Source organism: Psychrobacter sp. DAB_AL32B (genome assembly GCF_002224105.1).
Classification (GTDB): Bacteria; Pseudomonadota; Gammaproteobacteria; order Pseudomonadales; family Moraxellaceae; genus Psychrobacter.
The window spans coordinates 1-57,671 of sequence record NZ_NEXU01000018.1; the positions used below are offsets into that span (position 1 = coordinate 1).

The following is a 57,671-nucleotide window of genomic DNA, read 5'->3' on the forward strand; positions in this document are numbered from 1 at the left end:
TCTTAATTTATATCAAGACAATCAATAAATGATTTTGATAATTCATTGATTGTCTTGATAATATCTTTTATTTCTTCAGCCTTATCTCTATATATATGACATATATATGACATATGGATGCTAACCATTGCATTAAGCATACCTCTTCTATATCACTACTCTTACTACGTTGTTAAAAAAGTGTAGCAATCCATACTTTACTATTAAAGTAAACTCCAGTATCGATGTATACTATTAAGATAATCTAATGTAGATAATTTTTTATCAGATAGGTTTGTTCTAGCACATAGCTTTATTTTAATAACATGAACAGATTGCAAAATTTCTTGTGCAACCATCATATTTTTTTACCTATCTTTACTTAAAAGTAGCGAGTAGCTCTACAGCACGTTTACTTTCTCCAAAAATTTCGTCCCACTCATTCTAATCAATAACGTAAGAAGACCATGAGCGACCTTATAATATCTAGCTCATGGCCGTAAGACTTCGTAAAAAGGACATATCATGCCACATAAAAAAATTCGCAATAATGATCGCAGCAATGCTAATAATTTAGCGACAAATTCACAACGCTCATCATCGCGTTGGTTAAAAAACGTCAGCGCTTTTGGCGTGACAACGGTATTGAGTGCAGGAATATTAGTCGCTTGTGGACAAATGAGCAGTGCGGAGAATAATGCGAGTAGTAGTGCCAAAGTAGGTAGTCAAAACAGCGGCGTGACTAGCTCACGTGATATGTTGCCATCTGATATGCTTAAGCAGATGCAAGCATTGCCACAGCTGACCAAAGGTTTGGGTAAGAATGGGGCAGCAGTGATTGACCCTAATAAACCAACCTTGGTTAAGTTTTGGGCAAGCTGGTGTCCGCTATGCTTAGGGACGCTGGCAGAAACTGAAGAATGGCGAACTGACCCTAAATTTGCCGATTTAAATGTCGTCACTGTTGTAAGCCCCGGTCATTTGAATGAAAAAGCTGATGGCGAATTCAGTACTTGGTATGCTGGCGTGCAAGCCGATTATCCAAAATTGCCAGTATTATCCGATGCCTCAGGCGAATTGATTAACAAACTTGGCGTACAGGTTTATCCAAGCTGGGCGATACTCGATAAAAATGGTAATTTGGTGCATTTAGTCAAAGGTAATATGTCAGCAGAGCAAGCCTATGCACTCGCTGAAAATGCCGGTAATGATTTTGCTGAGTTAAAAGCCGGCAGTGCTAAACCAGCAAATGCCCAAGCATTGGATAACAACAGTAAGATTGAGACCATCAAACAAAAAGATGGCGTTTATTATAATGACAAAGGTAAAGCGATTAATACCCGCTCAATCTACTTGGCTGGTGGCTGTTTTTGGGGCGTTGAAGCCTATATGGAGCGTGTGGATGGTGTCGTAGATGCCGTGTCAGGCTATGCGAATGGCGATAGTGCCAACCCAAGCTATGAGCAAGTGATCCGTGGTTCAGGACATGTCGAAGCAGTCAAAGTCACTTATGATGCCGATAAAACCGATCTTGATACTATTTTAAAATACTACTTTCGCGTGGTTGATCCAACCAGCTTAAATAAGCAGGGTAATGATCGCGGTGTACAGTATCGTTCAGGCGTTTATTATACCGATAAAGCAGATAAAGAAGTTATTGATGCCGCACTTAAGCGTGTGCAAAGTCAATATAAGCAAAAGGTAGTGGTTGAAAATGAAGTCTTAGACAACTTCTACTTGGCTGAGATGTATCATCAAGATTATCTGGCGAAAAATCCAAATGGCTATTGTCATGTTGATTTAAGCCTTGCTGATGATAAGCCTGAAGGCACAGCACGTACTAAGCTTGCGCCTGTAAACAGCGTTGCTGAGACGTTAGATCCTAAGCGTTATGCTGGGTTTGATAAAGGGGCGCTGAAAAATACACTGACCAAAGCCCAATACAATATCACCCAAGATGCCGGAACTGAGCGAGCGTTTAGTCATGAATATGATGAATTATTTGCACCTGGTGTGTATGTCGATGTGGTGAGCGGTGAGCCATTATTCTTATCGACTGATAAGTACCAATCTGGTTGCGGTTGGCCAAGTTTTACTAAGCCGATTGATATGCAAGTGATTACTCAGCATGACGATATGGCATTTAACATGGTGCGCACTGAGATTCGTTCACGGGTAGCGGATTCGCATCTGGGTCATGTATTTCCTGATGGTCCAAAAGACCGTGGCGGCCTGCGTTATTGTATCAATGGTGGCGCATTGCAGTTTATCCCAGTCGATGTGATGCCGCAATCAGGCTATGCACCATTGGTCAAATTGGTTAAACCAGCGAAGCCTTAATAATTAATGTTGGTAATTAACCTTGCAAAAAGACGTTAAGCAATGCTTAGCGTCTTTTTTATGTCTCATGCTTTAATATTACATACGATAAAAAAATGATGAACAGGTTTGTTATCGTAGTGTTTTTGCTGTTATAGTTTGCGAATTATGAAAAACAACTTAAATTTCGTTATACTCAAGCGCTTATGATTAATCTTTCAGTAACTTTTATTAGTTACTATAACTACGTGCACCTGTTTTGTCGCTTGCTTCGTTTAGCGATTTTTCATCTTTGCTTTTAAGGCTGTAACATGACCGTTACCCATACTTCTACAACTTTTGAACCTATTATCACCTCGTTGCTTGATAACGATTTGTACAAATTTACGATGCTACAAGCCATGCTGCATCAGTTTCCACAGACCCATGGTGTCTACCGTTTTCGCTGTCGTAACAATGAAGATACCGTTTATCCATTGGCTGATATTAAAGAACAACTAGAAAAACAATTAGACAGTTTATGCGAATTGCGATTTTTAGAAGATGAATTAGAGTATTTGCGTGGTTTACGCTTTATGCGCTCAGACTTCGTTGACTACTTGGAGTTATTTAAACTTAAACGGCGTTTTATTACTGTCAGCACCGATGATAAAGGGCGCTTGTTTATCGATATCGAAGGCCCGATGATTCAGGCGATGTTCTTTGAAGTATTCGTACTCGCCATTGTAAATGAGCTCTATTTTAATGCTTTATCAGATACCAGTGTGATTGAAAAAGGGCAGCGTCGGTTAGATAAAAAAGTCGCATTATTGCACAGTTATGCTGCGGCACAAGCGAAAAATAGTCATGATATACCGCCATTTATTGTCGCTGATTTCGGTACTCGTAGGCGTTTCAATAAACATTGGCAAGCTCATGTGGTTGAGACTTTGCATCAGGCTGAACCAAAAATAGTTAGCGGTACTTCTAACGTTTATTTAGCAAAAAAGCTCGGGATAACGCCAATAGGTACTATGGCGCATGAATTTATGCAGGCATTTCAGGCATTGGATGTGCGTTTGCGTGACTCACAAAAAGCCGCTCTTGAAGCTTGGGTGCATGAATATCGCGGTGATTTGGGTATTGCGCTGACCGATGTCGTTGGGATGGATGCATTCTTACGTGATTTTGATTTGTATTTTGCCAAGCTTTTTGATGGTCTGCGTCATGATAGTGGCGACCCATATATCTGGGGCGATAAAGCAATTGCCCATTATAACAAGCTAAAAATAGATCCTAGAACTAAGATTTTAACCTTTAGTGATGGTTTAGATCTTAATAAGGCGTGGGATTTACATCAATACTTTAAAGATCGGATCAAAACCAGCTTTGGTATTGGCACCAATCTCACCAATGATATGGGTATAACACCATTAAATATCGTCCTAAAATTGGTTGAATGTAATGGGCAGCCGGTCGCGAAGCTGTCTGATAGCCCAGGCAAGACCATGATCAATAATGATACGTATCTTGCCTATTTGCGCCAAGTATTTGAGATGGATGAGCCAGAGTAAAAAAAGTTGGCTTAGCTATCGCTTTTCTCAGCTTTATCTTCTTCGGCAAAGGCCGCATCTAATGCTTGTTGTACGGCATTGATGCGAGTCTCGCAAACGCGATAAGCGGCAATCGACTCTTCAACCGTTGTCATTAAATTATCAATATCAGGCTCATCTTGTTGCTGCAATTCAGCCGCATTGTTTTTTAGAATATCGTAAGCCGCCTTAAAGGTTTTTGGGGCGGCTTTTTTGCGTTTGCGAGTAGGGGTGGTCATAAGGTTTCCTAATGTTCAAAGTGAAAGTAAAAGTAAGTAAGTAATAATCGTGGAGTATTATTATGGTGTTAGGTTGAAGATTCTGTGGATTCTGTGGGCTTCTTATCAATCTTAATGTCAATAATCTGTGCTTTTGCCTTACCGTCTTTTAAGACAATATGAATAGTCTGTTCAGGATAAAGCTGTACGCTACTGGTCAGTATGCGTTGGTCTTTCTCATCAGTGAGCATGCTATAGCCCTGTTTAAGCACGCGAGATGGTCGATGCAAGAGTACAATATCACGTAGATGTTCACTATCGCGCCGTGCCTGTATTAACTGCTGCTGAGTACTTTGCATAATCGTTTTTTGATAGTTTTTACTATAAGTAGAGGCGATTGATAATTGCTGATAAGCAGAGGCTTGTATTTGTGCGCGTAGCTCGCCTGTTTGTCTGGCTGCTTGCTTCACTTGGCGATTTGCACTTTGCTGAATACTACGCCACGCATAGTCACTGTCTTTTTGTAATGCCGTTAATTGACCAATCGTTTGTGATTGTATTTGGCTTAATTGACGTGCCGTTTGTTGCTCAGCGATATTCAGTTGGCGCTGAGCAGCTTGCTTGATTTTTGCTTGATACTGTAACGTCTGAGTGACTAGCTGTGCTAAATGGCTACTGATCGCCGCGATGACTTTTGACGGGGTATCAAAGCTGCTGTGCGCGACTTCATCTAAGATGACTTTGTCACGCTCGTGACCAATCCCAACCCAAACCGGTATAGGCTGCTCAGCGACTAAGGCGGCAAGCTCGTAATCATTGAGGTAAGCCAAATCACCTACTGCGCCGCCACCACGAATAATAACCAACAAGTCGGGTAGATGTTGATAAGTATCTTGAAATTGCTGCTGGGCGCTGACAATTGCTTGGCGAATCTCGCTTGGCGCATGATTGCCTTGAAAGGTCGCGTGATGATAATGAAAATGACAAGCCCCAGTGCTAGCGAGTCTATCGGCATCCGCTTGGAAATCGCCTAATCCTGCTGCTTTTTCAGGGGCAATGACTAAGACATGTTCGATATCAAACGGAGTCGGCAGCTGTTGATTGAGATGTAATAGTCCCTCACCAGTCAAGCGGTCAACCATCTCTGCATATTGGCGCGCCAAATCGCCTAATGTGTAGCTAGGATCAATATCTTCAATCGTGAGCGAGAAGCCATATTGCGCATGGAAGCCGGCTGATACTTTTAATAGAACCGTTAAATCACGGTCAAGGGGCATACCAGTTGCACGTTCAAACTTTGCTAAAACGCGCGCCGCTTTAAAGCGCCAAAGATTGCCACGGCAGCTGGCGATGACTTTACCGTCATCATCTTTTTCTGCCAATTCAAAGTAATAATGCCCGCCTTTGCTAGATAAATTGCGAATCTCAGCTTTGACCCATACACGGTGATTAAAGGTTTGTTTGATAACCATGTCAACCGCTGATAAGTAATCACTAAGCCGCAGCACCGTATCTTCTAAATTGACTTCTAGACTGTTTTCTTGCTCAGCCAGCTCAGCTTCTAAGGTCGCTAAATCTTTGGCAGGCGCTAATACCTTAGATTTTTCAGTGCTCGCTTGTTTAGTATTTGAAAGATTAGGTTTGCGCATAATAGTAGACCAAAGGTAATGAAAGCTTAGAGACCGGCTAGGCGAGGTAAAAGGGTGAAATATGAGATAGGGTAGTTTACCCCAAAAGCCTCTGCACAAAAAGCAAAGCCAACAAGCTGCGATTAATATATGGTCTTTATCGCAGCTTGTTGGCTCTAGGTTACCTTTATATATTACTTATTGATGAGATAAAGGCAGTTTAACGTTATCGCTTATTGGCAACGGAAACTAATCATATATTCATAATCGTCATCACGTGATAAGTTTGGCGAGCCAGTACCAAGAATTGTACCGAGAACTGCACCAGCTTGACCAATCATACGACCTGTATTTTCATTTAAAATACCGTTATATTTTACCGTATCATCAACGATAATAACCTGCTTACCTCGGCAAGTAGCCTTAGCGCTGTCAAGTGCGTTTTGCTGAGCCTTTACTTTGGTTTTAGCGATACCAGTCGTCTCATAAAGAGAGTTTGCACGCTGGATAACTGGTGATGAAGGCGTGGTTTGACAGGCGCTCAAAGCGAGTGCGGCGACTAAAGTTGCCGCTAAAGTGGCGGTTTTATTAAAAGTATTCATAAGTTATTCCTCATTCCAGTAAATTAAAAATGCAAGCGTGAACCTAAAAGTGAAACATAATTATTGTGAAGTACTTTGGGTAAATATGGCATCAAGTAAACAATGCGTTAAGGCGTTAATAAAATAACAAGCTAACACTTTGAAAGGATGAATCTAACCTATTCATGTATTGAGTGTCTAGGCGGTTATTGTGTTTGGTATTGCGCTTATATTACATACTAAAATTGGCATGAATAAAGCGGCGCTGAGTTTGCCAAAAAGCCATTGATTGTGTCTGTCTCGTATATTTTGGTTATTGTGTCGTACCATTAAAATCAAAAAAGGCGATATACATGAGCAATACACAGCAAATCACTTGAAATATAAACCATATCTAGGATAATTGAGCTATTCATTTTTAATTAGTAAGTATTCTATGCAATTGATTCCCGCTCCTGCTGGCGTGCTCGAAGTCGACGCGTTATGGCAACAAGACAATCCTAATAACCCCAATACGGATACGGTGGCGCTGCTTTGTCATCCCAATCCGTTGTTCGACGGTACGATGAACAATAAAGTCGTCACTACCATGTATCGCTTCGCTCGTGACAACGGTATGCATGTGGTACGCTTTAACTTCCGCGGTGTGGGGCAGTCAACTGGCGAACATGATTATGCTGAAGGTGAAGTAGTGGATGCAATGACCGTGTTACAATGGATTGCAGAGCAAACCCATGCACGCAAATTATGGCTTGGTGGTTTTTCATTTGGTGGTTATGTGACCGCGCGTGTGGCTGAACAAGTCATGGTATCACCGCATATATGGGGATTAAGCGATTTTGAGATATCAAAAATTGCTCTTATCGCGCCATCTGTTGAAAAAAATGACAGTAGTGATATCAGTTTGCCAGCTGACAATACCTTTGAGATTTATGGCAATGCTGATGAAGTCATTGACCCTGACAACATGCAAGCATTTGCTGAAAAATTAGGGATAGCTGTCAGTGTCGTCGATGGAGCCGGTCACTTTTTTCATGGGCGCTTGTCTGAGCTGAAAAAGCTATTAGAGCAGCATACTTATAACGGCGATACATAGTATGGTCTAACAAACGCTTGATAAGCTTTAGTCACTCAAACTAGTTTTGCGCCACTCAGTATTGAAATGTTTTAATAATTTAATTGGTTATTTGTACGACCTTGAGCTGTGTTAACCTAAAGAATGGTTGTGATGAGCCATTCTGATATATCAGTTGCTATTATCTCAGTGTAAAAATCATAAGTTAGTAGCGATTGTCGGTATCAACACTTTATTCTAGTATTTATGCTGTCTAATGATGAGTCGTATTATGAGTTTATCTCCCCTACAACGTTATGAGCAAGCTATTAGCACTGATGAGTTTACTCGAGATGAGCAGCAATATCAGGCGATGAGCTATTTAGATGAGCTGTACCATCAGCTCAATGATAGCGCGGTACAAAAAAAAGGCTTTTTTAGTTTTCTAAAGTCAAAGCCTGCTGCACCCAAAGGTTTGTACATGTGGGGCGGGGTAGGACGTGGTAAAACATGGATGATGGACATGTTTTATGACTCTTTAACCATTGAGCGCAAAATGCGCCAACATTTTCACCATTTTATGCAGCGTGTACATCAAGAATTAAATAAAATACAAGGTGAGAGCGATCCGTTAGAGAAGGTTGCTGATATCATTTATGCAGAAGCCGTGATTATTTGTTTTGATGAATTTTTTGTCTCCAACGTCTCTGATGCCATGATTTTAGGTGATTTGTTCACTATGTTATTCAATCGAGGTATCACTTTGGTGGCGACTTCGAACATTGAGCCGTCAGGACTGTATAAAGATGGTTTGCATCGTGATCGCTTTATGCCTGCTATCGCCGAAGTTGAACGCCACACCATGGTGATGAATATTGATTCTGGTATTGATTATCGCTTGCGTGTGTTGCAGCAAGCCGAGCTGTATGAATCGCCCATGACCAAAGCCAATCACCATTGGTTAGCCAACCGTTTTGCCAGCTTATCTAATAATCAGAAAATCAGTAACGAGCCCATCATCATTAACGGTCGCGAAATTAGAATCAATGCTCGAACCGAAGATATTCTATTCTGTGATTTCCGTCATTTATGTATGGAGCCACGTTCGGCGTCTGATTTTATCGCCATCGCTAAGGAATTCAATACCGTATTGGTCAACGCCGTACCAGCTCTAAATGATGACCTACGCGACCCAACACGCCGTTTCATTTATCTGGTTGATGAGTTTTATGATCGTCGCGTTAAGTTACTGGTTAGAGCGCAGCAGCCAATTCTTGAGTTGTATCAAGGCGAGAAGCTGGCGTTTGAGATTGAGCGTACCCGTTCGCGCTTGCTTGAGATGCAATCAGAAGATTATCTGAAAATGGAGCATCGTACAGAAGATGAGGATGCAGCATAGTTTTTATTTGAAGTTAGCTACGATTTAAGCTCGTGATTTAAGCTAGTATACAAAGCCAGCTATTATAGGCTGGCTTTTTTCCATCCCTATTCTATAAAATTATAATAACAACCCTACGAATAATTGCCAAAAATAATAACCATACCTAGTAATCAATAAGGATGAGCCATGAGTACCTCAAAAGATAAAAAGGATCAAGAAAATAACCAGAAAGACAATACCGAAAGTCCAATAGTGACAAACTCACAAGTGACGGATGAACAACTGATTAATTGGATTAAATCGAGACGTAGCATCGGTAATCTTACTATCCCTGCGCCGACAGAAAACCAGATTAAAGTGGCTATCGACTGTGCCGTCACCGCCCCGGATCATAAAAAGTTGCAACCTTGGCGTTTTATTATCACGCAGGGTAATGCACGTCATGAGCTGGGTCGTGCTTTTTTGGCAGCCGCCGAAGCACAAGCGGCGCAAGAGGGAGAAACGCTGTCTGAGAAAGCAAGACAGAAAACTTATAACATGCCGTTACGCGCGCCAGTTATTATTACTGTCGTCACACATATGCAAGCGCATAAAAAAGTACCGCCTTTTGAGCAAATGCTCAGTGCGGGTGCAGCGGTTCAAAACCTAATTTTAGCGCTAAAAGCACAAGGCTTTAGTACCGTTTGGCGTACAGGTCTGCTGTGTAACGAGCCAGCTGTTAAAGAGTATTTCGACGTCGGTCCAGATGACTATGTCACGGCTTTTGTTTATACTGGCAGTAGTCCTTGTGATATGCCAACACGAAAACCGATTGATATTGAGCCACTCGTACGCTTTGAGTAATACATTTATCGGAGTAGCATTGCCTTAGCAAAAGCTGGGTAATAACAACAATGACTTGATTGAGACGCTTTTTCAATTAAGTTGACTGTTTAATAAATACAGCTAATTTTTATAAATAATTGTTCATACATAATGTTAGTCTCACTGTATACTCAGCATAAATTCTATTCATAATAAAGTCAGTCAATTTGGATAAAAAAATATGACAAGCGCTAATGATAAAAATACAGATACAAACACAGATATAGATAGTAACCAAGATGATAAAAAAATGATTGAGAAACAGAATAGTCTGTTGTCCGGCATCATTGAGCGCGCCACCAAATCAGGCATTGGACGTAAGAAGTTAAATCCTAGTGCGGTGGAATCTGCCGTAGCAAAAAATATGGCAGAGATTCATAACAATCCGACCAAGCTGCGTTTGGCTTTTTTAGGTGGTGGCAGCTTTGGCACCGCGATGGCAAATTTAGCAGCACGCAATGGTTGTGATACCACGCTTTGGGTACGTAATAAGCGTACGGTCAAAGCGATGGCGAAGTCGCAGATGAATAAAAAATACTTGCCGGGCTATAAGCTTGATGATCGCCTTAAATACAGCCACGATCTACAAGCGGCAGTAAAAGATACTGATATTATTTTTATTGCTGTACCGGGCTTAGCTTTTCGTGAAACGCTCAAAAGTATCGCTCCCTTTATTAGTGGGCAATCTATTGTTTCTTTGACCAAAGGTATGGAAAAAGATACCTTTGCTTTGATGAGCGATATTATCAAAGATGAGTTACCTGAAGTGAATTTTGGTGTGATGTCAGGTCCAAATCTGGCCATAGAAATCATGAAAAACATGCCATCTGCCACAGTCATCGCCAGCGAATCTGAGCCATTACGCCATGCTGTACAAGCAGCACTGCACAGCGCCTTCTTTAGAGTGTTTGCCAGTGACGATATCCGCGGTGTTGAGCTTGGCGGGGCGCTAAAAAATATTTATGCTATCGCGATGGGTATGGCGGCAGCTTATGAGGTGGGTGAAAACACCAAAGCCATGATATTAACCCGTGGCTTGGCAGAGATGAGTCGCTTTGGCGTCCATGCAGGCGCCAATCCGCTTACTTTTTTAGGGCTATCGGGTGTTGGGGATTTATACGCTACTTGTAGCTCAGAATTGAGTCGCAACTATCGTATCGGTAACATGCTCGGTCGTGGTATGAACATTGATGCCGCCGTCAAAAAACTGGGACAAACTGCTGAAGGGGTTAATACTATTCAGCAAGTGCATGAAAAAGCTACCAAGGAAGGCATATATATGCCCATTACCCATGCACTGCATGCGGTCATTTACGAAGATAAAGCGGCGCTAGGAGTTGCTTTGCATTTGATGGAAGCGGGCTTCCGTAGCGACGTTGAGTTTGTTATGGAGCATGACCACAGCAATGCTGCGCTGACAGCACAGATGCAAACAGCAAGCAGTAAAGAAAAAACCAAAAAAAATGATACTGATAGCAATGCAAAAAAGTAACAAGGAAGGTTATGAAGATTATATTAGTTCGTCATGGTCAAGCAGAAGACGAAACGCGTCCAGATAGTGCCCGTCAGCTGACCGAGTTTGGACAACAGCAAGCTGCGCAGACGGCGGAATATATTACAGCTCGTTATATTCCTGATTATTTTTTGGTGAGTCCTTATGATAGAGCGCAGCAGACGTTAGCAGCATTACAGTTGCGTGCGCCTAATGTGCCATCAAAAATACAAGAGAATATTACGCCTTCTGACGATGCGCGTCATGCTTTAGTAGATATTGCTAATATTGAAGCAGAATGTCTTGTCATAGTCTGTCACATGTCTATCGTTGCTAACATTGCTGGGCTGCTGACCGATGATTATCCTGAGTCGTTTTCTTTAGGAGAAGCGCGCGTATTCGAGATGGACTTTGTAATGGCTGGTATGGCACGTGAGATTGATCGTTTTGTACCGGATCAGCCTTATTAATATATGCTGTTTTGGTAACTAATAACTAACAACTAGATGGTAGTAGCTGTGGTGTTATTAGCTGCGTTTATATTTATTAATATTCATGAAAACTATCTATATTTCTAACTAGATTAGTTTTTTGTAGATTAAAGCTTCAATAAATAACAGTTTCGATAAATAACGGCTTTGATAAATTATAACTTTGATAAGCTACCGCTTAGATAATTAAGGACACATTTGGTGTTACACGTTTGGTTAAGAGCGCAGCACAGTCCATTAGCGGTCTGGCATGAAGACAGTCAACACTGGCAATTGGTCGACGGTTGGCAACAGTTATATGATATTTATAGTAGCTATAAGGCAAGTAGCCAAAAAGCTGTTTGTCTTTATTTTCCCTCAAGCCATGTTTTACAAGTGGATACTGAACTGAATACGGCTCAGCTCAAACAATTGGGCAGTATTGGTAAGCAGTATTTGTTTGAAGAGACCTCTTTGACCCCAGTTGAGCAGTTGGTAATTCGGCAGATGAGTCATACCGACAGCCATTATCTATATGCATTGGCACAAAGTGATATCGAGTTATGGCAGCAAAGCGCAAAGCTTGCTGGCATGAACATCGTAGCGTTGCTTCCTGATTTTCTATTATTGCCAACGCCAGAAGAAGGGGCGGGGCAGCAAATAACCTTGTACCAAGATGAGCAGACGATGCTATTGCGGCAATCGCTGTATCAAGGCATGGCGGTCAGTTACCTGCCTCTAATCTTTGAGCGTTTCCCGCAGTTGAGCGAGGTTTTGGTATTACCAGCCATTGGTGAGATGTCTTATGATTCCAGTCACGCTTCTAATGAGAGTGTGGCCGATGGTCTAGAGTCTGGTAATGGTATTGATTTAACAAAGCCTATAGCACCGGCCAGCTTTACCGCTATCACAGCGGCACTGATCGCCGAACATCAGCTGTTATTAACTATCCTGCCTACTATTCCTAAGCCTCTTTATAACCCTGAGCGTCATGCGCTTAACTTTTTTATTAAATCAACGGATTCGCAGTTATCGCCGTATCTTCGTGTGGCGATGATGGTAGCGCTATCGGCATTAGTGTTGCAGATGGCGACTGATGCGATACAGTGGTATCAATATAATGAGGCGACAGCGGAAACCAAGACTGAGATTGCCGCACAGTATCAGTCTTGGTTTCCAAATGAGCCACTCAGTGCGCGTACAAAGCTACAAGTTCAATTACAACCAAAATTGCGTAGCGATAGCCAAGCTCCAGCGTCACACATAGCAGTATTGGCGCGAATATCACCTTTGATTAAGCAGTCCTCACTAAGGGCGCAGTCATTAGTAATGCAGCCATCGGCACTCAGTTTTATGCTGATTGCACCTGATCGTGGTAGTCTTGATCAATTTACCAATACGCTCTCTGCACAAGGCTTAACTGCCAAGTTAGAGCAGGTTAATAGTAATGAGCAAGGTCAGTTTAGTGGTCAAGTGACAGTCAATGTCATAGAAAATAACAGCGCAGCGAATAATGAGGCGACGTCCTAGTACAGAACTCATCATATATGCGATTAAAATAAGTTGGTCTGTTCTTTAACGAGTTATTTATAAGCTATTTAACGATAGGCAATAAAGGTTAATAATGAAAATATTACAGCGCCGCGCAAAACGTAATGCCTCTATGCCTCAGACCAGTGGGTTATCAGCGCGAATGACGGGCTATCAAAGCTTGCTATCAGCACGCTGGCAGGCATTGTCTCCCCGCGACCAGTTGGCTTTGATTGCATTGTCTGCTTTTTTGCTATTGTTTGGTGGCGGTTATGGCGGCTATAGTGTTCATCAGGCAGCAAATAATAGCAAAAGCGAGTATCACGAGCAGGTTGCAGATTATTTTTGGTTGCGTGCGCAAGCAGCTAATATCGATGGTAATGCACTAAATGCTGCCAATACCGCTGACGGCACCGCTGCGCTGCCACCTGCCAGCAGTGTCAGCACACTGCTAAATAACTCGGGTATTGTAGATGCTCAGGTGATTGCAAATGGTGATGCGGTGCAACTAAGTTTTAATCATGCCAGCCAAGCGGTGGTGAGCACCGCACTTGGTAAACTTGAACAGCAAGGTTGGCAATTTACCCAGCTGTCCATGCAGCAAGATTTGATCACTAAAGCGATTCAAGTACAGGCGACAGTCTCCTCTTAGCGTTTAGCATGGGCATATTAGGATTAAATCCATTTAAAATTAACCCGTAATATGTATGCTTTTAAAGCATACTCATTGAAAAAACGTTTATCTGACACAATCAAATAGTTATTACCCACTGCCAGTGATGGATGTTTATTATGAATGACTCTCCTAATCGCCAAACTGAAGCGCGTTTGAGTCAACCGGCGAAAAAATCTGAACCTGTTGTGTCAGATAGTCATGCGCCGTTTGGTGCCTCATCCGATCATGGGATTACAGGGCAAGGACAATACGATATGACGAGCGATAATATAAATAACAATCTAAATCACAATACGAACGGCAATATGAATAATAATAAGCGCCGATCTTTAATCACTTATAATCACATCACCTATTTGTTATATGTACTCAGTTATTTTACGGCAGGTCTATTATGGATTGTGCCTATTTTTATGAATTATGCCAAGCGTCAGGATGCTGATGGTTCATGGTTAGCTACTCATTTTGATTGGCAGATTAAGACTTTTTGGTACAGTATTTTTTGGTTTATTATTGGTATTGTCATTATAACGTTTGCCTTAGGTGGCTTTGGCGTTAGCATGTTAGCAGATAGCGGCAATATAGCCATCGGCTCGGTATTGTTAGCCGGTTTCGGTTTGGCAATTATGGGCTTTACCTTTATTTGGCATCTTTACCGGATTGTAAGGGGTTGGATTGCTCTGACGGATGGACGACCTGTACCCTAGAACATGAAATATAGAAGTATAGATAATTATTGCTAACCCCAATTAAGCGAGCGTTGATGATTACTTATTAGTGTTTTTATATGGAAATTTGCGCTATGAATCTTTGGTCTTATTTCTGTTAAGCTGATATAATCGCTGCGCTTGACCTCATTCGCTTTTTTCATTCATTATTGCTTTTCAAGCAGGGTCTGTCATTACTATGTCTTATGCCTTACTTCGCCCTTTTTTATTTAAGATGGATCCTGAACACGCTCATGAGATGACGTTATCTTTATTAGATAAAGCTCATAAAGCACGTGTTCTAGGCTTGGTATATGGTCAGTCAATGCAGCCAACAGACTGTATGGGTTTGCAGTTTGCCAATCCAGTTGGCCTCGCCGCAGGATTAGACAAAAACGGCGATTATATTGATGCACTCGCTGAGTTGGGCTTTGGTTTTATAGAAGTGGGTACGGTCACGCCGAAACCGCAAATAGGTAATGATAAGCCGCGACTGTTTAGAATCAAACAAGCAGATGCCATTATCAATCGTATGGGCTTTAATAATGAAGGTGTCGATTACCTGATTGAAAATGTGAAGCGCTGTAAATATAAAGGTAATATCGGTATTAATATTGGCAAAAATGCCAACACGCCGGTCGAACAAGCGGCTGACGATTATGTTTATTGCTTAGAACGTGTTTATCCACATGCCTCATATATCACAGTCAATATCTCCTCGCCGAATACTAAGAATTTACGCGACCTGCAAAGTGGCGAAGCGTTAACCCAGCTGTTGGATGCCATTAAAAACCGTCATAATCAGCTGGCAACAGAATATGGTTTTTATGTACCCTTGGTGCTTAAAGTTGCTCCTGATTTAGAGCCACTACAAGTAGACTATATCTCGCAGCAGCTGCTAGATTTTGAGATTGATGGTTTGATTGCGACCAATACTACGTTGAGCCGAGTCGGCGTTGAAGACTTGCCAGATGGTGAGCAAGCGGGTGGTCTATCGGGTCGCCCAGTCAGCCACATTAGCACCCAAATTTTACAACAATTCGCCGACCAGCTGGATGGTAAAGTAGCTTTGATTGGTGTGGGCGGTATCGATAGCGGTGCCAAAGCGGTTAAAAAAATTGAAGCCGGCGCCGATATGGTGCAGCTTTATACGGGGCTTATTTACCGAGGTCCTGGATTGGTACAGTCTTGCATTCAATCCATCGGTGGTTATTACGACGCCATGGAAAGTTAAGTGCAAGGTTAAATAACCAAACCACTTATTCATTGTCACTTATTCATTAAGTCATGCATGGTTTAATGTAATACATGATTTATTGAAAAAAGCTTCGTTGAGCATGCTGCAAATTTCAATTAGACACCCAATATAACAGACATAAGCTAATGAGGCGATAAACATGAGTGGTTTAGACATTGTGATTGTCGTTGTCGTTTTAATTGGCTTGTGGCGTGGCTTCCAAGTCGGATTGATTAAGACAGCGGTAGGTTTGGTCGGCTGGTTTATCGCGCTCATTGCTGCGACCAGATTGGCAGGTTCAGTGGCACCGCAGCTATCAGGTCTGGTACAAAACCCTGTATTACAGATGGCAATGGCATTCTTAGTGATTGTGATTGCCATATTGGCCATTATGCACTTAGTGGCGTTTGTATTCTCAGGGGTGCTTAAAACCTTGCGGTTGGGTGTGGTAGATAAAATAGCAGGCGGTGTGCTCGGTGCTGCCAAAAATGTGCTCATGGTGTTGGTCATTCTTAGTATCAGCGCGCCATTATTGGTACAGATGCCGCAATGGCAAACCTCGGTGCTCGCGCCTGAATTACTGCCTTATGCACCGATGGGTAAAGCGCTGGTCTCAGATATGTTTGGCTTGGCTTGGGATCAAGTCAATCAGTCGTAAGCTGTGAATAAAAAGCTATTTAATCGCCTGTAATATTCGTAAGATACAATCCATCAATTATCAAACATCAATAGTTTGTCTTACTGATAATCAGCTTTATCTATTATTAATAAGATTTCAATCTTAGCAAATATCATCAACTTAGCGGTGAGTGATAGGTGAAACTTTAAAACACCTTGTCAGAAATCATGCCGTTATTGTGTTTTCAATGTGTGGTTCAAATTCAAAATAGGATACAACTATGTGTGGAGTCGTTGGGGTCGCAGCTCATGAGCCGGTCAATCAAATTCTTTATGATGCCTTAACCATGTTGCAGCATCGCGGGCAAGATGCGGCAGGTATTGTGACTTTACAGGATGGACGCTTATACTTACGTAAAGAAAACGGCATGGTACGTGATGTCTTTATGAATCGTCACATGCAACGTTTGGTAGGTAAATTCGGTATCGGTCACGTCCGCTATCCTACCGCTGGTAGCTCAAGTAGTGCTGAAGCACAACCATTCTATGTCAACTCGCCTTATGGTATTACGCTTGCGCACAATGGTAACTTGACTAATGCCGAAAGCTTGGCAAAATCGCTTTATCAAGATGACCGTCGTCACTTAAATACCGATTCAGACTCTGAGGTATTATTAAACGTCTTAGCGCACGAAATGCAGAATTTAGGTAAAACCCATCCGACCGCTGATGATATTTTTGAAGCAACAAAAGCAGTCTATAGCCGCTGTGAAGGCGCTTATGGCGTAGTAGCGCTGATTACTGGTCATGGCTTACTGGCGTTTCGTGATCCTAATGGTATTCGTCCGCTAATTTTTGGTGAGCGTCTAGCCGCAAACGGCGGCACAGAGTATATGGTGGCTTCTGAGTCAGTAGCACTGACCGGTTCTGGTTTTAGCATCATTCGTGATGTCAAACCAGGTGAAGCTATCTTTATTGACTTAAACCATCAATTGCATACTTATCAATGTGTCGAGCCAAAAGAATATACACCCTGTATCTTTGAGTACGTTTATTTTGCACGTCCAGATTCGATTATGGATAATATTTCAGTCTATAAGTCACGTTTGCGTATGGGCGAAAAATTAGCAGATAAAATTCTTAGAGAGTGGGGCGAAGATCACGATATTGACGTAGTGATTCCTATTCCAGATACCTCACGTACCTCCGCGATGGAGCTGGCGCTTAAGATGAATATTAAGTACCGTGAAGGGTTTATGAAAAACCGTTATATCGGTCGTACCTTTATCATGCCAGGTCAGCAGCAGCGTAAAAAATCGGTTCGCCAAAAGCTTAGCCCAGTACCATTAGAGTTTAAAGGCAAAAATGTCTTGTTGGTTGATGATTCTATCGTCCGTGGTACTACCTGTCATGAAATCATTCAAATGGCACGTGATGCAGGCGCAAGCAAGGTATTCTTTGCCAGTGCTGCGCCACCGGTTAAATATCCTAATGTTTATGGTATTGACATGCCAGTACGCAGTGAGCTGATTGCCTCAGGTCATACAGTGGAAGAAGTGCGTGATATTATCGGCGCTGATCGTTTGATTTTTCAAGATTTAGACGACCTAATTGATGCGGTAAAAGATACCAAGCACAGTAAGGTTGAAGGCTTTGATTGTGCAGTATTTAATGGCTGCTATATCACTGGTCAAATCGATGAGGCTTACCTTGACTATCTACAAGAACAGCGTAGTGAAACGGCTAAAATAGGTAAGAAAGGCATGCAAATCGTTGCAGATACACCAGTTGATATGATGGGTGTCGAAGAGCTTTAGATTGCCAAATAGCTAAAAAATAAAATTGATTTTAAAACACAAAAAGGCTGGATTCTCAATGAATTCAGCCTTTTTTAATATTCAAAAATAATCGTGATCAACCTAAAACATTACTCAATAGCCAAAGAAAGCCATTAATCGCTGCGATACCAACCACCATGCTGACCAGTAACTGACGGCTAATATGGTAGACGAATAGTACCAATAACAAAGCACCAATTTGTGCCATCAACAAATGTACCTCTGCACGGTTTAAACCAGTATTCTCTGACACACCTTGATAAGACAGACTGGTTAAAATCAGTAATACCATTACTGATAGCGGCAAACTCTCATTCAACCGGTGTAGCCAAGGTGTATCGAGCAGTTTTTTGGGTATTAAAGCTGGCAGGGCACGAGTCACAAAGGTCACTGCGGCCATGGCAAAGGTTGCAATAATCAGGTAGCTACTGGTCATTGGTATCTCCATTTACGCTTTGTGGTGTCCAAAATCCACGCGCCAAAATCATCAGCATACAAATAGTAATTGCCACCAGTAACAACCAATGGCTGGTAAACAGCGAAGCAATCGCTAGCGCAATCACCGCAATACCAATGGGAAAGTAACGTTTGATACTTTGAAATTGCTCATACGCCAAAATGGCAAATAAACACACCAGAGCAAAATCTAAATGTGGCACTAAATCACTGAGGGCGCTGCCAATCAAAACGCCAATAGTACTTGCCAGTACCCACCAACTTTGGTTGAATAGACTGATTGGCAGTATCAAAGCTTGCCGTGATTCGTTCGGTAAACTGGTCATCACCGAAAAAGTTTCATCGGTGAGGGCAAATAAGCAATAGGTCTTTGCAAGCTTTTGTGTGGGCAGATATTGTAGTAATGGCATGCCATAAAATACATGACGCAAATTGATAGCGGCGATATTGGTGGCGATACTACCAATCGGTAATCCGGCACTTAACATCGGTAGGCAGGCATATTGCGCCGCACCTGCATATAACACAATACTGAGCATAATCGTTGCCCATACGGGTATACCGGCAACTTGGGCAAGCACACCAAAGGCAATGCCCGCTGGTAAATAACCCATGGCTACTGGTAAGCTTTTTTTAAAGCCTTCTGCCCAGTTATAGCGCTGTGCTTGATTTTGATAAATCTCATTTGATTGGCTATTCACGTAACGTCCTAGTATTTACTGTTTCTGTATATCGTTAAATATGGAAAGTGGCGGTATAGCCTGATGCTGATCGGCTAATGCTCAAGTTGGAGTTTTTCATAGCTACCCGTTTGGTGAGCACGGTATAAAAAGCCACCAAGGATAATCATGCGTAGTAGTAATAAACACCAAACGCTAAGCCAGATGCCAGTCATATCCCATTGTTGATAAAGTAGCCAGCTTAATGGGAAAAAGACGGCTGCTAATATAAGAGCTGCATTACGAATGACGTTACCTGCCGTTAAACCAAAAAATATCCCATCTAGCCAATAAGCACCAACTCCAACGAGTGGTAGCAATACTGCGTAAAGATGATAGTCATAAGCAAGGGTAAAAACCGGTTCAATATTGGTCATAAACTGCAAATAAGTAGGCATTGCAAGCCACCATATTGCGCTTAGCATGATAGCAAGACCATAGCTGACGATACCGGTGCGCTTAACGATAATACGAAAGCGTGGCCAATCGCGCCGTCCTGCTGCTTGTCCACTTAACGTCTCAGCAGAGACTGCCACCCCATCAAGGGCAAAGGCTGAGATACTTAATACCTGCAATAAAATAGCATTGGCTGCGAGTATGACATCACCACTTTGTGCAGATAGGCGAGTAATCCAAGCAAAGCTTAAGGTTAAGATAAGCGTACGGATGAAAATATCTTTATTTAATGAAAATAGCCTAAGCATTTTAACTTTGGTAAAGTGCTCTCGATCCGCAGTAAATAATGCCTGCCAAGATATTTGCAGATGCTGACGGCTGAGCCATAATGCCAATACCACACCCAACCAAAACGCTATCATGGTCCCTAACGCCACGCCGACCAAGCCCATATTCATAACAAAGACAAAAAACAGCGTCAGAATGATATTGAGTATGGCGATAAAACCTTGTTGGTAAAGCATATAACGGGTCTTGCCTTGACCTGCAAACCAGCCGATAAAAGCAAAATTCATTAGCTCGGCTATCACACCCCAAAAGCGTACATCTAAATAGGTCTTGGCTGCTATACCACTATCAGGATTGGCTGAGAGTGCTTGTAGACCAAAATCAATTAACCAAGGTTTTGCCAGTAGTAAAACGGCGCCAATGATAAATGCCAATACCAAAGCACGTTGCAAAATAGATAGCAGCGGTGATTGTGTAGTATGTGGTTTTTTTAATGTGCCATGAGTTGAAGTGTCGCTATTAGCCAGCTGGCCTAATGCCTGAGCCGAAAGTCCAGATGAAGCATACTGCAAAAAATTGAAACTGACGAGCAATAAAGACAGTAACTGTATCGCGAGTCCTATACCAGCAAGTTTGGCGGTATCATTCATATTGCCGACAATCGCGGTATCAATGACGCTTTGTAGCGGCATCGCAAGATTTGCCAGTAATACCGGCAATGCAATAGCGATGATGCGCGCATAGCGAGTATCAATAGGTGGTATAGCACTTGGCGGCAGGGTAGATGGCATAGAATGATCGCTTAGATAGGCAGATTAAGCATGTTTATAGATAGTATTAAAGATAAGACTTTATAGCAGCATTAGACTTTTTGAGTATCGATTTAGCTATCGATTTTATTTTGACCATATATAGACAAAAGCACCTAGAGTCTAGGTGCTTTTGTCAGGGTAACGTTTATCTACTCATTCATTAAAGAATTTAATAAGTGAGCAGTGATGCCGTTATCAATCTTGTTCAAACATCTTTGGATCATTAAAGGTCACGATTTCTTCTTCAAACTCAGGTTTTACCTTAACGATAAAGTCATCACGTGATAGACCCATGGCTAGAGGAATCGAGCTTGCGATGTAAGTGGATGAATAAGTACCAGCAAGTAAACCGATGAAGAGCGCGGCCGAGAACCAGAATAAGCCATCGCCGCCCAAGAATAGCATTGCTAATACTACCAATAGCACGGTTGAGATAGTCATAATCGTACGGCGCAGTGTCTCTGTCAATGATAAATCAATCGTTTGACGCGGCGTGATACCACGGACGCGGCGAAAGTTTTCGCGGATACGGTCATAAACGACGATCGTATCGTTCAATGAATAACCAATCAATGCCAAGATAGCGGCCAATACCGTTAAGTCAAACGGAAAACCAAATAACGCAAAGACACCGATGGTCACGATAGCATCATGGAATAGCGACAATACTGCACCAATAGCCAGTTTAAACTGGAAGCGTAGGGCGACATATCCAAGCATACATGCCAATGCCAATACAATCGACAGGACTGAGCTTAAATAGATCTCGTTACCAACTTGGCTACCAATGATATTAACATTACTGATTTCAACATCATTATTAGGAAGTTTTAATGCTTCACTGAGACTGGCGCTAAGCCCATCAACGTTATCAGATTGGGGTGGTAGGCGTACCAGTAGCTCTTGAGACGTTCCTAGATACTGTACGACAGCATCATCAAAGCCATTATCAGCCAAGGCGTTGACCACATCGGTTTGCTCAACAGACTGCTCATAACGCACATCTGCTGAAACCCCACCGGTAAAGTCAAGACCTAGGTTTAGACCATTGACCGCAATCGCAATAATACTACCAATCACCAAAATAATAGACAAAATCGCCATTGGCTTTTCTATCTTCATAAAAGGAATGATACGTTGGTCGCCAATGGCTTTGATACCGCCTTCTGCATATGCCGCGGCATCGTCGGCAGCGTCACCCACTGCTAAGTTAGGATCAATAGCGGTAGTCGCGAGCGCTTGGCTGCCTTTATCAGCACCTTTGGCACTAGAGCGAGTTTTACTAGCTGTTTTTTTGGCTGTAGCGTTATTGGTTTGGGTATTACTACCTTTGCCATCACGGCGCGGTTTTTTACGACCACGCGCACTTGCTTCACTGCTTGAGCCGTTCGGTTCAGGATTATTCTGTTGTTCTAGAGGGTTATTCTTATCGATTGCCATAGTGTTCTCCTAACCGATGCTCAGACGTTTGATAGATTTACGTTTACCGTAAGCAATTTGTATCAGCGCACGTGTTACCAAAATGGCAGTAAACAGCGAGCTGACAATACCGATCGCTAAAGTAATCGCAAATCCTTTAATCGGACCAGTACCAATCGCAAATAAAATAAACGCGACCAGTAATGTTGTGATGTTGGCATCGAAAATACTACTATAAGCACGATCAAAACCTGCCACGATGGCGGATTTTGGTCTGACCCCGTTTGCCAGCTCCTCACGGATACGCTCAAAAATCAGGACGTTGGCATCGACCGCCATACCAATGGTCAAAACGATACCAGCAATACCAGGTAGCGTCAGTGATGAGCCTAGAATTGACATGATAGAAATAATAATAATGACGTTAACCGCCAGCGCAACGTTGGCAATCACACCAAATAAACGATAGAAAATTATCATAAACGCAAAGACTAATAAATAACCAACCTGCGTAGAGAATAAGCCTTTATCGATATTTTCTTGGCCCAGTGATGGACCAATGGTGCGTTCTTCAACGAAATACATCGGCGCTGCTAATGCACCTGAACGTAGCAAGAGCGCCAGCTCAGCCGCTTCAGCACTACTATCAAGCCCTGTAATACGGAAAGATGAGCCCAGTACCGCTTGGATATTGGCGCGGTTAATAACTTTCGTTTCAGCATAAGGTGTGCGGACTTCTACAGTCTCGCCAGTGGCTGGATCTTCTTCATAAGTGATTCGTTGCTTGTTCTCAATAAACAGAACAGCCATTTGTTTACCGACAGCGGTGCGGGTAGCGTTTTGCATTAGCTTACCACCAGCACTATCTAGGGTAATACTCACTTCAGGCGAACCACTTTCATCGATACCTGTCTGAGCATTAGTGACTTTTTCACCCGTGACAATCGCTTGGCGCTCTAGCAATACCGGCGGACCATCAAGGGTGTTAAATGGAAACGCTTCAGTACCGGCAGGTGGAATACCGCCTGTATAGTTTTCGGCACCTTCAGCGACCATACGGAACTCAAGGTTGGCAGTACGACCAAGGACACGTTTTGCCTCAGCGGTATCTTGCACACCTGGTAGCTCAACGACGATACGGCTAGCACCTTGTGATTGTACTAATGCTTCTGTTACCCCAAGCTCAGCAATACGATTGCGTAGGGTAGTCAGGTTCTGGTTGACCGCATAGCTATTGATTTCATCTAATGTTGCATCGTTATACGCTAAAATCAGCGCCGGGCCTTGTTCATCAATAGAGGATTGTAAAGTAAATGTATTACCCATCGAGCTTTGCAAAACATTTTGTGCACGGTTGCGAGCGTCCGTATCCGCAAAATGTAACACCACGCTACGCTTATCGTTTTTGATGCCTTTAACCGCAATGCTTTCAGCTCTTAGATCACGTCGAATATCACGACTGGCACTGGTCAAACGTTGTTCGAGCGCTTTGTCCATATCAACTTCTAGCACAAAACGAACACCACCGCGCAAATCAAGACCAAGTTTCATTGGTTTTGCGCCGATATCACGTAACCACTGCGGCGTCGTTTGGGCTAAGTTAAGTGCGACTACATAATCTTCGCCTAAATTCCGTCTCAACACTTCCTGAGCCTTAAGCTGATCGACTGGGGTGTCAAGACGTACCAGCGCACTGTTGCCTTGAAACGTACCGTCATGGTAGTTCAAGCCCGCTTCTTTTAGTAAGCTTTCAGACTGAGTCAAGATGCCTTCAGACAACTGTGTGCCTGCTGCTGCACTCGTAATCTGTACGGCAGGTTCATCAGGATATAGGTTAGGAGCAGCATACAGACCGGCAATGATTAGCACGACGGTGATGAGTAAGTATTTCCAAGCGGGATATTGCATAATCACTTCTTTAAGTTGATAAACTACTGGCGACGCAGGCCACAAGTTAGCAGATGGGAAGTTAGCGATAACAATGGTGAGGTACTATATTGAGCAGCCATAGCAGTCATGATAGTGCACCACTGTGATCATCCGCGATGATAGTAAAGCGTAAAACGATAAAGCGAAAAATGACCGTAAATAATGTACGGTCATTTTGTAGTCATTACAACTGTTAATTGATAACGAATTATTAATAGTCAGTCATTAATAACCATCTAAGTCATTGATGATGATTAAACGCTTTCGATTGTGCCAGCTGGCAATACTGAAATAACAGAGGCACGTTGTACCTTAACGTCGGTATTGTTGTTTAAGCTAACAACGGCGTAATCGCCTTCCAAGCCTTTGATACGACCCATCAAGCCACCAGCAAATATGATTTCACTACCAACCGTCAACGCATTGACCATCGCACGATGCTCTTTAGTACGTTTAGATTGTGGGCGAATAACTAAAAAGTAAAAAATCGCAAAAAAAGCAACTGGTAATAAGATTTGACCGAACTGTTCCATATCTCTCTCAATAAATTATAGATAGTAATAAAATTAAATGCATAGTAACAAAAAATCCCAGACTTGGTAACTGTTAATCATAAGCTGGGCACGTTTTTATTAACGGACTGGCATACTAGCAGTCAATATTTGCTGCGACAATCGCTTTACGCTATTAAAAGGGTAGTATATAAAGGCAATGAATACCTAGAAAAACCCAAATTAGTATAAAGCAAGTCCTGCTTTAATAATGAGGATTATCGAACCTGTGACGTCATTTGAAGTCATTTGAAGTCCTTTGAAGTCCTTGAGACAAACAGTGATTTATTGTGAAATGCCAGCATCGATGCTACTATCAAAGGATAAGTCATCAGTGTTAAAAGTGCTGCTTGATATTAGCAAGTTTAAAATAAAATACGTACGATTATCACAACATTCTGCTGGTATGAATTTCTCTCGCCTGCTGTGCGCTTCGACAGACAGAGGCTTCGCAAAATTCATACCAGCCACATTGTATTCTTTTTAAAGTGAATCGACCATAGCCTGTATTAGACGGGCTTTTAGCAAATGACTGTCAAAACCAAATCAGGATTAGATGTTATCAGATATTATTTTCTATCTGCTCATGATATGGTCGTGATATATTGGTACTTCCTTTTTCTTATTTGTCTAGGTTATCTAACTTGTCCACCTCTTTTATGTCTGTACCTCGTTTATACCGTCCGCGCGCTTGTCGTAAAGACGCATCTGCTAAACCTCCCCCGATGATGGGTGACAACACTTGGTTTAATCTCAAGTCATTTTCTACGTTATCACTATTGATAACCTTGATATTGCCGCACTCTGTTTGGGCTGCTGATGGCTTAGCGAACCCAAGCGCTAGCAGCGTATTACTACTCATACTATTTGTAGTAATTGCCATTGGTATCTCATTTATCTGTTCACTGGCAGAGGCAGCACTATTGACGATGACACCGTCATATATTGCTGACCTTCAAGAAACCAATCCAAAAAAAGCAAGTATGCTAAGACGCCTAAAGATTGATAATATCGATCAGTCTTTAGCTGCTATCTTGACACTAAATACAGTGGCACATACCTTAGGCTCGATTGGCGCTGGTGCGCAGGCAACGATTGTATTCGGTAGTGCTTGGTTTGGATTATTCTCTGCAGTCATGACATTGGCTATTTTGTTTTTATCCGAAATCATGCCAAAAACACTCGGCACTGTATACTGGCGTCAATTAGGTGGCATGGTCGCCTATTTTGTACGAGGGATTGTATTGCTGCTGTACCCTTTAATTTTAGTCTCAGAAAAATTGACCAAGCTACTTGTGCGTGGCAAAGAACCGCAAGCGTTCAGTCGCCGTGAGTTTGCCGCGCTTGCCAGCATTGGTGAAGAGTCAGGACAAATCGATCCATTAGAGTCACGCATTATTCGAAACCTGCTGGCATTCGGTGCCATTAAAGTTGAAGATATTATGACCCCGCGTTCGGTGATGTTATCTTTTGAAGAAAATAAGACGGTCGCCGAATTATTGGTTGATCGACCAAAACTCACCTTTTCGCGACTGCCGATTTATGATAGCGATTTAGACAATATTACTGGCTTTGTATTAAAAACAGACATGTTATTGGCAAAGGTCAATAATGCGGTAGACAAACCATTAACACAGTTCAAACGAGACATCACCTTTGTATTTTCAAAGATGAAGTTGTTTGATGTGTTGGAGTTGATGCTAAAAAACCGTATCCATATTGCGATTACGGTCGGTGAATATGGTGAAGTCAAAGGCTTAGTCACCTTAGAAGATGTGTTTGAGACATTGTTGGGTCTTGAGATTGTCGATGAGATAGATCGTGTCGAGGATATGCAAGCATTGGCACGGCAAATGATGGACAGACGCGTCGAGCGCTTGGGTCTGAAGCTGAGTGATGATGAGCACTATGAAGATAATAGTGCTGAGAATAAGCAATAAAAAGCTTCAAAGGACATACCCGCTCAAGCTATGAGAACTCAAGAAATGGCGGCAGTCATTGGACAAACTTGCTTTAACAGATAGTTTTGCTTTACTTTTCGCAATAATTACACAGGGTGTCACATGGCTGTGAGAATTGAATGATAGGCTAAAACTATCTTAACAATAAGCTGTGAAAAATATCAAATAAAAGTAATGGTTAAAATTACTAAGCAATAAATGGTCATAAATAGATGGACATAAATTATCTGTGCTGATGAATATAAGTAGCACTGTATAATTAAATCGTAAATAAAAACTAATGATCCATACCTGACCATAACCAAGATACTACTACTAAGGAATATCATGAAAAAACTATTGGGGAAGGGGCTGTTGCCTCTATTGATAAAAAGCGCTAGCGTGGCTGCAGTCGTTGCCGCTGCCAGCACGATGAGTATTAGTGCGCAAGCCGCAGACATGACGGAATCTTTAGTACAAAATTACGCCGCCGCTATGAAAGCATCAGCCAATAGCCAGAACATCAATCAGATAGCGCGCTTAGTGTCTGACGATGCATTGATTTCAATGTCAAGAAAAGGCAAATCTACTAGCTTAGATAAAGATGCTTATCTAAAATTACTCCAGAATAGTTGGAGCAATACCTCGAATTATCGCTATGATATCAGTGTTGATAATATTGTAATTACGGGCTCACAAGCAAAAGCCAATGTGACGACCAATGAGAGCTGGGTAAAAGATGGTCAAAGAGTCTCGTTTGTCACCACCTCGAGAGTGACATTGACTTTATCTACTGGTAACGCGGTACTTTTACGCGCCGTCTCACAAGTGGCTATTAACTAATGAGATTAATAGCTACTAACTAATGGCTATCAAATCACGGTTGATTGGCCACCATGAACCGCGTTGCTTAAGTATCATTGCTTAAACATCATTACTGAATAAAGTAGGTTAACAACAAAGATCTTTCGTCACCAAAAGATACGGCAGATTGGATTTTGTGCATTATCTTTTATATTGGGCTGGTCTTTGTTTGATATTGCGTACTATACTGTCAATCAACTTTATTTTATCACTTCTTGTTGTTAGGAAACTTCCACTATCATGTCTACTGTGTCATCAAACTATCGCTCATTCATTGCTTTACCACTGACGCTTGCGGTGTCGACTTTACTTATCAGTGCTTGTAGTAATACAACAGCGGTGAAAAATACAGGTGCGACCGGCAGCTCAGCTGTGATTACGAAGCGTCCTACCAATCAAGCTGCTAAGCCAACGACTAACGCTGACTATTCAACGGCGTTCTTAGATGCCGAAAGCTTAGATGAGCTGGCTGATTTATTAGAAGCCACCGACATGACGATGGTTGAAGGCAATAAACTTGCGATTCAACAATATGGTGACTTGTGGAATCGCCTCCGTGCGGGCTATCGCATGAACGGTGGGCAACCGGTTTATAATCAGCGTATTGAAGCACAAAAAGGCTGGTTTACCAGTAGACAAGACTATCTAAACCGTTTAACGGCGCGTGCCAGTCGCTATATTTATCACACCGTACGAGAAGCTGAACGCCGTAATATCCCAACTGAGCTGGCTTTGCTACCTGTTATTGAAAGTTCCTACGATCCAAGTGGTACAAGTAGTGCAGCAGCGGCAGGCTTATGGCAGTTTATTCCCAGTACTGGACGTATTTATGGTCTAAATCAAAGTAGTACTTACGATGGTCGCCGTGATGTGATCGAATCAACGCGTGCCGCTTATGACTTTTTGACGGCATTGCACAATCAGTTTGGTAGTTGGGAATTGGCATTGGCCGCTTATAATGCGGGGCCCGGTCGTGTGCAAAAGGCCATTGACGCCAATAGAGCTCAAGGCTTACCAACCGACTACTGGTCACTAAGATTGCCCACTGAAACCATGAACTATGTGCCGCGCTTTTTGGCAGTTGCCGAAATCGTCGCCAAACCTGAGCAATATGGTGTCTACCTACCGGCTATCGCTAACCGCCAACATTTCCGTAGTGTGCCAGTTAATTATGGCGTGAGCTTAGCTGAAGTATCACAAGTGACCGGTGTTAGCTACGACGAATTAGAAAGACTAAATACGGCGCTGACCTCAGCACGTATCGATTCATCAGGTCCGCAGCGTATTATTATTCCTAATGATATCAGTCTCTCTACTGACGCTAAGCTCAGCGCCTTAAGAGGGAATGGCAGTAGTAATGTCATTGCTTCTAGTAACGCTAGCAGCAACACAACGCCAAGCTATTCAGGAACTACGACGCCAAGCTATAACAATAAGCCCTATACTGGCAGCACCTCATTACCCTCTACCGGTAGTGCCCTTGCTGATTATGCTGCCAGCGCCAGTGTACCGCAGCAGACCACAAGTTATATCTCACCAACTGCATCACCGACGAGTAGCTCTGTTTATAGCGGCAATGCATCAGTTCGGACTGAGCCACCGCTAACATCAGCAGAAACGAATAAAATTAATGCTGAGCTAAAAAGCAGTAACAGCTTACCGACCACATCGGCGCAAATTACCCAGAACAATACCATCACTCAAGAGCCGCCGTTAAGTAAGGCAGAGCGTGATTTTATTGCCAGTCAAATTCGGATTAATACGCCTGAAACCAATGTCATTAACGCGGATGGTAATATCAATCTATCGGCAGTACAGACGCAACAGTCTGTCTTAGAAGCCACGGGAAAAGAGAAGAAACTGAGCTTTCCAAAAACCTCAGTCAGTAAACCAAAACCTCAAGGCACACGTACCACTTATACGGTCAAACGTGGTGATACTTTAGCTAATATTGCCAGTCGCTCTGGTGTAAGCTGGCGCGATATTGCTGAATGGAACCAGATGGATGCCAGTGCCAAGCTGCTGTCTGGCAGTACCTTATATTTATATAATGCCAAAACTATCGAGCCGTTAAGCACGGCTAAAAGCACCATAGCAAGCCAGCCTGAAAGCTATGTGGTACAAGGTGGTGATACCTTAATAGGCACTGCCAATCGCTTTGATTTATCAGTGACCCAGCTTGCAACCTATAATAACTTGAGCAGTAGAGCTGACTTGCTACGCGGTCAAAAATTATGGCTTGTCCCTGGTAAAGTAACCGCACCAGTCAGCACACCGGCTGCACCATCGACTAAACCAAGTAAGACATCGACTGCGACCAAAAACTATAAAGTAAAAGCAGGCGATGGTTTGATTGCGCTCGCCCGCCAATTTAATGTATCAACCGAGACGTTGGCCAGCTTAAATAACATTGGTACGACGGATTCATTGTATGTCGGTCAAACATTGAAAGTGCCTGCCAGTGTTGACTTTACATCTGTGAGTAGTACGCCTAGTAGTACAACGAATAATACTAGCAATAGCAGTAAAGCCAGTGGTTCAAGCTCAGTGCCAACGACCAATTATAAAGTCAAATCAGGGGATACTTTAATTGGCATTGCTAATAGCATTGGCGTTAGCGCCGAAGAAATTGCTGCCGTAAACAGTAACTTTGATGCAAAGGCTCGCTTACAACGTGGACAAACGATTAAAGTGCCAGTATCTAAAGAGTTGGTGGATCGTCAGCTCAATGATGAAGCGGTCAGCTACAAGGTTAAATCAGGTGATACCTTAACGGCTGTCGCCCAACGCTACAATATTGGTTTGAGTGATTTGGCAACAGCGAATAATTTAAAAACCAATTCTAATTTGATACTTGGTCGTACGATTACCATTCCTGCTAAAGGTAGCGTCAGTAGTTCTAGTAACAGCAGTGCTGCTACCAGTACCAACAGCAAGAGTAACAGTGCTGCTAATGCAGAGACAAAAAGTAGTACCAATACGTCGACTGCCAATAGCAGTAGCGGCAAAAAGCTTGGCAACACAGAGAGTTACAAAGTTCAGTCTGGTGATGGACTCATTGTGCTAGCCCGTCGTTTTGGTGTTTCAGTAGAGGATTTAGCTGCCACCAATAACATGGCAACTGGTGCACAATTACAGCGTGGGCAGACGATTAAAGTACCGAAAGTAACGGTCAGCTATACCGTTGGGTCAGGAGATAGCTTGATTGGACTGGCACGTAAATATGGCGTGTCAACCAAAGAGCTTGCTGATATGAATAACATTGCAGTGGATACGATGCTGCAACGCGGTCAACGCCTCACGGTACCTAATCGCTAAGCTAGCTATATTTTTATAAACGTTATGCATTAAAAAAGCTGCTCTTGTCAAAGAGCATCTTTTTATTTGGCTATCTATATATTTAGAAATTTTTAGTTAACTGCTTTTAAGTAAAAATGTTCAAATGAAAGCGGTCATTAGACAGTGGTGGTCTTAATCGTCTCAAGATAACTTCTGATGTTAGTCACATAATGCATCGCTTGACCATAGCGGCTGTTCGAAGCTTTGTTTTCAGATAAATAGGCATATATATTTGCCCAACTTTTATCATTGATACCATTAGCACTCAACTTACGCTGGATGCCTTTGACGGCATTTGGACCCATGTTATACGCGGCTAGCGCAAACCAAAGCCGGTCTGTTTTTGGTACATCAGCAAAATCAGTCTTCATCTGCTCCAAGTAACGAGCGCCGCCACCGATACTTTGGTAAGGGTCAACGCGGTCTGAGACGCCCATTGCTTTAGCCGTATTATTGGTCAACATCATGATACCGCGTACGCCTGTTGGCGAGACGGCATTGGCATCTAAATGTGATTCTTGATAGCCCATCGCAACCAGCAATTCCCAATCATGATTGTAGGTACGTGCTTGTTCTTCAAATGAAGACTGATAATCTGGCAGCTTTTCTGTCAGGGTCTTTTTAAAGTGGTCTTGACTATAGGCATCTTTTAGCAAGTCTTGATTATAAAAAGCAGCTAGCTTCTGCGTATTTTCGAGCTTGATGCTATCACATAAAAAGTAACTGGCTTTTTGTGATAATGGGTCGTTGGCTGAATTGAAGGTCCAGCTCACTTTAGGGTGTAAGCCATTTTTGGTCAAACTGGCGTCATAACCACAGCTGACATTGACAGAGGATAAATTAAGCTGGCTTTTTAATTGTGTACTGGCAGTGGTCAGTGCCATATCGGCATCGCCTGATTGTAATGCTCTGAGCGCCGCTTCTTCATCAGCATAAGCTTTGAGGGTAACTTTTACCCCGAGCTGATCAGCATAGTTACGCACTAAGTCGTAACCAAAGCCATGTTGGAAGCCGTCAGTCGCAAAATACGTGCTGTCACCTGGAACAGCAGCAATGGTCAAGGTATTCTCCAGCATGACATGATCATAGGCTGGTACTTGCGTATGTATCGTCGTCAAACTCTCAGCAGGGAGAGAGAGAAGGGCAATACTAGATATTTGCGCCAATTTTTTGGTTTTGGTAAAACGAGTTACTTTAATAGGTGTAACAAATGGAACGATGTTACTTTTGGTGCTCAGTAAGCGTTTAGATGGACGCAGTATATATGAGATACGGCGTTTGGCCCCTCGCGCAGATACTTTCACACGATAAGTAATACGCTGCATGGATGTCTCCTAATTTTAGCCATCCTGCTTATCGTAAAAATGCACATACATTTATAGTCACTCTATGCTGATCTATTGAGTATAAATGTATGTGTACTTTAGATGCTAAGGCACTTATTAAACGCATAAGTGCCATATCACCTTGTTTAAATATAGCGCCGCTAACATAAATCTTATAAAGGTAGCGGTAATATTATCTCTCAGTCATCTATTAACGTGCTATCAATCTAGTTTTGAGACATTTCTCTTAAAACTTTCATTTTAAAAAATAGTTCTCAAAAACCAGAACGCACAATACCATGAAGGATATAAATCAGATGATTCCTTCATCGCTGATAGAGTTGACCAAGTATTAAACGACTATAGTAAACATAGATAAGGTCATGAATAAGTCATTAAGACAAAAACGTAGTTAAGTGGTTGGTGTGCTAATGTTATCAACCTGTGCTACGCTGATATTAAGCACTATCTACTCTTTAAATAATTTGTAGTAGAGTAAATAGCGCCCAATATCGCTTGTCCAGCAATAAGGCTAAGCAAATCACCGTATTTAATAGTTATTAGAAACACACTATCAAATCAGTGGTGCTTTAACGTATTGCAACACTAAAAAAAGGAATACCGTACTGCTAAAAATATATTGTGCAGACATAGTATTCGCAGTGGCAGCCATCTAAAATCTCATCAATTCAACAGAATAATGAGTTTTTAGATAGTCACTATTATTTCAGCGCCATAACCGGAAGCTATAATAAATGGGAAGTCTCATGACAAGACGTTCTTTCTTCAGGTGCTAATATGCGGATATTTATTATATTATTCAAGTGGAGTTAATAGAATAGCGATAAAACTTAACAATCAAGCTACAGACGGTTAAAAACAGCTCCATTTTGGGTGTTCTGTAAATGAGCGCTGATACATTCAAGTCAGCATAAAATAAATATCTGTGTGATTAAGCAGGGTTATCAATATCCACAAAAGTCACAGGCAGTCCAAACTGCTGAGCAATGATATTGCCTAATGCTTCAATGCCACCGCATTCTGTCGCATGATGTCCACAGGCAAAATAGTCAATCCCAAGCTCACGAGCAATATGGGTGGTACGTTCTGATATTTCACCAGAAATAAATGCATCACAGCCCATCAATGCTGCTTGCTCAATCATATCTTGTGCGCCGCCCGTACAGATGCCTACCCGTTCAATCAGTCTATTATTTTCTCCATCGTCCTTAGTGTTCGTCGAGATTTTATAATCCGCAGAAATATGTAATGGCATACGCCCCAATGCTTGCGTAATCTGAGCGATAAGACTTTGAGCATTCTGCGGTGTGCAAATGGCAATATTGCCAACGGGGTGTGTTTCAGCAGGATAAAGTGCCCCGATGATGGTCATGTCTAATGACTCAGCCAGTTTAGCGTTGTTGCCAATGACAGGGTGGGCATCGAGCGGTAAGTGATAGCCAATCAAAGAGATGCCATGTTGCATCAGTTTACGGATACGTTGACCTTTCATGCCAGTGAGGGGCGCAGATTCGCCTTTCCAAAAATAACCGTGATGTACCATAATGGCATTGGCATTATCGGCAATAGCGGCATCAATCAATGCTTCACATGCAGTCACACCAGTGATGATGCGCTGAATAGGTTGCCCGCCATCTACTTGTAAGCCATTGGGTGCATAATCTTTAAAAGCATCCGCTGATAAGTAATCGTCACAAAATTTGCTTAAGGATTGTGCGGTAATCGTTGTATTTGATGATTTGGTTAAGATATCGTGCGCGCTCATGGCATTCCCTTATAACGGTTTCAGTAGCTCAAGTATTTATAAAACATAGATAATTTTTCATAATAGCCATTTTAACATGATGTGATAAAAGAGTAGATAAGCTCAATAACTGAAACGGTACACGATGCGTTACTATTCGGCTGTTTTGCCAGTTATAATTCGCATACCTGAGCCTGTATGATTGATAGCGTTTAACGCATCTTATCTTGCTAATAGCACATGATTGGTAAGAGCTGTTTGACTTTGTTTATCATTAACTGTTTTTACAAAAATTTATAGAGGTTTTTATATGTCGTCATCTCGGAATGCCAACAACAAGGCTGGTCTGTCAAAGTGGTTACCTTGGATTTTGTTGCTAATAATGATTGCAGCATTTGTCTGGTTGTTTGCGAGTATGAAGATGGCATCAGAGGCAGAGTGGGAACCGCCGAGGACCACACCTGCTGAGCAACAAGCCTCTGCACCTGTGGGAGATACAGCAACAGCTATCTCTTCTTATCATAATGGCGTTGCTCGTGCATCGCAATCAGTCGTCAACATCTATACCACCCAAACGATGGCAGAACATCCTTATATGAATGATCCGGTTTTGCGCCGGTTTTTTGAGTTCCATGGTGGACCGTCAGAAGAACAGGGCAATACCAACTTGGGCTCTGGCGTAATCGTCTCAGAAGACGGTTATATCGTGACCAATGCGCATGTACTTGAAAAGGCAGATGAGATTACCGTTGCTTTTAATGATGGTCGCAAGAGCCGTGCTCAACTGATTGGTACGGATCCAGACAGTGATTTGGCGGTGATTAAAGTGGATATGAAAGGACTAACGCCATTGGGATTCCGTAAAGAACCTATTCGTGTTGGGGATGTGGCCTTAGCGATTGGTAATCCGTTCGGTGTGGGTCAAACGGTCACTCAAGGTATTATTTCAGCGACTGGACGTACAGGGCTCGGTGTGAATAAGTTTGAAGACTTTATTCAAACCGATGCGGCTATCAATCCCGGTAACTCAGGTGGAGCGCTGGTTGATGCTCACGGTGAGCTGGTTGGTATCAATACGGCTATTTATTCACGCTCTGGCGGTTCTATGGGTATTGGCTTTGCCATTCCTACTGCTATCGTTGAGCAAGTGATGAATGCACTTATTAAAGATGGTAAGGTCAGTCGTGGTTGGCTCGGTATCGAGATACAGTCACAACTGCGAGATCCTACGCAGCTTGAAACTTCCACGGGTGTAGAAGTTCTCAACGTTGTTCCTAAGAGTCCAGCGGCTAAGAGTGGTCTGCGCGTTGGTGATATTATTCTTACGATTGATGGCGTTGAGATGACTGATGCCAATACTTTAATTCAGTATGTCGCTCGCAAAGCACCCAATACCACGCTCTTTGCTCAAATCTTACGTCAAGGTAAAAATGCGCAAGTGAAGATATTGTTAGAGGAGCGTCCAGTAGAGGAACCTACAACAGTTCCCGTTGTCATCCAAGATGAGATGCTTGGTGGTAATCAGCAGCCAAGCTTACAAGGTCCAGAACAGGATGTCCCGATGATGTCAGAAGCAGAGCGTGACCGTATGCGTGAAGAGCTTTTAGAGTTATTTGAAAGGGATGGTGCGCCTTTATAGAGCAAGTCTACTGCCTACTATCTGATATTTAATACTGATATAGTCAGTTAAATATAAAAGAGGTACGTTAAAAATAGATTTATGCTGGGATAAATTTTCCTCGCTTGCTGTGCGCTTCGCACTGCAGAGGCTTCGAAAAATTTATCCCAGCAGCACTGTATTCTTCTTAAATTAAATCGACTATATAAAAAAGCGCGCTATCTTTAAGACAGCGCGCTTTTTTTATTAATTTTTAATTGGCTTAAAGACTACTTTTCAATAGAGTCATGACTAATATAAATCACCCCTTGTACTCTACAACAGCAGGGCAGGATTTCATCTTCTTCAATCATGGCTAATGGTTCAAACGGATAATCAATGACATGTGAGCTGGCGATACGCTTTATCCGGCAACTGCCACAATAGCCTTCCTTACATTGATAATTGACATCATGTCCGGTGCGCAGCAATCCATCAAGCAGACTTTCATCATCATGCAAGTAAAATTGCTTCTTACTCGTCATTACCCAAGTCATAGTTTTTACCCTGTCCATTTCCCTATCGTTTTGTACTGTCTAAACGCCGTTCTCTCAAAAATCATTCTCTAAAGCTCTAAAGTTCAAAGTCATCAAAGTCGCTGTCTGATAAGTCTGAGTCAATTTGACCGACCAAGTACGAGCTGATTTCAGTTTCTTGTGGTGCAACTTGCACGTTATCAGAAGACAACCACGTATTAATCCACGGAATAGGGTTTGATTTAGAATTTGGGAAGGCGACTGGTAAGCCAACCGCTTCCATACGTAAGTTGGTGATATATTCGATATATTGGCAAAGGATGTCTTTATTGAGACCAATCATTGAGCCATCTTTGAATAAATAACCTGCCCATTCTTTTTCTTGCTCGGCGGCCTTACGGAAGATCTCGATACTTTGCTCATAGCACTCACTGGCAATCTCTACCATCTCGGGATCGTCACGACCGTTACGCATCAGGTTAAGAATATGCTGCGTACCGGTTAAATGTAGCGCCTCATCACGAGCGATTAGCTTAATAATCTTGGCATTACCTTCCATCAGCTTGCGTTCAGCAAAGGCAAACGAGCAAGCAAACGACACATAAAAGCGTATAGCTTCTAGCACGTTGACCGCCATCAAGCACAAATAAAGCTGCTTTTTCAGTGATTTTAAACTAACGGTCACTTCTTTGCCATTAATGGTATGCGTGCCAGCACCGTGCATATTGTAAAGCTGTGAATCATAGTACAAGTCATCGTAGTACTTAGCGATATCAGACGCACGCTCTAAAATGTGCTCGTTTTGCATGATGTCATCAAACACAATACCGGGATCATTGACGATATTACGAATGATATGGGTGTAGCTGCGTGAGTGAATGGTCTCAGAAAACGTCCACGTCTCAATCCATGTTTCAAGCTCAGGAATAGACACCAATGGCAATAACACAACGTTTGGGCTACGACCTTGGATAGAATCGAGTAGCGTCTGATATTTCAGGTTACTAATAAAAATATGCTGCTCATGTGACGATAGATTGCCGTAGTCAATGCGGTCGCGTGAGACATCGACTTCTTCTGGACGCCAAAAGAACGATAGCTGTTTTTCAATCAGCTGCTCAAAGATAGGGTGCTTTTGCTGGTCATAACGCGCCACGTTGACTGGCTGACCGAAGAACATCGGCTCTTTTAAAGCATTGTTTGGTGTTTGGCAAAAAATTGAGTAAGTCATCGTTCTACCTTTATAAGTGATACAGTTTATTAATCTAAAAGTTTGATATGCTGTTTTTAAAAATACGGCTTTAAAAACATCAGCAAAAATACGTTATAGGCTCTCTATTATAAGTTCTCTAAAGATATTTGTATTGGCACTTGTCCATCATTCATATAAGCTTTAAATATCTCGCTAAGCTCGACATCATCTAAGCCTTCTAGCTCATCGACGGCACTCTTGCGCAGTGTCTCCAAATCAACGTCTAACGGTTCTTTTTTCGTTGGCTTCTTTACTGATTTTTTTGGCTCTTTTGCTGCTTGCTTAAGTACTTCTTTCTTTGGTGCTTCGTGCACGCTTAACTGCTGCCGAGCGTCTTCGATGTCGACTGTGACTTGGACGATGTAGGATTGACCATCGTTTAGGTCTGAAAATACGTTAGGGATAAACAAACCACCGTCTTTGATGATTGCGGTATATTGCACGTCTATGACCTCCGTCATTTTTATTCTGTCTGTGTTTCAATTATGGTTGGCGTGTCGTCAGACTGTCATATATTTTGTTATTTTCTCTTTTGCCTACTGCTAGCACATAAACCACGACGACGTCATCTTTGACGGTATACACCAGACGATAGCCTATGGTGCGTAGTTTGATTTTATAGGCATCCGTATGTCCTGAGAGTTTTGAAGCAGGAACACGCGGGTTTAATAAGCGCTGCTGTAACTTTTTCTTAAACTGCTGCTGAATACTGGGCGCTAACTTTTTCCATTCTTTCAACGCTAAAGGATGAAACTCAAGATTATAAGTCATCCAAACTTACCTTTATAGGTACTTGCCCGTCATTCATTCGTGCGCTAACCGTTTGGCTTAATGCCATATCGTCCATCGCTTCCATCATGCGCTCATACATGTCTGTTGAAACCAAGTAAGCCACAGGTTTATTGTGGTTTAAAATAGCAATAGACTCACCATCTGACTGTTTAATTAGTGCCGAAGGGTTGGTCTTTAACTCTGAGATACTGGCTGTCTGTGTCGCAAATATTGGTTGCACGATTCATTCTCCGTTAAAACTACGCTCTAAATATAGGGCTAATTTTAGCACGAAAATTAGGTCTTAATTGTTAATCTATATTTTTTGTAGGGTGTGCCTCGCGCACCTTTAAACACAATCTGGGCGTACACTAAAGCTAAATTGGTACAGAGATTCTATCTCTAGCTACACATATGTTGTTTTTGATAATGTAACATTCTACCCAATGTTCGCCATTAAAATTACTGGATTCAACAAGTTTAGACGTTTTGTGCTTACCAGATGAACTGGGTTGCAATTTACCTCTTTGCTGCTTTTTTTCTTTTGCCAAAGAACCAACGTTACGAACTTTCCATTTAACTTCGTAAGGTGGTTCAACATCTATCGATTGAATATGAAACTCTAAATCTCGACTCATTGGAACAGTCATTGAAGGTAGGGATTCTTTAAGCATCTTCCAAGTTTTAGATTCTCGGCTTATAGAATAATCGATAGAAACACTATTTCTTATGTCTACTTTTCCACTATATTCATATTCAATGAATTGTTCGTCAGGTGCTTTACGTATAGCTAACAAACTTTCTGAAATAGTTTCATTTTCTTCTATAGGGAAGTTAATTCCGAAAACTTTTGACCAGTTTTCATTCGCTATCACTTCATCTTCAAGCGCTTCCAAACATAATTGATAGGCTTTTTTAATTTTCCTATGACCTTGCCAAGATCCATGAACTACTTGATTACTACCAGGAGCGCGCCAAATTTTCTTATCTGGAGAAGTCTCATATTGATCATACAAATATTTAAAGAAATCCTTGGTTAAATCGCCATAATCTTTATAACTACTATTTTTATGTTCTGAATAAGAGTTAAAAAAATTGTAAGCTAATGTGTCTATCCATAATCCAGAAAAATTAATCCCAACATTATTTTTCCATGCTCTTATCATTCTAGATAAGTGGCGATATGTATTATCAGTGCATTCATCATTTAACTCTCTAGTTGCTCTTATTTCTTTCTTAGGTTTAGTTTCCCTCCATCTACCACCTTCATTTGTATCAGGATAGATATATATATCCGTATCTAAATTGCCATCATCGTCTTTATCAAGGTAAAAAGTCGGTAGAACCTCTATACGGAAACCATCTAAATTAACCTCTACAATTTGTCCGTCAGCTTTCACTCTATCATCTTCATAAACCTCTTGAAGAGCTTTTTTTACATCTTGTAGGAGTGAGCTTTGCTTAGAGCTAGAATAACTATTAAACTTATCATATGTACTTTTAGGTAACTCAAAAGCCATATCTAAGTCGCTTATTCCGTGTATTCCTGTTCGGCGACCATATGAACCTATTTGATAACAATTATTAGAGTCGTTATCTGATTCATAATAGTAATCATTTAATGCTTTAGTAACTTTTTTATAGTTCGCGGAAATTTCATCGCTATTGCTTATGTGAATATTCTTTATAAACTGATTAAATAATGATGCCGTAGTCATGCACATATTCCTTTTAATAAGGCCAAAATTGATGTAGCTTGGCCATTTGCAACTACCAAGTTAGCTATGAAATAGGCAGTAATAGAAAGGAAAATGATTAATATAAAAATAATGCAGCATAGGAAAAAGGAAAAAGGCAATTTATCGAAAAAGAGTTTTAAACCAAGTTCATTGACAAACCATTGTGAATTCACCTTTTTTGTCCAAAATATTTTCAAGTGGGCATACCAATCACTACCAAATACTTGGGTAGAAATAGCTTGATTTTTTTGTTCTAAATCTAAAGTACGTAACTCATTAATAAAATTAGATATATCATCGTCTTCACTTGATTTAACTTTATAATATAAGTCTTTAAGCTTAAGCTCTAACTGTTCAAGATTTTGAGCGGATTGTATATACTTTTTATCTTGGTATTGTCTTAAGTAGAGCGGAACATATGCGATACTTGCTAACGTAAATGCTATGACTGCTATACTATTTACAAAGGGGTAGAAAGCGGAAGATATAGCGGCAATGGCAAGGATTATACCAATACGAGAAGATGTTTTCTCTGAGATATCCGCAGTGGAATATGATTTATCACGACCATAACTAGTCGAATATCCAATATTCGCTATTTCATGTAGTAACTGTTCTTTTGTCATTGATATTACTCATTTCTATAGGATTAACTTCCATATTATATTTCCCTCTTTATATAGGTAGACGTAGGTTTGATTGCTGAATTACCTACGCCTCTATTCTATAATTAAACCTAAATCTTACAAGCACCGCCAGCACAATCATCTTCCATATCCGCTTGGGCATCGTTCGCACCATCACGAGTATTGTGATAATACAAGGTCTTCACGCCAAGCTTATACGCCGTCAACAAGTCTTTTAGCAATATCTTCATTGGTACACGACCACCTTCATAACGAACGGGATCGTAGTTGGTATTGGCAGAGATACTTTGATCGACGAACTTCTGCATGATAGCGACCAGCTTTAGGTAACCGTCATTATTTGGCATTTGCCATAGTAGCTCGTACTGATCTTTTAGCTTATCAATCTCAGGCACGACTTGCTTTAAGATACCATCTTTTGACGCTTTGATAGAGACCAGCCCACGTGGTGGCTCGATACCGTTAGTGGCGTTGGCAATCTGACTAGAGGTCTCAGACGGCATCAAAGCAGTTAGGGTAGAGTTGCGCAGACCGTGAGTGGTGATTTCAGTGCGTAGCGTTTCCCAATCGAGATGTAGCGGCTCTTGGCAGATTTTATCCAAGTCTTTCTTGTACGTATCAATCGGCAAGATACCTTGCGAATAAGTAGTCTCATTAAAGGCAGGGCACGCGCCTTGTTCTTTTGCCAATTTGTTTGAGGCTTTTAAGAGATAGAATTGCAACGCTTCAAAGGTTTGATGGGTTAGACCAAGCGCGCTATCGTCTGAATAGCGTACGCCATTTTTCGCTAAGTAATACGCGTAGTTAATTACACCAACACCTAAGGTACGGCGACGCATACTGCCATTCTCAGCAGCTTTGACTGGATAGTCTTGATAGTCGAGCAGGGCATCAAGGGCACGGACGATTAGCTCGGCTGGCTCTTCAATGTCGCTAACGTTTTCAACTTTACCTAAATTGACCGCAGATAGCGTACAAAGGGCAATCTCGCCTGCTTCGTCATTGATATTATCAAGTGGCTTAGTCGGTAACGCAATCTCCATACAGAGGTTTGATTGGCGAATTGGCGCAACAGTCGGGTCAAACGGACTATGAGTGTTGCAATGGTCGACGTTTTGGATATAGATACGACCGGTGCTGGCGCGCTCTTGCATCATTAAGCTAAACAATTCCGTGGCTGGAATTTGACGGCTACGGATTGATTTGTCTTGCTCGTACTTAGTATACAGCTCTTCAAACTTATCTTGATCTTCAAAGAAGGCATCGTATAAGCCTGGGACATCAGAAGGTGAGAACAAGCTGATATCTTGACCTTTAATCAGGCGGCTATATAAAGTCTTGTTAATCTGTACGCCATAATCCATGTGACGGACACGGTTGTCTTCGACGCCGCGGTTGTTTTTCAGAACCAATAATGACTCAACTTCTAAATGCCATAATGGGTAAAATAACGTTGCAGCACCGCCACGGACGCCGCCTTGTGAGCAGCATTTAACAGCTGTCTGAAACAATTTATAAAACGGCACACAGCCAGTATGTTGTGCTTCACCGCCACGGATAGGGCTACCAAGGGCACGAATACGACCGGCGTTGATGCCGATACCGGCACGCTGTGATACATAACGTACGATGGCGCTAGTGGTAGCGTTGATAGAGTCAAGGTTGTCACCGCACTCAATCAGGACGCATGAGCTAAACTGACGTGATGGTGTACGTACGCCTGACATGATTGGCGTTGGTAGCGAGATTTTGAATTGTGAGGTCGCATCATAAAAGCGCTTCACATAGTCGAGACGTTCGGATTTGTCATAGCTGGCAAACAGACACATGCCAACCAGCATATATAAAAACTGTGGGCTCTCAAAGACGGTCTTAGAAACGCGGTCCTGTACGAGGTATTTACCAGCCATTTGCTCAACAGCAGCATAAGCAAGATTCATATCGCGCCAGTGGTCAAGGTATTCTTCTAATTTATCAAATTCAGCACGGCTATAATCGGCTAAGATATGCGCGTCATATTTGCCCGCGTCGGTAAGCTTTTGCACATGATCAAACAGATGCGGCGGGGTAAATTTATTGTAGGCAATCTTACGTAAGTGGAAGATGGCCAAACGAGCAGCTAGATACTGATAGTCAGGGGTGGTTTCAGAGATAAGATCAGCGGCAGACTTGATGATGGTTTCGTGAATATCACGAGTCTTGATACCTTCATAAAACTGAATGTGCGACTTTAGCTCAACTTGTGACACCGACACATTATCTAAACCGTGAGCTGCCCACTCGATAACCTTATGAATTTTATCTAACTCGATAGGCTCTAAACGTCCATCACGTTTGGTTACTTGGATTTTATCGATATGTGTCATGCTGACCTCGTAAGTTGATTGCTTGTTAATTATTTAATGATTTAATGATTTATAGTGATGCTGCACGGCGTATAACCGGCAGGCATTCTTTATGACGCTATAACACTCTGTCATGGCAGAGTGTTTTTTTAGGCAAAAAGCTGCCTCTGCTCAGAGTGATACATTAAATCACTGAGCACTACATATAGCGTATTTGTTAGTAGGTGGACACAATATAGCGGGAAAATTTTGAAAATGCTATATTGATTTTAGTATCAAACTATGTTGCTCAGAGGTTGCAACGTGTTCAAATTTTGGCAAAGGACGATGGGATAAGGGTTAGACGGCAATGATAAAAATAATAAAAGTTTTGTAAAAAAAGGCGTGAATTTACTTTTTATGGTTTGCTCAATTGACCAGCGAGAGTCGCCGTCATGTGATGCATATTTCGGGTGATGATTGTACCCTAGACAACAAAAAATCGCCACCCATATGAGTGACGATTTGGACGAAAAAGGTGCTGGTTTTTTCTAAATGAATATCAGCGTGATTATACGACCATACGTACCGTTTTTGCGCTATCAAGTGCGGCATATAAGATATTTACTTGCTCAACATGGGTCAAATACAAGTTGACACGAACCGAATGAAAGCGACCAGTTTTTGAAGGCCTGACTTCTGTAGATGCCAAATCAAATTCTGGAAATTGGCTACCAAGAATCAGCTTCACTTCATTGAGCAAGCTTTCATGCTGGCCTTCATGACCGATGATGCTCATCGGATAGTTCATCGGGAATTCCCAAAGCTCCGGGTTTTGTACGTCGGTTTTTTTACCTTTGATGTTATCGGTATCATTGACCAACTCGCCGATGTTGACCTCTTTTTTAGTCACTTGCTCTTGTTGGTTATTATTTTTCTTGCTTGAATTTTGATTGCTGAAGTTTTGATTGGTAGTGTCTTTTGGGTCATCGCTCATGATGTTGTCCTTATTTTTTATTGAATAGGGTCAAATATTGGCGCTTAAATAAAGCACAAAAAAGCTGAGACTCGCTCAGCTTTTTGATAATATTTTGCTTAATAACGTCCTGTCTACTTTATATGGTCTAAGTCAGCTATTTTCAAGAAGCTGGTTTTTATAAAGTAGATTTCTAAAATTAGTCATTTTCAAGGAAAGAGCGCAAATGCTCAGAACGTGATGGATGACGTAATTTGCGTAGCGCTTTTGCTTCAATCTGACGAATACGCTCACGCGTTACATCAAACTGCTTACCGACTTCCTCTAGAGTATGATCGGTTGGCATATCGATACCGAAGCGCATTTTTAGCACGCGCGCTTCACGTTCAGTTAAGTTGCTAAGCACATCACGAGTGGCTTCACGCAGACCTGCAGCTGTCGCATCGTCAACAGGGCTTGAGATAGTACCATCTTCGATGAAATCACCTAGGTGCGAGTCTTCATCATCACCGATTGGCGTCTCCATTGAGATAGGCTCTTTGGCAATTTTTAGCACTTTACGGACTTTAACTTCGTCCATCTCTAAGCGTTCGCCTAATTCCTCAGGCGTCGGCTCGCGTCCCATTTCTTGTAGCAATTGACGTGAGACACGGTTGATTTTGTTAATCGTCTCAATCATATGCACAGGAATACGAATGGTACGCGCTTGGTCAGCGATAGAGCGGGTAATTGCCTGACGAATCCACCATGTGGCATAGGTTGAGAACTTGTAACCACGGCGATATTCAAATTTATCAACCGCTTTCATCAGACCAATATTACCTTCTTGAATGAGATCCAAGAATTGTAGACCACGGTTGGTATATTTTTTCGCAATAGAGATAACCAGACGTAGGTTAGCTTCGACCATCTCTTTTTTGGCACGGCGAGCCTTTGCTTCACCGATAGCCATACGGCGCGCCACATCTTTCATGTCGTGGATTTTCATATCGAGCTGCTGCTCGTAATCAAGAATCTTACGCTGTAATAAAATAACGTCGTCGGTGACTTTTTCTAATGTGCCAGCAAATGCAGGCTTGCCTTTAATACGCTCAATCAACCAATCGACGTTGGTTTCATTACTAGGGAAGGTTTTACGGAACTCTTCACGCGGCATACGACCACGGCGAATGACCAAACGCATGATTTGACGCTCTTGCTTACGCACATCATCATAGACATCATGCATAATCGCCATTACTTGATCTGAGAGGCGATTGTTCAGTTTTAGCATCATAAAGCGTACAGCAAGTTGCTCGTAGGCTTCATCAGCTTCTGTGCTACCACGACCATAATCAAGCAAGGCTTGTTTGGCTTTGATAAATAGATTTTCGATCTCTTCTAGACGCAGGCGTACTTCTTCTGGATCGATACCGCTGGTTTCTTCTTCGGCTTCTTCTTCAGTTTCGTCTTCGTCCTCGTCATCATCATCGCGCGCCGCTTTTGCTTTTACTTTGATAACAGGCGGGTTCTCTTTTTCTTCTTTGATGCGCTCTCTTTCTTCTTTCGCCGCCTCTTTTGCTTCTTGGGCAGCGATTTTGTCTGCTTCGGTTTCAGGATCTAAGAAACCGGTAATGACGTCAGAGAGCTTTTTGTCGCCATCTTGTACTTTTTGATACTCGTCAAGAACGAACTGTACCGTACCAGGCCAATAAGACATCGCATGCTGTACATCACGAATACCTTCTTCGATACGCTTGGCAATAACAATCTCGCCTTCACGAGTTAGTAGATCAACGGTACCCATTTCGCGCATATACATACGCACAGGGTCAGTAGTACGACCAGGATCGGTCTCAACCGCTGCTAATACCGCTGCTGCCTCGTCTGCTGCTGACTCATCATCGCTTGACTCATCGTTCATCAAGATGTCATCGGCGTCGGGCGCAGATTCAAAAATTTTAATGCCAACGTCCGTTAGCATTTGTACGATATCTTCGATCTGATCACTTTCAGTGATAGAGTCGGGGAGTTGGTCATTCACCTCAGCATAGGTTAAGTACCCTTGCTCTTTACCCATTTGGATTAAGGTGGCCAGTTGAGATGTGGACTTAGAAACTGACTTATCGTTCATAAATACTCGCTTACTTGCATCGGACATTTTTATATTGTGACTTGCTATCGCTCGCTCGGTGCGTTGATGTAATCAATCGATTCATCAAAATAGGGCGTAAAGGTTGTCAATAATAACAAAAATGAGTGGATATGAATAAAGGCTCAAAATACTACAATCACAGTGCCAAAAAACGGCAAAAAATTAGTAACGCTAAAAAGACTTCAAAATAGTAATACCTAAAAACTCACCATTAAAAAATGCTGGTTAAAAAACTTATACCTAAAATTGTGCTCAATAATGCGGGCTTGTCGTCATTCATCAAGCAGTGCTATAAATATATAGCGACACAGTTTAACACAGACCGTAGTAATCAAGCACGAGGTAGTGATATCTACCGACTGTTTTTTACTGATTATTTGCCATCAGTTGAGTGTTTAACACTCTTTTAAGGTCGGCTTTGACTACTGGGTATATTGATTAATAGTGGGGGCAACCGCTATGCTTTTAAAGGGTTGCTTCTTGATAAATAAAAACCAAGGGTAAATATTAAGATTTAACCGTCGCCATTTGTGCCGATTGTTCTGCATGCTGCGCACGTAGCCAGTCGTTTAATCGCTGACTTTGCATTTTTACAATAGTTGCTTTCACATAATCGGGATTTTTAATCATTTTTTTCATATGGCGTTCAAGAAGTTGACTTACTAGCTCTTCAATCAAGCCATCTAAACTTAATACATTACGAGCAATAAGGGCTTTATAAAAGCTGCCCCAATCGCGGCTAATTGTCTCTTGGGTCAAAGGCTTAACGTTGGATAAGATAAAGTGCGCTGCTGCATTAGCATCTTTTGGCAAATGATTGAGGCAGCGCTTAATGGTGCTGACGATATCAAGTAGCGCCGCGTCTTGCATATCTTCCCAAGCCAGTGGGCGTAATACATCCGCAGAGGCTTTTTGTTTGATATGGGCAGGCAAGTGCAACTCATGAATACCTGCTTGCTGCCAAATCGCTTCGATAGGATCATCAATCAATGTACGTGGCTGAAACACAAAGCACAATTGCAATTGTTGACTGGTGGTCATTTCACCATCAAAGTCTAGCAGTGCATCTCTTGCATCTTTATTCTGGCTACGTTTACCGCCAAGCTTTTGATAGATATCATTGTTGAGCAGATAACGAAAGCTACTGCCTTTCGGCAATGCAGTGGTCAATGAGCGCACTTGCGACATCAGCTTGGCTTTACCTTCTACCAAGGTCAAGTCGTAACGATCACTTAAATAAGCAAAAATATATTGTGACAGCGGCATGGCGTTAGCGATTTGTTCACGCATGGCATCGCCGCCCTGACTTTTTATAAAGGTATCAGGATCATGATTATTGGGCAGTGTCAAAAACCTTAATTCTTTATCGTCCGCCAGCACAGGCAGCGCAACTTCAAGGGTGCGCCAAGCCGCTTTTTGTCCGGCACTATCACCATCAAAACTCAACGTTAGGGTAGGGTTGAGCGTTAAAAGCCGTGATATCTGACTTTCATTAATCGCCGTACCCATGGAAGCAATCGCTCCATAAATACCTGCTTGGTAAAGGGCAATGACATCCATATAGCCTTCGACCACCAGCCAACTATCGGCGCGTTGCTGGCGTGATTCATAATAGCCGTATAACACATGCTGCTTATGAAAGACCGGCGAGTCGGACGAGTTGATATACTTGGGCTTCGCTTCATCATCAAGCGCACGACCGCCGAAACCAATGGTGCGTCCTTGATTGTCTCGAATCGGAAAAATGACCCGATCACGGAGCAAATCATAATCACGTCCAGACTCTGAGCGACGTACTAAGCCGAGCGCTTTTAAACCTTGAATATCTTGCGGAAATTGATGCTCAAGATGCTGCCAACCAAAAGGGGCATAGCCCAAACCAAAGGTTTCAAAGATTTCGTCGCTAATACCACGCGATAAAAAATAATGCTTGGCATGAGGGTGGATGCTGAGATTATGCTGATAAAACTGCTGAATTTTCTCTAAAAGCTCATACAGATTGCCGTCTTCATTGTCGCTGTTATTACTTAAGTCACTGCTATTACCTGCGTCACTACCGTGCAAGCCTACAGTATCATCTCCGGCTGTCAACCATGCAGGCGGATAGCTGTCATCACCTTGATAGTCTGAACCATAAGCATCCGTTGGATAAGGCACCGAGTCGTAAGCGTCTGGCGGTAGATATTCTTCGTAGCTATTGCTGCCAGTATAAGTCGATTGCTCCGCATAATCCGGCGGTGTGTTTTCCGATGAAGTCTTTGATGCTATTTGTGCAGCGATTGAGGAGTTAGGTGGCGCTTGCGGTACAGGTTTTATAGTTGGTTGCGGTTTAGTGCGCTGATAACTGACGTTTTGTTGCTCTTCTTTTGGCACCTCAATGCCCGTTTGCTTTGATAGCTCATTGACCGCTTCAATAAACGTTAAGTTTTCATAATCACGCAAAAAACTGATGGCGTTGCCACCGACACTACAGCCAAAGCAGTGATAGATGTTTTTTTGTGGATTGACATAAAAAGAAGGCGACTTTTCACCATGAAAAGGGCAGCAGCCTTTATACTCAGCACCAGCACGTTTAAGCGTAGTATGACGCCCAATGATACTGATTAAGTCAGCTTGGCTATTTAATTGTTCAAGAATATGATTTGGGATACTCATACGAAAAACAGTTTACCATAGGTGTGCGTTATTTTAAGGCAGAACCAATATTGCACGCAGGCAATATATAACAAAAACAATGAGGCAAAAACCAAAACAGAAAAAATAAGGCCAACTATGTCGTTGACCTTATTTTAGTTGATGTCTGTCAGCATACTTATGCTGAAATAGGATTAATTACCCTCTGTCATATCGATGCTTTCATTTTCAACTGCACCTAGGCGCACACGGCGATTTTCATCAGTCAGACGCAGCGGAGAAGTATTGCTTGTCGGCGCAGCTGTATTGGCAGCAGCATTGTCGCTTGGCAATCTTAATTGATTGGCATTACGAATGACTTGGGTTTTGGTCGCCCCGTTGTAATTGCCTTCAGCAACTGAGGTGTCCTTGTTAAAACGGCTCAGCTGCCCAAAGGTCAATTTATTGAACAAATTACGGTCACGTTTGGTGTCGAGCTTGACGCGTCCATCAGCAGTTAGTAAATTTGGATAATTAATTTGCAATAGTGTTTTATACTCTTTTGCCAAATCATTTAGACCCAATTTTTCATGACTATAAGCAAGTACGGCGATCGCCTCTGGTACGGATTCACTGAGTGGATAGTATTGAAAGACCCATTTTGCACGATTGACAGCCGCGACATAAGCTTCGCGCTCAATATACCAATTGGCAGCGCTCATCTCACTTTCAGCAAACTGGTTATAGATAAAGGTCATGCGCTGAGCAGCATCTGGCGTATAAGGACTGTTCGGATACTTATTGATAAGCTCTTGGAAATTTGCAAAGGCAATACGCAAATATGCGGTATCACGTTCAGCTTGATTGAGCTTAAATAGTTTTAGGCCTTCAGACGAGCCTTGCATGTTAGCCACACCGCGCACATAGTAGGCATAGCTGACCTGCGGATTAGAAGGGTATAGACGGATAAACTGCTCTGCACTGGCAGCTGCGGTTTCGTATTTACCACTTGCATATTGTGCATACATCATATCGAGCAATGCTTGTTCAGCATATTGTCCAGTCGGATAAAAGGTACGTAAGTTGGTCAAATCTTCGACGGCTTGGGTATAGCGACCTTTATCAATCTGGGCAATGGCGTTGTTATAGTAACCTTGCTCTGACTTCTCAGCAGTTTCAACCGCATCCACGTCTTTGCCGCCGGTCAGGTTTTTAAACGTTTGACAACCCACCAAGTTGACACTTAGGGCCAGTAAGGTGATTGAGGACAGTTTGATAAACGTATTGCCAACAGCTTGCATACTTCTTCTCCGACACAAGACGTATAATAGCAATAACGCTATCATACTATATATTAAGATTGATGATAAAAAACGATGCACAGGGCATCAATAGTGGTCTGTTATTAAGTATGCCAATTACCGAGCATACCTGTTATCGTTATTACAACAGCTGAATGAGATAGGGTATGTATTAAATCAATCAAACCAGAAGCGTTCATACAATGCTTGCAATAAAAACAGGCCGATAATAATACAGTGCCATAGCATACAGCAAAACATGGCTTACTTTATAGAATAACATTTGCTTCGTCTATTTTTTCGTTATCTATTTTGTAGTTAGGTGCTCCAACCGTTGCTTATTTTTATTAAGCAGTACTTTTTTACCAAGCGATAATTTTTACTAATTTTACTAAGTGGCACTTTACATCTACTACGAGCTTGAAGCGCTTTACGCATTTCTCTTGCGCTCGATAGTTTAGCATGAGCCGCTGTAACGAGCGATATCCAATATCGCTGACATCGACAAATATACAGTAAATTACAGCAATGTTATATTTTAGAGAGTTAACGGCGGATGATAAAAGCTCAATTGAGCATTATAAAATGTTAGATAACGCTCAGCTTTTATAGGGCTTGAACGCTCAGCATGTTACACTATGGCGATATTACTTCCAATTTTTTGACCATACCTATTTTTAATGGTCAGTTTTTAATAGTCAGTAAGCATCACCCTGTTTTCTTATGAAGTCTTCTTACGGAACAACGTCAGGAGCTTTGCCATATATGAATCCGCTATGAATAATAATGCTATGACTACCCATTTACCACCGAATCAATCGCTAGATACTGATTCATCAGCACAAGAGTTACCAATGCCAAATAACGTTTTGAATAATAGTGAGTTACCTGACGACAATCAGACAGCTTTTGATGAGCATATGTACGACGATAGCTTATCCGATGACGAAGTGCTAGATGGCGACCTTGACAAAGAGCTGGATGAAGAACTAGATGACGATGAAGATGAGCACGGCGATGATGAAGCGTCAATAGCGGGGCAGGCAATACCCGTTATTATTGATGTCACGCATACGGTGATAGAAGATGAAGCCGGTTTACGTATTGATAAATTGGCATCAAAAATATTTACCGATTTTTCGCGTGCCCAGCTGCAAGGGTGGGTTATTGACGGCAGCTTGCTTTATAACGGTAGTGTGCAAAAACCAAAAATCCGTGTCAAAGCAGGCGATGTCTTGCATTTATCAACGACATTACAGCAGCATAGTGAAGATCAGCCAGAAAATATCGACATCGACGTGGTCTATGAAGATGACGATGTATTGGTCATCAATAAACCTGTGGGTATGGTGGTACATCCTGGCGCGGGCAATCAAACCGGCACCTTGGTCAATGCGCTACTCTATCACTATCCGCAGCAGCACCATCTACCGCGTGCAGGGTTGGTACACCGGATTGATAAAGATACTTCGGGGCTATTGCTGATTGGCAAGACTAAGCCTGCGCAACTGGCATTGATGGAGCAGCTAAAAGACAAGTCTGTCTATCGCCATTATCAGTGTGTGGTGGCAGGCGATCAAGCGAGCTTATTGCGTCATCGCCTTATCGATGCACCGATTGGTCGCCATCGTAATCAGCGTACCAAAATGACGGTGATGACGGCAGGGCGCGAAGCAGTCACGCATTTATTAAATGTGACCGCGCTCAATGGCAATTACTGTTTATTAGACGTAGGTCTTGAGACTGGGCGTACTCACCAAATTCGAGTGCATTTGAGTCATATTACCTATCCGATAGTGGGTGATCGGGTCTACGGTGGTCGTCGTCAACTGCGCTCAGGTCTGACCGAAGCGCAACGTCAAGCGATTAGTAATTTTCCTCGCCAAGCATTGCATGCTTATACGCTGGGTTTTGTCCATCCAACGACCGGTGAGGATGTTGAGGTTATGACGCCAATGCCTGAAGATATGGAACAATTGATTGCCGTGTTAAATGATGGCTATGATCCTGAAGAAAAATTATCGTACAAAGGTTATTAAAAAGGTTACTAAATGAGCCGCGATGAACGATAAGGAATGACTAAGCTATGATGAATAAGCCATGACTAATAAGCTTCCTATAACATTACTCGCGCAACTGGATGACGTGGCTGTTTTTCAAACGGCTGCTTTCTCAAGCATTGCTGCTGATGCTCTATCGGAAAAACATCAGCAGACGCAACAGCGAAAGCAAGCAAGTTATGGCGAGCTGAATTTAGGCTTGCATGTCAATGACGATGCAGCTCAAGTATTAACCAATCGGATGCGTTTGCTCACGGCTATCAATGAGCAATTAGCAGCGCCACAACAAAACTCATCTACTAATAGCCTGCCTATCAGAAGTCTGCACTGGGTTAATCAAATCCATGGCAAGAAGATTCATGATATCGACGCGACAGCGCTGAGCATGGAGCCAATGGCCGCTGATGTGATGCTTAGTCAGCAAGTTGCTTTAGGACTGGCGATAATGACTGCCGATTGTGTACCGATTGTCTTATACCAGCCAACAACAGGGCAAATTGCAGCTATTCATGCTGGCTGGCAAGGGCTGGCGTGTGGCGTTATTAAGGCGACAGCTGAACGTTTTAGTGACAGCGGGCAGATTCTGGCTTGGATAGGGGTTTGTATCAGTCAATATAATTACGAAGTTGGTCGCGATGTTCGGGATAAGCTGCTGGCAGGTTGCATCAAAAATCAGTCATTGACTATAGATGGTATTAATCATTTTGATGAACGCTACGTTATGAGTGCTGTGATCAATGCTGATGCTGATCTAGATGTTCAAAGATTACATAAGACAGTTGATAAACTATCAAGTTATGCTAAAGTCGACGCAGAAAAAATTAAGATAAACTTGCCAAGGCTTGCTGCCGATCAATTGCAAGCAGCAGGTATCACAGTATGCAATTCGTCATCTATACCTTGTAGCTATGCTGATGATCGTTACTATTCTTATCGGCGTCAGACTCATTTGCAGCAGCCTGCAACAGGGCGTATGGCATTGATTATTACACGCAGTGCTTCCATATAATAACTGAAGCATGGCAGCTGAAATACAGTAATTGAAACATAGTAACTTAATCATAATAATTTAATCACAGTGACTGAATCATAATAAATACATCATTCTATTATTAAGCATCACGAGCCTGATGAATCCTCTTATTTTTTATTTCATTATTTACCACCATTATTAGAGTTTGTATGAATACATCTGTCACACCGTCTATAGTATCACCTCATGATGATAACCCTCCCAGTGTATCAATGGCTGTCATTTATCATAGTAACTATGGTCATACCAAGCGTGTTGCCGAAGCAATAGTCACTGGCGCTCGTCAGCAATTACCAGCAGCGCAAGCCAAAGCAGTCGATGTGCACGATGTCGACTGGGAATTTTTGGATCAGGCCGACCTATTGGTGTTTGGTAGTGCAGTATATATGGGTAGCGTGACGGCAGGCTTTAAGATCTTTATGGATGAAACATCAAAGCGTTGGTACCATCGTAAATGGGAAGGCAAGTGGGCGGCCGGTTTCGCCAACTCAGGCGGCCTTAGCGGTGATAAGCTTGCTGTACTCCAACAGATTTGTCTTTACACTATGCAGCATGGGATGAATTGGATCGGTATGCCGCTGATGCCAACAGGTCATGAAGCACATGATTTAAACCGTTTATCGAGCTTTTTGGGTTTGATGACCCAGTCGCTTGATGGTCCACCTGAAGAAACACCAGGAGTGGGCGATATCGATACCGCTATTTGGTTTGGTGATCATTTGGCCAAAACCATTATTAAGCATCAACCCAAACATGAGCCAACATCTTCAGAAAGCTAGCATAAGCTGCCATTAAATCATTCATAGTTATTTATTAAACATTAAAAAGCAGATATCAAACCGATATCTGCTTTTTTTTGCTGTGCTTGTTTTATTGGGCATTATTTTATTGAGCGTTATTTTGGATGGTAATAGGCGTAGCTGGGACATTCTTAACCAAAATATTTTTGATAGGAGCATTTTTGACAGGAATCGGACTTTCGACAAATTGAAATGATTGGCAACCTGTCATCAATAGGACAGCTGTAAATACATAGCTCAGGGTTAACGACTTCATAGTGGTATCTCAACAGGGAATCAGCGACGCTAAAATAGCGCCTATCATAAACAAAATAGAGTGTTGTGCAAGCGCTTGTTTCATAGCAATGTAAAGATAATGTTGAATGTAGAAGATATGATGACTTGAACCTATGTATCTATTATGTACGGTCAAAACTATTAATTAGAGGTAATAAGCTGAATTTTTGAGATTTATCTATGACTATATGTTTCTCATAGAAAGAAAAATCGCCATTCTATATTTCCTTAGTTATTGTTTTCCAAGGGATTCGTTAAATTATTTATAATTATAATATATAAAAACATATTAATTTAGTAGAGATTGGTACCGATAAATAAGTTCTTTAAGTTTTGTAAAAAAATGAGGGCAATGAGTTACTATTTAAGTAATAGAGGCGAAATAGTCTTACATTAGTGAGGTGGGCAGACAGTATTTAGTAACTATTTGGTTTTTGATTACCATTTACTAGATCTTTTAGTGAGCTATACAATTTTTTAGTGAGCGGTAAACAGAGTAGTAAAACAGATAATCATAAAAATTTAGATCAATATTAAATGTCATGCGCCATCAATTATTAAAACACCCTAGGTGCCAGCTATATGAGGATATTATGAAGCCACTTTCTGTGATGTTATCGATGCTTGTCATTGGTATTACCTCCAGCGCCGCGATGGCTGAAGGTGCTGACCTTGTTAATACTAGCTTGCCCAATGCTAGCTTACCTAATATAAGTCCAGCCAATAGCGAGCTTGTCAACCGAGGTGCCTATATCGCCCGTGCTGCTGATTGCATGGCATGCCATGGTGAAAGTTATACGGGCGGTACAGCGATTGAAACGCCGATGGGAGAAATCTATTCAACCAATATTACCCCGTCTAAGCGTTACGGTATCGGTAACTATACTGAGACCGATTTAAAAAACGCTTTGCAAAAAGGCCGCGCTCCGAACCATATGCTATATCCTGCTATGCCATATCCTTCCTATAACGGCATGAAAGAGGAAGATATCAGTGCGTTGTTTGCGTATCTACAAACGGTGCCAGTCGTCGACGAAGCGCCCAAGCAAAAAACCGACTTGCCATTTCCATTTAACATTCGTGCGCTCATGCTTGGTTGGAACTTTTTAAACGTCCCTTCTACCGAAAAGCGTGACGGTCTCAATGAAACGCAGCAACGTGGCGAATATATTGTCAATAATCTAGAACATTGCGGTACTTGCCATACACCGCGTAATAGCACGATGGGTTTTGATAAAAAAATGTATTTGTCGGGCGCTCAGCTTGGTAATTGGCATGCGCCAAATATTACACCTGACGAGTCGAGTGGTATTGGTAGCTGGAGTGAGCAAGACATTATCACTTATCTACGTACCGGTGAGCTTGACCAGCGCGCTTATGCTGGTGGTCCGATGGGTGAAGCGGTTGCGCACAGTACGCAGTATCTAAAAAATGAAGATTTGAGTGCGATTGCCTCTTATCTAAAAGCAGTACCTGCCATTCAAACGGATGATAAGGTGTCTGCTGTCGATGTCTCACGTTTGCCCACCCGCGTTAGCGAGTCTATCACCCATGACTTACTTGCTCAAAAAGATTATTTGGCGCAAGCAAAAACAGAAGTAAGTAACGGCAGCAATTCACCAAAATCTTTATATTTAGCGACTTGTGGTAGCTGTCACGGTGTGGATGGCTATGGTCAACCCGATGCTCAATATTCTCCTATCGTAGGTTTAAGTAGTATCCGCCGTGATAAGCCTGATGCGCTAGTAAACATCATTCTTCATGGAGTGGTAGGCAGTACCAATACCTCACCTATTATGCCTGCATTTTCTGATCAACTAGATAATGAGCAGATTGCCAGTATCGCTAACTACGTACGTGTGAACTTTGGTGGTCTTGCGAGCAGTGCCGTAAGTGCGGCGGATGTCGATCGTATCGCAACCACTGGTGCTGATAAGCCTTTTTTAATTAAGTATGCTGGCTTGCTTGCGATATTAGGCATTATTGTGGCTATTGCGGTCATTATATTTATTGTTCGAGCCATCATACGTAATAGACGCCGTCGTTAATTTGAATGTTTATATTCAATAAGACAGCACAGCAATGAATATTATAAACGCATTTTACATGCTTATTATCAGACAAGATTTAAGGGCAGCAAGGTAGAGCGCTATAACTTGGTAAATAGACGCAAAATTAAACCAAGCAGATTAATAGAATAAGTCGTTATTAATAAAAAGAGCGCCTACTGTCATGTACCAACGTCTACTTTAAGGACATTATTATGAAAGACATGCTTCAATCACCCACGCGGCGTCAACTGCTCTCGATGATTGGTAAAACAGCAGGTGCAACCGCGATGTATCAGGCAATGACTACCTTAGGATTTGCCTCAGAATCGAGCTTCAAAGAAACCATGGATTTAAAGGGCGCGCCTGCTGGTGCTACTATTGTCATCCTTGGCGCCGGTCTTGGCGGGTTGACTGCGGCGTATGAGCTGCGCAAAGCGGGCTATGATGTCAAAGTACTTGAGTTTCAAAACCGTGGTGGCGGTCGTAGCTGGACGCTGAATAGTGGTGATAAATATACCGAACTTGGTGGCGAAGAGGTCACTTGTGATTTTGAGGAAGGTAATTATTTTAATGGTGGACCATGGCGTTTACCAAGCCATCACTACGCTGTATTTCACTACTGTAAACAGTTCGGTGTCGAGATGCAGCCATTTATACAAACCAATGATCGGGCTTACCTGCATCGCACCGATCACTTTGGTGGCGTACCGCAGCGTTTGGGTGATGTAAAGAACGATATCCAAGGTCATGTATCAGAGTTATTATCAAAGGCAGTAAATGTTGGCAGTCTTGATCGCTCAGTAAACACTGAAGACAAAGAGAAGCTACTCGAAGGCTTAAAAGGCTGGGGTGTGCTGGATAAAGACTATCGTTATAGGACCAGTCACGAAACCAGTAAACATCGTGGTTATAGCGTGCTACCGGGTGGCGGGTTAATGCCTAATGAAAAGCCCTCAAAAGTTTTACCGATGAATGAATTATTAGATTCAGGTATGTGGGCAGATATTTATAGCAACCACAACGTCTATGTCCATCAACCAACGATGTTCCAGCCAGTGGGTGGAATGGGTAAAATCGGTGATGCATTCACGCGTGAGTGCCGCGATATGATTGAATTCAATGCCAAAGTTACCAAGATTCATCAAGACGAAAGCGGCGTAACCGTCGACTATGTAGACAGTAATAGTCCAGACGGCGCAACCAAAACCATTCGTGCTGATTGGTGTATCTGTAATATTCCATTAACTGTACTGACGCAGCTTGATATCAACGTTTCAAAACCGATGAAACAAGCGATGGCAGCCGTACCTTATGATACGTCTTATAAAATCGGTTTAGAATTTAATCGCCGCTTTTGGGAGGAGGATGAGTGGATTTACGGCGGCTTAACCTATACCAATATGCCTATTACCCAAATTTCTTATCCTTCAGAAGATATGTTTAAAGATGGCTCTGGAGTATTGCTAGGCGCTTATGGTTTTGGTGCAACGTCATATAAGTTTAATACCTTGACCCCGCAAGAGCGTATTAATGTGGCACTTGCTTACGGAAAATACATCCACCCACAGTATCCAAAAGAATTCCGTGCCGGAACC

General features: G+C 42.1%; 46 protein-coding genes (1 of these 46 running past the window's edge). 22 read left to right on the forward strand and 24 right to left on the reverse strand.

Going from position 1 to position 57,671, the window contains the following annotated elements; translation table 11 throughout:
- Positions 1–504 precede the first annotated feature (504 nt).
- Together msrAB and pncB are read left to right on the forward strand one after the other, a co-directional pair.
- Entirely contained in the window at positions 505–2,319 is a 1,815-nt protein-coding gene (msrAB, locus tag CAN34_RS02425) for a bifunctional peptide-methionine (S)-S-oxide reductase MsrA/peptide-methionine (R)-S-oxide reductase MsrB (protein ID WP_089554285.1), read from the forward strand.
- Between the two features lie 290 nt (positions 2,320–2,609).
- On the forward strand, positions 2,610–3,851 hold the full coding sequence (gene pncB / locus CAN34_RS02430) for a nicotinate phosphoribosyltransferase (protein WP_089554286.1): 1,242 nt from the start codon (positions 2,610–2,612) through the stop codon (positions 3,849–3,851).
- 11 nt (positions 3,852–3,862) lie between these two features.
- On the opposite strand, the gene xseB is transcribed toward pncB, so the two are convergent.
- The 3 genes from xseB to CAN34_RS02445 form a co-directional block, all read right to left on the reverse strand.
- Positions 3,863–4,108 (reverse strand): exodeoxyribonuclease VII small subunit, encoded by a 246-nt coding sequence (xseB, locus tag CAN34_RS02435; RefSeq protein ID WP_089554287.1) that lies wholly within the window; start codon positions 4,106–4,108, stop codon positions 3,863–3,865.
- Positions 4,109–4,176: 68 nt separating this feature from the next.
- Positions 4,177–5,736, reverse strand: coding sequence for an exodeoxyribonuclease VII large subunit (gene xseA, locus CAN34_RS02440; RefSeq protein WP_089554288.1), 1,560 nt, complete (start codon positions 5,734–5,736; stop codon positions 4,177–4,179).
- A gap of 212 nt (positions 5,737–5,948) precedes the next feature.
- A complete protein-coding gene (locus CAN34_RS02445) occupies positions 5,949–6,317 on the reverse strand; it encodes a hypothetical protein (protein WP_089554289.1) in 369 nt (122 codons plus the stop codon).
- A 415-nt stretch (positions 6,318–6,732) separates the two neighbouring features.
- On the opposite strand from CAN34_RS02445, the gene CAN34_RS02450 reads away from it, so the two are divergent.
- The 11 genes from CAN34_RS02450 (at position 6,733) to purF (ending at position 18,142) form a co-directional block, all read left to right on the forward strand.
- A complete protein-coding gene (locus tag CAN34_RS02450; RefSeq protein WP_089554290.1) occupies positions 6,733–7,392 on the forward strand; it encodes an alpha/beta hydrolase in 660 nt (219 codons plus the stop codon).
- Between the two features lie 250 nt (positions 7,393–7,642).
- Positions 7,643–8,749 (forward strand): cell division protein ZapE, encoded by a 1,107-nt coding sequence (gene zapE / locus CAN34_RS02455; protein ID WP_089554291.1) that lies wholly within the window; start codon positions 7,643–7,645, stop codon positions 8,747–8,749.
- Between the two features lie 168 nt (positions 8,750–8,917).
- A complete protein-coding gene (locus CAN34_RS02460; protein ID WP_089554292.1) occupies positions 8,918–9,574 on the forward strand; it encodes a nitroreductase in 657 nt (218 codons plus the stop codon).
- Between the two features lie 202 nt (positions 9,575–9,776).
- On the forward strand, positions 9,777–11,087 hold the full coding sequence (locus tag CAN34_RS02465; RefSeq protein ID WP_089554293.1) for an NAD(P)H-dependent glycerol-3-phosphate dehydrogenase: 1,311 nt from the start codon (positions 9,777–9,779) through the stop codon (positions 11,085–11,087).
- Between the two features lie 11 nt (positions 11,088–11,098).
- On the forward strand, positions 11,099–11,557 hold the full coding sequence (locus CAN34_RS02470; RefSeq protein ID WP_089554294.1) for a histidine phosphatase family protein: 459 nt from the start codon (positions 11,099–11,101) through the stop codon (positions 11,555–11,557).
- Between the two features lie 222 nt (positions 11,558–11,779).
- The gene (gene gspL, locus CAN34_RS02475; protein ID WP_089554295.1) at positions 11,780–13,087 is read left to right on the forward strand and encodes a type II secretion system protein GspL; all 1,308 of its coding nucleotides are present in this window, start codon (positions 11,780–11,782) and stop codon (positions 13,085–13,087) included.
- Between the two features lie 94 nt (positions 13,088–13,181).
- The gene (gspM, locus tag CAN34_RS02480) at positions 13,182–13,739 is read left to right on the forward strand and encodes a type II secretion system protein GspM (protein WP_089554296.1); all 558 of its coding nucleotides are present in this window, start codon (positions 13,182–13,184) and stop codon (positions 13,737–13,739) included.
- Between the two features lie 140 nt (positions 13,740–13,879).
- Positions 13,880–14,470, forward strand: coding sequence for a hypothetical protein (locus CAN34_RS02485; RefSeq protein WP_254423053.1), 591 nt, complete (start codon positions 13,880–13,882; stop codon positions 14,468–14,470).
- A gap of 199 nt (positions 14,471–14,669) precedes the next feature.
- Complete coding sequence (locus CAN34_RS02490; RefSeq protein WP_089554297.1) at positions 14,670–15,704, forward strand: quinone-dependent dihydroorotate dehydrogenase; 1,035 nt, start codon at positions 14,670–14,672, stop codon at positions 15,702–15,704.
- A gap of 163 nt (positions 15,705–15,867) precedes the next feature.
- Positions 15,868–16,365 (forward strand): CvpA family protein, encoded by a 498-nt coding sequence (locus CAN34_RS02495; RefSeq protein ID WP_089554298.1) that lies wholly within the window; start codon positions 15,868–15,870, stop codon positions 16,363–16,365.
- A gap of 241 nt (positions 16,366–16,606) precedes the next feature.
- On the forward strand, positions 16,607–18,142 hold the full coding sequence (gene purF / locus CAN34_RS02500; RefSeq protein WP_089554299.1) for an amidophosphoribosyltransferase: 1,536 nt from the start codon (positions 16,607–16,609) through the stop codon (positions 18,140–18,142).
- Between the two features lie 97 nt (positions 18,143–18,239).
- Here purF and CAN34_RS02505 read toward each other — a convergent pair whose 3' ends face one another.
- From CAN34_RS02505 to yajC, 6 genes are all read right to left on the reverse strand, one after another.
- On the reverse strand, positions 18,240–18,599 hold the full coding sequence (locus CAN34_RS02505; RefSeq protein WP_089554300.1) for an AzlD domain-containing protein: 360 nt from the start codon (positions 18,597–18,599) through the stop codon (positions 18,240–18,242).
- Positions 18,589–19,320, reverse strand: coding sequence for an AzlC family ABC transporter permease (locus tag CAN34_RS02510; RefSeq protein WP_089554301.1), 732 nt, complete (start codon positions 19,318–19,320; stop codon positions 18,589–18,591). Before CAN34_RS02510 ends, CAN34_RS02505 begins: the two co-directional genes overlap by 11 nt.
- A gap of 74 nt (positions 19,321–19,394) precedes the next feature.
- The gene (locus CAN34_RS02515) at positions 19,395–20,813 is read right to left on the reverse strand and encodes an MATE family efflux transporter (protein WP_089554302.1); all 1,419 of its coding nucleotides are present in this window, start codon (positions 20,811–20,813) and stop codon (positions 19,395–19,397) included.
- Positions 20,814–21,029: 216 nt separating this feature from the next.
- Positions 21,030–22,274 (reverse strand): protein translocase subunit SecF, encoded by a 1,245-nt coding sequence (secF, locus tag CAN34_RS02520; RefSeq protein WP_089554303.1) that lies wholly within the window; start codon positions 22,272–22,274, stop codon positions 21,030–21,032.
- 9 nt (positions 22,275–22,283) lie between these two features.
- Positions 22,284–24,161 carry a protein translocase subunit SecD gene (gene secD, locus CAN34_RS02525; RefSeq protein ID WP_079691992.1) on the reverse strand — a complete coding sequence of 626 codons (1,878 nt, stop codon included), beginning with the start codon at positions 24,159–24,161 and terminating at the stop codon, positions 22,284–22,286.
- Between the two features lie 275 nt (positions 24,162–24,436).
- Positions 24,437–24,715 (reverse strand): preprotein translocase subunit YajC, encoded by a 279-nt coding sequence (gene yajC, locus CAN34_RS02530; RefSeq protein WP_079691991.1) that lies wholly within the window; start codon positions 24,713–24,715, stop codon positions 24,437–24,439.
- Between the two features lie 677 nt (positions 24,716–25,392).
- On the opposite strand from yajC, the gene CAN34_RS02535 reads away from it, so the two are divergent.
- The 3 genes from CAN34_RS02535 to CAN34_RS02545 all read left to right on the forward strand — a co-directional run bounded on the left by CAN34_RS02535 (position 25,393) and on the right by CAN34_RS02545 (position 30,855).
- A complete protein-coding gene (locus tag CAN34_RS02535; protein WP_089554304.1) occupies positions 25,393–26,673 on the forward strand; it encodes a hemolysin family protein in 1,281 nt (426 codons plus the stop codon).
- A gap of 348 nt (positions 26,674–27,021) precedes the next feature.
- Positions 27,022–27,516 carry a hypothetical protein gene (locus tag CAN34_RS02540; RefSeq protein ID WP_089554305.1) on the forward strand — a complete coding sequence of 165 codons (495 nt, stop codon included), beginning with the start codon at positions 27,022–27,024 and terminating at the stop codon, positions 27,514–27,516.
- Positions 27,517–27,777: 261 nt separating this feature from the next.
- Entirely contained in the window at positions 27,778–30,855 is a 3,078-nt protein-coding gene (locus tag CAN34_RS02545; RefSeq protein ID WP_089554306.1) for a LysM peptidoglycan-binding domain-containing protein, read from the forward strand.
- Between the two features lie 137 nt (positions 30,856–30,992).
- Here CAN34_RS02545 and CAN34_RS02550 read toward each other — a convergent pair whose 3' ends face one another.
- Both CAN34_RS02550 and CAN34_RS02555 read right to left on the reverse strand, forming a co-directional pair.
- Entirely contained in the window at positions 30,993–32,201 is a 1,209-nt protein-coding gene (locus tag CAN34_RS02550; protein WP_089554307.1) for a transglycosylase SLT domain-containing protein, read from the reverse strand.
- Positions 32,202–33,153: 952 nt separating this feature from the next.
- Positions 33,154–33,987, reverse strand: coding sequence for a Nif3-like dinuclear metal center hexameric protein (locus CAN34_RS02555; RefSeq protein ID WP_089554308.1), 834 nt, complete (start codon positions 33,985–33,987; stop codon positions 33,154–33,156).
- 289 nt (positions 33,988–34,276) lie between these two features.
- Here CAN34_RS02555 and CAN34_RS02560 point away from each other — a divergent pair, with 289 nt between their 5' ends.
- Positions 34,277–35,605, forward strand: a complete 1,329-nt coding sequence (locus tag CAN34_RS02560; RefSeq protein ID WP_089554309.1) for a S1C family serine protease — start codon at positions 34,277–34,279, stop codon at positions 35,603–35,605.
- Positions 35,606–35,853: 248 nt separating this feature from the next.
- Here the strand turns inward: CAN34_RS02560 and yfaE are convergent, their stop codons facing one another.
- The 12 genes from yfaE to CAN34_RS02620 form a co-directional block, all read right to left on the reverse strand.
- The gene (gene yfaE, locus CAN34_RS02565) at positions 35,854–36,120 is read right to left on the reverse strand and encodes a class I ribonucleotide reductase maintenance protein YfaE (protein WP_089554310.1); all 267 of its coding nucleotides are present in this window, start codon (positions 36,118–36,120) and stop codon (positions 35,854–35,856) included.
- 76 nt (positions 36,121–36,196) lie between these two features.
- Positions 36,197–37,330, reverse strand: coding sequence for a class Ia ribonucleoside-diphosphate reductase subunit beta (gene nrdB / locus CAN34_RS02570; RefSeq protein WP_089554311.1), 1,134 nt, complete (start codon positions 37,328–37,330; stop codon positions 36,197–36,199).
- 107 nt (positions 37,331–37,437) lie between these two features.
- A complete protein-coding gene (locus CAN34_RS02575) occupies positions 37,438–37,794 on the reverse strand; it encodes a hypothetical protein (protein ID WP_089554334.1) in 357 nt (118 codons plus the stop codon).
- Between the two features lie 40 nt (positions 37,795–37,834).
- Positions 37,835–38,122 carry a type II toxin-antitoxin system RelE/ParE family toxin gene (locus tag CAN34_RS02580; RefSeq protein ID WP_089554312.1) on the reverse strand — a complete coding sequence of 96 codons (288 nt, stop codon included), beginning with the start codon at positions 38,120–38,122 and terminating at the stop codon, positions 37,835–37,837.
- Positions 38,112–38,363 (reverse strand): type II toxin-antitoxin system Phd/YefM family antitoxin, encoded by a 252-nt coding sequence (locus CAN34_RS02585; RefSeq protein WP_089554313.1) that lies wholly within the window; start codon positions 38,361–38,363, stop codon positions 38,112–38,114. The genes CAN34_RS02580 and CAN34_RS02585 overlap by 11 nt, the downstream gene beginning before the upstream one ends.
- 136 nt (positions 38,364–38,499) lie before the next feature.
- Entirely contained in the window at positions 38,500–39,840 is a 1,341-nt protein-coding gene (locus CAN34_RS02590) for a nucleotidyltransferase (RefSeq protein WP_089554314.1), read from the reverse strand.
- Positions 39,837–40,487 carry an SLATT domain-containing protein gene (locus CAN34_RS02595; RefSeq protein WP_089554315.1) on the reverse strand — a complete coding sequence of 217 codons (651 nt, stop codon included), beginning with the start codon at positions 40,485–40,487 and terminating at the stop codon, positions 39,837–39,839. The genes CAN34_RS02590 and CAN34_RS02595 overlap by 4 nt, the downstream gene beginning before the upstream one ends.
- Before the next feature lie 110 nt (positions 40,488–40,597).
- Complete coding sequence (gene nrdA / locus CAN34_RS02600; RefSeq protein WP_089554316.1) at positions 40,598–42,874, reverse strand: class 1a ribonucleoside-diphosphate reductase subunit alpha; 2,277 nt, start codon at positions 42,872–42,874, stop codon at positions 40,598–40,600.
- A gap of 529 nt (positions 42,875–43,403) precedes the next feature.
- Positions 43,404–43,715 carry a YbeD family protein gene (locus CAN34_RS02605; protein ID WP_368039465.1) on the reverse strand — a complete coding sequence of 104 codons (312 nt, stop codon included), beginning with the start codon at positions 43,713–43,715 and terminating at the stop codon, positions 43,404–43,406.
- A gap of 292 nt (positions 43,716–44,007) precedes the next feature.
- A complete protein-coding gene (rpoD, locus tag CAN34_RS02610; protein WP_089554318.1) occupies positions 44,008–45,921 on the reverse strand; it encodes an RNA polymerase sigma factor RpoD in 1,914 nt (637 codons plus the stop codon).
- Positions 45,922–46,449: 528 nt separating this feature from the next.
- Positions 46,450–48,597: a DNA primase gene (locus tag CAN34_RS02615; RefSeq protein WP_089554319.1), complete on the reverse strand. Its 2,148-nt coding sequence runs from the start codon at positions 48,595–48,597 to the stop codon at positions 46,450–46,452.
- A gap of 173 nt (positions 48,598–48,770) precedes the next feature.
- Positions 48,771–49,856 (reverse strand): outer membrane protein assembly factor BamD, encoded by a 1,086-nt coding sequence (locus CAN34_RS02620; RefSeq protein ID WP_089554320.1) that lies wholly within the window; start codon positions 49,854–49,856, stop codon positions 48,771–48,773.
- Positions 49,857–50,647: 791 nt separating this feature from the next.
- Here CAN34_RS02620 and CAN34_RS02625 point away from each other — a divergent pair.
- From CAN34_RS02625 to CAN34_RS02635, 3 genes are all read left to right on the forward strand, one after another.
- Positions 50,648–51,895 (forward strand): RluA family pseudouridine synthase, encoded by a 1,248-nt coding sequence (locus tag CAN34_RS02625; protein ID WP_121509216.1) that lies wholly within the window; start codon positions 50,648–50,650, stop codon positions 51,893–51,895.
- A 61-nt stretch (positions 51,896–51,956) separates the two neighbouring features.
- Positions 51,957–52,925: a polyphenol oxidase family protein gene (locus CAN34_RS02630; RefSeq protein ID WP_089554321.1), complete on the forward strand. Its 969-nt coding sequence runs from the start codon at positions 51,957–51,959 to the stop codon at positions 52,923–52,925.
- A gap of 236 nt (positions 52,926–53,161) precedes the next feature.
- Positions 53,162–53,728, forward strand: coding sequence for a flavodoxin family protein (locus CAN34_RS02635; protein WP_171996381.1), 567 nt, complete (start codon positions 53,162–53,164; stop codon positions 53,726–53,728).
- 106 nt (positions 53,729–53,834) lie between these two features.
- Here CAN34_RS02635 and CAN34_RS14190 read toward each other — a convergent pair whose 3' ends face one another.
- Positions 53,835–54,005 (reverse strand): hypothetical protein, encoded by a 171-nt coding sequence (locus CAN34_RS14190; RefSeq protein WP_165767600.1) that lies wholly within the window; start codon positions 54,003–54,005, stop codon positions 53,835–53,837.
- Positions 54,006–54,618: 613 nt separating this feature from the next.
- Between CAN34_RS14190 and CAN34_RS02640 the strand changes: the two genes are divergently transcribed.
- Both CAN34_RS02640 and CAN34_RS02645 read left to right on the forward strand, forming a co-directional pair.
- Positions 54,619–56,073: a cytochrome c gene (locus CAN34_RS02640; protein WP_089554322.1), complete on the forward strand. Its 1,455-nt coding sequence runs from the start codon at positions 54,619–54,621 to the stop codon at positions 56,071–56,073.
- Positions 56,074–56,288: 215 nt separating this feature from the next.
- Positions 56,289–57,671 carry the 5' portion of a flavin monoamine oxidase family protein gene (locus CAN34_RS02645; RefSeq protein WP_079691970.1) on the forward strand. It continues 219 nt past the right edge of the window, so the window shows 1,383 of its 1,602 coding nt (coding positions 1–1,383); it begins with the start codon at positions 56,289–56,291; its stop codon lies beyond the right edge, outside the window.

Bases quoted from the DNA above. Each gene is read 5' to 3' on its own strand.
- msrAB (WP_089554285.1), top strand. From the start codon at position 505: ATGCCACATAAAAAAATTCGCAATAATGATCGCAGCAATGCTAATAAT.
- pncB (WP_089554286.1), top strand. From the start codon at position 2,610: ATGACCGTTACCCATACTTCTACAACTTTTGAACCTATTATCACCTCG.
- xseB (WP_089554287.1), bottom strand. From the start codon at position 4,108: ATGACCACCCCTACTCGCAAACGCAAAAAAGCCGCCCCAAAAACCTTT.
- xseA (WP_089554288.1), bottom strand. From the start codon at position 5,736: ATGCGCAAACCTAATCTTTCAAATACTAAACAAGCGAGCACTGAAAAA.
- CAN34_RS02445 (WP_089554289.1), bottom strand. From the start codon at position 6,317: ATGAATACTTTTAATAAAACCGCCACTTTAGCGGCAACTTTAGTCGCC.
- CAN34_RS02450 (WP_089554290.1), top strand. From the start codon at position 6,733: ATGCAATTGATTCCCGCTCCTGCTGGCGTGCTCGAAGTCGACGCGTTA.
- zapE (WP_089554291.1), top strand. From the start codon at position 7,643: ATGAGTTTATCTCCCCTACAACGTTATGAGCAAGCTATTAGCACTGAT.
- CAN34_RS02460 (WP_089554292.1), top strand. From the start codon at position 8,918: ATGAGTACCTCAAAAGATAAAAAGGATCAAGAAAATAACCAGAAAGAC.
- CAN34_RS02465 (WP_089554293.1), top strand. From the start codon at position 9,777: ATGACAAGCGCTAATGATAAAAATACAGATACAAACACAGATATAGAT.
- CAN34_RS02470 (WP_089554294.1), top strand. From the start codon at position 11,099: ATGAAGATTATATTAGTTCGTCATGGTCAAGCAGAAGACGAAACGCGT.
- gspM (WP_089554296.1), top strand. From the start codon at position 13,182: ATGAAAATATTACAGCGCCGCGCAAAACGTAATGCCTCTATGCCTCAG.
- CAN34_RS02485 (WP_254423053.1), top strand. From the start codon at position 13,880: ATGAATGACTCTCCTAATCGCCAAACTGAAGCGCGTTTGAGTCAACCG.
- CAN34_RS02490 (WP_089554297.1), top strand. From the start codon at position 14,670: ATGTCTTATGCCTTACTTCGCCCTTTTTTATTTAAGATGGATCCTGAA.
- CAN34_RS02495 (WP_089554298.1), top strand. From the start codon at position 15,868: ATGAGTGGTTTAGACATTGTGATTGTCGTTGTCGTTTTAATTGGCTTG.
- purF (WP_089554299.1), top strand. From the start codon at position 16,607: ATGTGTGGAGTCGTTGGGGTCGCAGCTCATGAGCCGGTCAATCAAATT.
- CAN34_RS02505 (WP_089554300.1), bottom strand. From the start codon at position 18,599: ATGACCAGTAGCTACCTGATTATTGCAACCTTTGCCATGGCCGCAGTG.
- CAN34_RS02515 (WP_089554302.1), bottom strand. From the start codon at position 20,813: ATGCCATCTACCCTGCCGCCAAGTGCTATACCACCTATTGATACTCGC.
- secF (WP_089554303.1), bottom strand. From the start codon at position 22,274: ATGGCAATCGATAAGAATAACCCTCTAGAACAACAGAATAATCCTGAA.
- secD (WP_079691992.1), bottom strand. From the start codon at position 24,161: ATGCAATATCCCGCTTGGAAATACTTACTCATCACCGTCGTGCTAATC.
- yajC (WP_079691991.1), bottom strand. From the start codon at position 24,715: ATGGAACAGTTCGGTCAAATCTTATTACCAGTTGCTTTTTTTGCGATT.
- CAN34_RS02535 (WP_089554304.1), top strand. From the start codon at position 25,393: ATGTCTGTACCTCGTTTATACCGTCCGCGCGCTTGTCGTAAAGACGCA.
- CAN34_RS02540 (WP_089554305.1), top strand. From the start codon at position 27,022: ATGAAAAAACTATTGGGGAAGGGGCTGTTGCCTCTATTGATAAAAAGC.
- CAN34_RS02545 (WP_089554306.1), top strand. From the start codon at position 27,778: ATGTCTACTGTGTCATCAAACTATCGCTCATTCATTGCTTTACCACTG.
- CAN34_RS02550 (WP_089554307.1), bottom strand. From the start codon at position 32,201: ATGCAGCGTATTACTTATCGTGTGAAAGTATCTGCGCGAGGGGCCAAA.
- CAN34_RS02555 (WP_089554308.1), bottom strand. From the start codon at position 33,987: ATGAGCGCGCACGATATCTTAACCAAATCATCAAATACAACGATTACC.
- CAN34_RS02560 (WP_089554309.1), top strand. From the start codon at position 34,277: ATGTCGTCATCTCGGAATGCCAACAACAAGGCTGGTCTGTCAAAGTGG.
- yfaE (WP_089554310.1), bottom strand. From the start codon at position 36,120: ATGACTTGGGTAATGACGAGTAAGAAGCAATTTTACTTGCATGATGAT.
- nrdB (WP_089554311.1), bottom strand. From the start codon at position 37,330: ATGACTTACTCAATTTTTTGCCAAACACCAAACAATGCTTTAAAAGAG.
- CAN34_RS02580 (WP_089554312.1), bottom strand. From the start codon at position 38,122: ATGACTTATAATCTTGAGTTTCATCCTTTAGCGTTGAAAGAATGGAAA.
- CAN34_RS02590 (WP_089554314.1), bottom strand. From the start codon at position 39,840: ATGACTACGGCATCATTATTTAATCAGTTTATAAAGAATATTCACATA.
- CAN34_RS02595 (WP_089554315.1), bottom strand. From the start codon at position 40,487: ATGACAAAAGAACAGTTACTACATGAAATAGCGAATATTGGATATTCG.
- nrdA (WP_089554316.1), bottom strand. From the start codon at position 42,874: ATGACACATATCGATAAAATCCAAGTAACCAAACGTGATGGACGTTTA.
- rpoD (WP_089554318.1), bottom strand. From the start codon at position 45,921: ATGAACGATAAGTCAGTTTCTAAGTCCACATCTCAACTGGCCACCTTA.
- CAN34_RS02615 (WP_089554319.1), bottom strand. From the start codon at position 48,597: ATGAGTATCCCAAATCATATTCTTGAACAATTAAATAGCCAAGCTGAC.
- CAN34_RS02620 (WP_089554320.1), bottom strand. From the start codon at position 49,856: ATGCAAGCTGTTGGCAATACGTTTATCAAACTGTCCTCAATCACCTTA.
- CAN34_RS02625 (WP_121509216.1), top strand. From the start codon at position 50,648: ATGACTACCCATTTACCACCGAATCAATCGCTAGATACTGATTCATCA.
- CAN34_RS02630 (WP_089554321.1), top strand. From the start codon at position 51,957: ATGACTAATAAGCTTCCTATAACATTACTCGCGCAACTGGATGACGTG.
- CAN34_RS02635 (WP_171996381.1), top strand. From the start codon at position 53,162: ATGGCTGTCATTTATCATAGTAACTATGGTCATACCAAGCGTGTTGCC.
- CAN34_RS14190 (WP_165767600.1), bottom strand. From the start codon at position 54,005: ATGAAGTCGTTAACCCTGAGCTATGTATTTACAGCTGTCCTATTGATG.
- CAN34_RS02640 (WP_089554322.1), top strand. From the start codon at position 54,619: ATGAAGCCACTTTCTGTGATGTTATCGATGCTTGTCATTGGTATTACC.